The organism is Rhodococcus opacus (assembly GCF_012396235.1).
Lineage (GTDB): Bacteria > Actinomycetota > Actinomycetes > Mycobacteriales > Mycobacteriaceae > Rhodococcus_F > Rhodococcus_F opacus.
This window is the reverse complement of the sequence record NZ_JAAXPA010000029.1, coordinates 1-55,782: the sequence shown is the minus strand read 5'-3', so window position 1 is coordinate 55,782 and position 55,782 is coordinate 1. Positions and strand designations below refer to the sequence as shown.

The following is a 55,782-nucleotide window of genomic DNA, read 5'->3' as shown; positions in this document are numbered from 1 at the left end:
GTGAACAGGTCCAGCACCGGCCCGATCTTCTGGACCGTCTGCAGTGTCGCCACGGTGTCCGTCCTTTCTTCCCACGGCTCCGCGGGAAGCGAACGTGCACCTCGCTGAGCGTCTGTGATCTGAAACACTAGGAAGAACGCGGCCACCACACCATGACCACCAGCGCATGAATGGATGACTGCACGCGCACCACCCGCGGAGCGTGATCACTCATCCACCGGTCGGCCGCGGGCTCCCGGTCGGTGCCGGCCGCGACCGCAGCCTGTGCCAGGCGCGGCGTCGCGAGGTGGTAGTCGATGCCCCACCTCGTCGTGCGGGAGGTGGTCCCATCCCCACTGGCCGAGCGAGGTGACCGAACGGCGGGCCCGCTTACGGAAAGGTGGGGCGACCTGGTTGCCGGCCAGGGCGGTGTCGAACATCGCGCGCATGTCGGCCGCGGACGCCCCGTCCGGTGGGTTGAAGACCGCCAGGCCGCCGACGTGCATCGGATGCTCGCGGGATTCGCCGAGCAGAAACAACCGGTAGAAAATTGGGGGAATCGAGCCCGACCGAGCAGGTCAGTTGTCCAACCCGGCCGCGAGTGCTTGACGGCTGGCGTGGACGTGAGGCCCGTGCCGCTCGCCCCATGTCACACAAGTTCAATCTGATTGGCCGGCGGTGACATTGGGCGACGGGCGACAGGCGGAGGCACCGAGGTCCACGTCGGCTGAGCTACGGTCTGCCTATGGACGACGAGCACGCAGTGGGAACGCCTGGCGGTCCGGTGCGGTATGAAGGTGGACTGCCGGGACTGATCGCGCGCGCCCGCGTGCTCGCCGACTCGGGTCAGCGCCGGCTGCTCGGCATTGCCGGGTCGCCGGGCTCGGGCAAGAGCACCGTCGCCGCGGCAGTGCTCGCGGCACTGGGATCGTCCGCGGTGGTGGTGCCCATGGACGGATTCCACCTGGCGGGTGCGGAACTGGTCCGCCTCGGGCGATCCGGCCGCAAGGGCGCACCGGACACGTTCGACGCCGCCGGCTACGTGGCCCTGCTGCGCCGGCTGCGTGAACCCGACGGCGAGACGGTGTACGCCCCGGAGTTCCACCGCGACGTCGAGGAGTCCTACGCCGGGTCGATCGCCGTCCCGCCGGACGTTCCGCTGGTGATCACCGAGGGCAACTACCTGCTGCTCGACGAGCAGCCGTGGTCGAGGGTGCGCGGCCTGCTCGACGAGGCGTGGTTCCTCGCCCCGGACGAGGAGGAGCGCGTCACCCGGCTCGTCGAGCGGCACGTCCGGTTCGGCAAGTCGCCCGAAGATGCGCGAGAGTGGGTGCGTCGCAGCGACGAACGCAACACCGCGTTGGTCGAGCCCGGCCGTGCCCGCGCTGACGTCGTCGTGCTCGGTGACCCCGTGTAACTCAGACCGGGTATTCGATCGGTTCCATCCGGCCGCTGGTGAGGGAGCGCGCCGCGGCCTCGGCGATCGCCTGCGCCTTCAACGCCTCCGCCAGGGTCGGGCCGATCGCGGCACCGTTATCCAGCGCGTCGACGAAGTGGTCGAGCGCGGTGCCGTAGCTGCCTCTGATCCGTTCGAACCATCCCGCGTGCAAGCCGTCGTCGACCACGCGGCCGGCGCTGTACCGGGAGACGGATCCGGCGCGCTGCCGCCGCGCTTCGACCATGCCGGTCGAACCGAGCACCTCGATGCGTTCGTCGTAGCCGTAGCCGATCCGCCGGGTGCAGTCGATCTGGACGAGTGCCCCGCCGGGCAGACGCAGGGTGACCGCCGACGTATCGACGTCGCCGTACTCGGCGAGGCGGGGTTCGGCGAGCGTGGAACCGGTCGCGAAGACGGACTCGGGGTCGAGCCCGGAGATCCACCGGGCCAGGTCGAAGAAGTGGACGGTCTGGTCGCGCATCTGCCCACCCGAGACCGCGACGTACTCGAGCGGCGGCATCGCCGGACCGCGGCTGGTCATCTGGATCAGCTCCACCGAACCGATCTCGCCGGACGCGACCACCCGCTGCAGTTCGGCGTAGTCACGGTCGAAGCGGCGGTTGAAATCGACCATCGCCCGCAGTGATCGGGTTTCGGCGAAGCGGACGATGTCGACGGCGCGCGCAAGGTCGAGATCGATGGGCTTTTCGCACAGAGCCGGGATCCCCGCCGTGGCCGCGGTGCGAAGGTGCTCGGCGTGGGTGTCGGTGGACGATGCGATGAAGACGGCGTCGATTGCCGCGGGGTCGAAGACTTCCACGAGATCGGTGGTGGCGCGGCTGCCGTGCCGCTTGGCGAGGTCCGTCGCGCGAGCGAGGTCGATGTCGAAGACGAGGGCCAGATCGACGTCGGGGTGGGCGGCGAGGTTGGCGCCGTGCACTCCGCCGATGAATCCGGCCCCGATGAGGGCGAATCGCTGCATGTCAGATACCGACCTTGTCGTGTGCGAAAGCGGGAACCACCCAGGCGGAGTCGGCGGCGTGCGAGGCGGCCGTCGCCTCGACGAACTGGACGCCGATCAGCCCGTCGCGTCCGGTGGGGAAGGACAGATCGCGGAGGGTGGTGGGAGTGTCGTCGCGGCGGGCGCGGAGTTCGTCCGCGAGATCGCGGTAGAAGTTCGCGAAAGCCTCGAGGAAGCCTTCGGGATGTCCCAGGCCTGGGCGGGTGAGCCGGCCGGCGTCCTCGGACAGCGTGCGCATCCCCTCCGCGAGGATCGTCGCGCCGCCGTCGAGGTCGCGCACCGTCAGGTGCTGGGGGTCCTCGTGCCGCCATTCGATGCTCGCGGCGTCGCCGAACACCCGGATGCGCAGGCCGTGCTCGTTGCCGGTCGCGGCCATGCTCGCCCACAGTGTCGCGGGTGCTCCGTTGGAGAGGGTGAGGCGGACGGTGGCGTTGTCGAACACCCGCCGTCCGGGGACGAGGGTGTCCAGTTCGGCAGACACTCTGGCGGCTTCGAGTCCGGTGATGTACCGCAAGAGGTGGAAGGCGTGGGTGCCGAGATCGCCGACGACGCTGGGGAATCCCGCGACGCCGGGGTCGGTGCGCCAGCGTGCCTGACGGTGCTCGCCGAGTTCGACGGGTGCCGCGGCCCAACCGGACGCGTGCTCGACCGCGGCGAATCGGATCCGGCCGAGGTCGCCATCGCGCACCATCCGGGCCGCGTGCCGGACCATCGCGTACGCCGAATAGCAGTGCGGGACGGCGAGAATCGCACCGGAGGACTCGGCGATCGCGACCAGTTCCGCGGCCGACGCCGAGTCGGGCGTGAGGGGTTTCTCGCACACCACCGAGATGCCCGCCTCCAGGAACGTGCGCGCGATGTCGAAGTGGCTGTCGTTCGGCGTGGTCACGGCGACCACGTCGACGCCGTCCTCGCGTGCGGCTTCCCGTTCCGCCATCTCCCGGTAGTCGCGATACGTGCGATCCGCCGGCACACCGAGGCTCCCGGCGATCCGCGCCGACGATGCGCCGTCTCGCCCGAAGACCCCCGCGTGCAGTTCGTACCGGTCGTCGAGGCGCATCGCGTAACGGTGGGTCTTGCCGATGTCGGCGCCCTGTCCGCCGCCGACCATGCCCGCGACCAGGCGCAGGCTCCCTTGCTTGCTCAACTCGGCTCCTACTGAGGGGTTTTGACCGCGAGGACCGGGATCGGGGATTGCAGGATGAGGCGTTGGCTCACGCTCCCGAGCAGGGCCTTGCCGACCGCGCTGCGGCGTTTGACGCCGATCACGAGGCGTTCGATGTCGGGTCGTTCGTCGAGCAGGTCGAGCACGGCGGTCGCGGGATCGCGGTCTCCGCGGCCGATCCGGTCGAGGACGGTCACGCCGTCGTCCGCGAGCGTGTGCACGTCTTCGGGTTCGGTGAGGGAGAGGTTCACCACCAGAAGGTCGGCACCCAGCATCGCGGCTTCCTTCTTGCCGGCCAGGAGGGCGTGCGATCCTTCGGAGGAGTCGGTCACGGCTACGAGCACTGTCATGGGATCAACCTTTCAGGGGAGGCGGTGCGGCGACTGTCACGAGTAGTCGCGCCGGAACTGATCTTCGAGTTCCTCGAGCGAGCGGCCACGGGTCTCCGGAACCTGAGTTTTGATGAAGACGAGAGCCAGCACGCCGAGGCCGGCGAAGATGAAGAACGTCGCACCGATTCCCAGTGCGGCCACGACGGGCGGGAAGAGCAGCGCGACAACCGCGTTGGCGATCCACAGTGCGAAGATGCAGACACCGATGGCGAAGCTGCGGATCTTCAGCGGGAAGATCTCCGACAGCATCAGCCACACCAGGGGGCCGATCGTGGCCTGCATCGAGAAGACGAACAGCACCACGAACGTCAGGATCAGGTAGGCCTTGAGGGTGCCGTCGGGCAGCAGGAACGCGGAGAGGCCGACGAGCACGTGGAACGTGGTGGTGAGGGTGAAGCCGCCGAGGAGCATCTTCCGTCGGTCGATCCGGTTGATCAGGGCGACGCCGGTGAGGACGCCGAGCACGCTGAACAGACCGTTGAGGGTGTTCGCGACGATGGCGGCGTTGGAGGAGAATCCGGCGTCGCCGAGCAGCTGGGTGCCGTAGTACATCACCGAGTTGATGCCGGTGGCCTGCTGGAACACTCCGAGGCCGACGCCGATGAAGATGAGGCGGCGGATCCATTTCACCGACAGGTCGGCGGCCCCGCCGGTCTGGGAGAGCTTCTCTTCCTCGGCGAGCGCCCGGACTTCCTCCAACTCGGCACGTGCCCGCTCCGGGGACCGAACCTGGAGAAGCACGGCGAGCGCTTCGTCGTGCCGGTCCTGCGACATCAGCCAGCGCGGACTCTCCGGCATCCGCAGCATTCCGGCGAACAGGAAGATGGCCGGTGTGACGGCGACCAGAAGCATGAAGCGCCAGACGTTCTCGTGCTCGCCCCAGATGTTGAAGATGACGGCGTTGATCACGAAGGCGGCGAACTGTCCGACGACGATCATGACTTCGTTGCGGGAGACCACGCTGCCGCGTCGTTCGGTGGGCGAGATCTCGGAGAGGTAGACGGGCACGGTCGCGGAGGCGCCGCCGACGGCGAGGCCGAGGATGAAGCGGAACAGTGCGAGCACCTCCCACGTCGGGGACAGCACGCAGCCGAGCGTCCCGATCATGAAGATGATCGCGAGCATAAGGATGTTGTGCCGGCGTCCGAACCGGTCGGACATCCGTCCGCCGATGAGAGCGCCGATCGCGGCACCGAAGATCAGGATGCTCACCACCAGGCCCTCGGTGAACGAGGTGAGCTGAAGGTCTTCCGTGAGCGGTTCGAGTGCGCCGTTGATGACTCCGGTGTCGTATCCGAAGAGCAGGCCGCCGAAGGTGGCGACGACGGCGATGATGCCGAGTCTGTGCGAGTGTCGCCCAGGGGCGTCGGCAGGCAGGGACGGGGCGGTAGTTCGGGTGAGATCGCTGGCCATGAACATCTCCTCGACGTGATCTATGTACAGAACACGTAATGTGTTTATGTCCGAACAAAGCTAACTCATTGTGACTCGGGGCACAACGGCAAGCCGATCATCGGGCGGATCCCCTAGGTGAATGCTTACTCCCTACCCGCGAGTAATAGAACGCACGATCTGTTATCGTTCGGCGTATGCCCAGGCCACGAGTTCACGACCTCGACGCCGCGCTCGATGCCGCCGAACGGCTGGCCGTCGAGGGCGGACCGAGTGCGGTGACCCTACGCGCGGTCGCCGCGGCCACGGAGATGTCCAACGGCGCCATCTATCACGCATTCGGCTCGCGGGGAGGGCTGGTCGGGCGCGCCTGGTTGCGGGCGGCGCACCGATTTCTCGACCTGCAACAGGAATCGGTTCAGGAGGCGCTGGGGCGTGGTCCCGTGGACGCCGTCGTCGCGGCCGCCGACACCCCGGCCGTCTTCGCCGAGCGGTTCCCGCAGTCGTCGCGACTTCTCCTCACCGTGCGCCGCGACGAACTGCTCGGATCCGACGTCCCCGAGGACGTCGCCGCCGAGTTGTCGCGCCTCGACTCCGTCCTCGTCGAACTGTTCGTCCGATTGGCGCTGGCGTTGTGGGGGCGCAAGGACGGTCGCGCGGTCGAAGTGATCGAAGCGTGCGTCGTCGGGCTCCCCACCGGACTGCTGCTGCACGCCCGGCGAAAACCGGACGACGCCATGCGCCGACGCCTGGAGGCGGCGGTCCGCGCCGTCCTCGCACTGGACCCCCCGTCCCCGGGGAAACGTCACGACAGCAACACGAAAGGTTCCCAATGACCGCCACCCTGACCTACCGGGACACGATCGCCGTCCTCGACCTCGGCGACGACGAGAATCGTTTTTCCCCCGAGTGGCTCGACAACGTCGACCGGCTCCTCGACGACGCCCACGAACACGGCGCGCAGGCCCTGGTCACCACGGCCACGGGGAAGTTCTACTCCAACGGCCTCGACCTGGACTGGCTGATGGCCAACGGTGACCGCGCAGACTGGTATGTCGGGCGCGTGCAGGCCCTGTTCAGCCGGATTCTGACGCTCCCCCTGCCGACGGTGGCCGCGGTCAACGGGCACGCGTTCGGCGCCGGCGCCATGCTCGGAATCGCCCACGACTACCGGGTGATGCGGTCCGACCGTGGGTACTACTGCTTCCCCGAGGTCGACATCCACATTCCGTTCACCCCGGGGATGGCCGCGCTGATCCAGGCCAAGCTGACACCGCAGACCGCGATCACCGCCATGACCACCGGCCGCCGCTACGGCGGCGCCGACGCGCACACGAGTGGGCTGGTCGACGGGACCGCGCCCGAAGGCGCGGTCCTGGACGCTGCCGTCGACCTGATCACGCCGCTCGCGGGGAAGGACGCCGGCACGCTCGGCGCGATCAAGTCCACCATGTTCGCGCCGGCCGTCGCCGCACTCGCATCGGGCCGATCATGACCCGGTGACGCGAAACCTACTGTGCCGGAGTGATGGTCACTCGCCGGGCACGTGGAGAATCAGGGCGTCGCCCTGTCCGCCGCCGCCGCAGAGAGCGGCGGCGCCGGTTCCACCGCCGCGTCGTTTCAGCTCGAGCGCGAGGTGCAGCACGACCCGTGCCCCCGACATGCCGAGCGGGTGCCCGATGGCGATGGCGCCGCCGTTCACGTTGACCATCGACGGGTCGACTCCGAGTTGCCGGGTCGACTCGATGCCGACGGCGGCGAAGGCTTCGTTGATCTCGACGAGGTCGAGCGCCGAGGGGTCGAGTCCCTCACGGGTGCACGCCTTGTCGATGGCATTGGCGGGCTGCTGCTGGAGCGTCGAGTCGGGCCCGGCGACGATGCCGTGGGCGCCGATCTCGGCGAGCCATTCGAGCCCCAGCTCCTCGGCCTTGGCCTTGCTCATCACCACGACGGCGGCCGCGCCGTCGGAGATCTGCGACGCGGAACCCGCGGTGACGGTGCCGTTCTTGTTGAAGGCGGGCCGCAGCTTCGACAGCGACTCGGCCGTGGTGTCGGCGCGGATGCCTTCGTCCTCGGTGACGACGAGCGGCTCACCCCGGCGCTGCGGGATGGTGACGGGTACGACCTCGTCGTCGAAGAGTCCGTTCTTCCACGCGGCCGCGGCGCGCTGATGTGAGGCGGCGGCGAAGGCGTCCTGCTCTTCGCGACCGATCTTGTCGGTGTTCGCGTTCCGGTCCTCGGTGAGGGCACCCATCGCCTGCTCGGTGAAGATGTCGTACAGGCCGTCGTAGGCGAGGTGATCGACGAGGGTGGTGTCGCCGTACTTGAAACCGCTCCGCGAGTTCGGGAGAAGGTGCGGCGCCTGGGACATCGACTCCTGCCCACCGGCGACGACGACATCGAATTCGCCGGCGCGGATCAGCTGGTCGGCGAGCGCGATGGCGTCGAGACCCGACAGGCACACCTTGTTGACGGTCAAGGCGGGCACCGACATCGGGATGCCCGCGTTGACCGCGGCCTGCCGGGCCGGGATCTGACCGGCGCCGGCAGTGAGGACCTGCCCCATGATCACGTACTCCACCAGTTCGGGTGCCACCCCGGCCTTGTCGAGGGCGCCCTTGATGGCGATGCCACCGAGATCGGATCCGGAGAGTGACGCGAGCGAACCCGTCAGCCGGCCGACGGGGGTCCGGGCTCCGGCGACGATGACGGACCTGGTGCGAGAAGTCATGGGAGTGTCCTTGGTGTCGTGACGAATGTCGCTCAGACGAGCGCGGATTCGCGAATCTCGAGGGGGGTTCCGGTGGCGGCGACGACCTCGTCGACGGTGACGCCGGGGGCGACCTCACGGAGAGCGAGGGTGCCGTCGCCGACCACGTCGATGACGGCGAGGTTGGTGATGATGCGGTTGACGACGCCCTGGCCGGTCAGCGGCAGGGTGCAGGCGTCGATGATCTTGGGGTTGCCGTCCCGGTCGGTGTGTTCCATGAGGACGATGACGCGGCTCGCGCCGTGCACGAGGTCCATCGCGCCGCCCATGCCCTTGACCATCTTCCCGGGGACCATCCAGTTGGCGAGGTCGCCGGTGCGGGAGACCTGCATGCCACCGAGGACGGCGGTGTCGATGTGGCCGCCGCGAATCATGCCGAACGACAACGCGGAATCGAAGAACGCGGCACCGGCGTTGACGGTGACCGTTTCCTTGCCGGCGTTGATCAGGTCGGGGTCGACGTTCTCGTCGGTGGGGTAGGGGCCGGTGCCGAGGATGCCGTTCTCCGAATGCAGGGTCACGGTGACGTCGGTGCCGAGGTATCCGGGAATGAGCGTGGGCAGTCCGATGCCGAGGTTGACGTATTCGCCGTCGACCATCTCCGCGGCCGCGCGGGCGGCCATTTGCTCACGTGTCCATCCGTTGGTGCCGGTCATCGAGTGGCTCCTTCCGTGCTGCTGACTGTCCGCTTCTCGATCCGCTTGTTCTGGGGGCCGGTCTCGACGATGCGTTGAACGAAGACTCCGGGCAGGTGCACCTGGGCGGGGTCGATGGTGCCTGCGGGGACGAGTTCCTCGACCTGCGCGATGGTCACCTTTCCGGCCATCGCCGCGAGGGGGTTGAAGTTCAGGGCAGACTTGTCGAACACCAGGTTGCCGGCGGTGTCGCCCCGCAGTGCGTGGACCAGGGCGAAGTCGGCGGTGATGCCGAGTTCGAGAACGTAGCGCTTGTCGCCGAACGCGCGGGTTTCCTTCGGGGGCGAGGCGAGCGCGACGGAACCGTCGGCGGCGTACCGCCACGGCAGTCCGCCGTCGGCGACCGGGCTGCCCACACCGGCGGGGGTGAAGAACGCGGGGATGCCCGCGCCGCCCGCCCGGAGGCGTTCGGCCAGCGTGCCCTGCGGGGTCAGCTCCACCTCGAGCTCACCGGAAAGGTACTGACGCGCGAATTCCTTGTTCTCGCCGACGTACGACGCGGTGACGCGCCGGATCCGGCGGGCACCCAGCAGAATTCCGAGCCCGTGGTCGTCCACACCGCAGTTGTTGGAGAAGACCTCGAGGTTCCCGACGCCGGAGTCGGCGAGCGCGCGGATCAGCGAGTCGGGGATTCCGCACAGGCCGAACCCGCCCACGGCGATCGATGCGCCGTCGGACACGTCCGCGACTGCTTCTTCCGGGGTGTCGAACACTCTCGATCCCATGTGCATCCTTTCTCCTGGCCGCCGTAGCCGGCGATACCGTCTTCCCGTGAAGATTCGTCCACCTGATGGACGACTCTGCGCGACGAGCTCTGCTCCACTAAAAGGGGTCATTGCATGCATTTCAAGGGTTCCCGGCACAGTGCTCGCGGTCTGGACGTCGCGCCAGTGAGCGTTCACTGAGTGAACGTATACTGCGGTCATGGACGACGCGCAGCGGCCGCAGGTCATTCGGCGGGTGGGATCCCTCTTCCGGGCCATCGCGGCCCTCGAGTCGTCGGGCTCCTCGACGTCCGCCCTGGCGCGGGAGACGGGGCTTGCCCGCCCGACCGTGCATCGCCTCCTCGTCTCGCTGGCCGAGGAGGGGCTGGTCGACCGCGACCAGAAGTCGGGGAAATGGTCGCTGGGACCCGAGCTGTACCTGCTCGGCTCGCTCGCCGCCGGGCGGTACGACATCACGGACCGCTCCCGCGACATCCTGCGCGATCTCGCACGTGAGACCGGCGAGAGTGTCTTCCTGTCCGCGCGCCGCGGTGACGAAACGGTGTGCATCGCGAGCGAGGAGGGCAGCTTCCCGCTGCGTTCCCACGTGCTGTACGTCGGCATCCGCCTGCCGCTGGGGGTGGCGTCGGCGGGTCTGGTCATCCTGTCCCACCTGCCGGACCGCGACATCGACGACTACCTGTCGCGTGCCGACGTCACCGGCGAGTGGGGAACGCAGCACAGGCGGGACGAGATCGCCGAGCGCATCGCGGAGACCCGCCTGAACGGGTACGCCGTCAACCCCGGGCTGCTCGTCGAGGGCAGCTGGGGGATGGGCGCCGCCGTCTTCGACGCCCAGGGATCACCGGCCTGGGCGCTGAGCATCACCGGTGTGGAGAGCCGGTTCCGCGAGGAGCGTCGCCGCGAACTGGGAGAACTCCTCCTCCGCCAGGCGCACCGGCTCACCCAACTCCTCGCCGACAGGCCGCGGAGCCGGGGGTGAGCACGATTCGGTCCGGCGCCTACGCGGCTTTCCGTCGCCGCTGAGGTCGCCCGTGGCGGGTGTCGATACTCCACAGGTGGGTGCAGTCGGGGCACTGGAGATGGACGCGGGTGCCCCGATTGCTCAGCAGGTACTGCCAATGCCGGTCGCAGTTGCGGCTCGACCCGCAGTCGCCGCAGTCCGAGCCGTGGTCGCAGCCCGGGCAGGGCAACCAGGCGCGACGCGAGAAGTCCGCGGTCGGATCAATCGGTAACACGGCCCACCGTCCGATCCGGGAGCACACCCGCCTGGACCAGCTCGTCGTAGATGCGCTGCTGCTCGGGGTCGAGGCCGGAGTACAACATGTCGTACGCCCGCTCCTCCTCCGCGAGCACGGCGACGGGATCCCAGTCCTCGCCGATCGCCTCGAGAACAGCGGTGCGCCGCCGCGCCTCGTCCAGCGTGAGGTCGAGTGCGAACGAGAGTTCGGAGTCGCTACCCATGTGGTCACCTTCGTTTCGCGGTCGCCGTTATCGAAGGGGCCAGGGTCACTCGAGCCCGCCCAAGACCACAATGACCTGGATCACGTCGACCGAAAGTGTTGCGTCGTATTAACGACGAAACGCCCCGCCATCCGGGTGGGTGACGGGGCGGTGGTGCGGGTGGGGTCAGGCCTGCAGGCCGGCCTCGATCTCGAGGGTGATGGTGATCTTGTCGCCGACGACGGCTCCGCCGCCTTCGAGGGGCATGTCGATGGTGATGCCGAAGTCCTTGCGGTTGAGGACGGTGGTGGCTTCGAAGCCGGCGACCGGGCCGTTGCCCATGCCGGGGTTGACGCCGTTGAATTCGAGGGCGAGCTCGACGGGGCGGGTGACGCCGTGGAGGGTGAATTCGCCGTCGACGACGTAGTCGTCGCCCTTGGCGCGGACGGCGGTGGAGGTGAAGGTGGCGGTGGGGTACTGCTCGGCGTCGAAGAAGTCGGCGGACTTGATGTGGGCGTCGCGGTCGGCGTTCTTGGTGTCGATGGATGCGACCTGGATTTCGGCGGTGACGGCGGCGGTGCCGTCCTCGGCGACGGTGATCGCGCCGGTGAAGTCGTTGAACGTGCCGCGAACCTTGCTGACCATGAGGTGGCGGACGGAGAAGCCGACGGTGGAGTGGACGGTGTCGATGGCCCAGGTTCCGGCGGTGAGGTTGGGCAGGGTGGCGGTGGCGGTGGTCATGAAAACTCCTTGGGCTGTCGAACGGTCACTCGAAATCGAGGTAATTGAATCTGCAACTACTACGTTAAGCCGATGTCGTTGCAATGTCAACTAAATTCTGCGAAACGCAGGTGAACTGCGGTGTTACTGCTTGGGCCGGACCGGATGGCGGCTGACGATGGAGATCCGGTTGAAGGCGTTCATGGTGACGGCGATCCAGCTCACCGTGGAGATCTCCTGCTCGGAGAGGAATCGCCGCGCGAAGGCGTAGTCGGTCTCCTGGGTATGCGCGTCCGGGAGGGTGGTGATCGATTCGGCCAAGGTGAGCGCCGCGACCTCCCGGTCGGAGAAGAGTTCCGTCTCCCGCCAGGCAGGCAGAACCGCGAGGCGCTGCTGGGTCTCGCCGGCCGCGAGCGCCGCGGCGACGTGAACGTCCAGGCAGTACGCGCAGCGGTTGATCTGTGAGACGCGCACGTTGATCAACTCGACGAACCGCCGGTCCATCCCGACCTCGGTGGTCGCATGACGGATGGCCTTGGCGACGCCGATCTGCGCCTGATAGACGGCCGGACTCTGCTTGTCGATGTGGACGTAGGGTGCCGTGCTGCTCATGGTCGACCTTTCCGGGCTCAGGGGTTTTCCAGCAGGTGGGTGCGCATTTCGCTGAAGTCGTGACCGAGGATGCCGACGTCGCGGGGGCTGAGCAGGTCGAACATGTTACGGCGCACCTCCGCGACGTGTCCGGGGCTGGCGGCGGCGAGCTTCTCGGCTCCGGCGTCGGTCAGCTCGGCCAATGTTCCGCGCTTGTCGTCTTCGCATTCGACCCGGCGCACCCAGCCGGTGTCGACCAGCCTGCTGATGGCCCTGGTCACGCCGCTGCGGGTGGTGGTCACCGCGTCTGCGAGTTCGCGCATCCGCAGTTGTCGCTGGGGTGCCTCCGACAGCACGACGAGCAGTTCGAAGTCCGTGAACGAGATGCCGGCGTCGCGGGTGAGCTGTCGATCGAGCGCCTGCAGGAGTAGGCGTGTGGCGTCCAGGTAGGCGCGCCAGGTGTTCTGTTCTTCGGCGCTGAGCCATCGGGTCGGTTCCACGGCACCAGCATAGCCCAAGTAGTTGACAACGCAACGAGTTGTTGTAGTCTGAATTTAGTTGAAAGCGCAATTACTGCGCTCCGCGGAGAGGGGCAGGGCAATGAGCACCACAGACGAGCAGGAGCGTTCGCAGAGGTTCGCGGAGCAACGCGACCGGATCCGCGCCGAGCATCTGAAGCCGGTGGCGTCGAGGCCCGCGTCCTCGGCCCGCGGCCTCCATCACGCCGCGCTGATCAGTAGTGACGTCGAGCGCACGGTCCGGTTCTATCATGACCTGCTCGAATTTCCGCTCACCGAGCTGATCGAGAACCGGGACTACGCCGGGTCTTCGCATTTCTTCTTCGACATCGGCAACGGCAACCTGCTGGCGTTCTTCGACTTCCCGGGACTCGACGTCGGCCCGTACCGGGAAGTTCTCGGCGGACTCCACCACATCGCGATCAGCGTCGAACCCGGCCGCTGGGATCACCTGCGCACGAAACTGATCGACGCCGGCGTCGAACTCGTCGAACACAGTGAGGTGTCGATGTACTTCCGCGACCCCGACGGTGCCCGCCTCGAACTCATCGCCGACCCGCTCGGCGAAATGTACGGCTCACACGTTCTCTGAGAACCCTGACTCCGGGAACCCCTGCTCTGAGAAACCTGGAAAGGATTCGCTGATGACTGCCGCCATCACCCCACCCCGCCTCGACGTCCGCCGAGCCGACGACCGGTTCAAGACCAACGCCGGCTGGCTGGATTCCAAGCATTCTTTCTCGTTCAGCCGCCACTACGATCCGGCCAACACCCATCACGGGGTGCTGATGGTCAACAACGACGACATCCTCGTCCCGGGTCAGGGCTTCGACACCCACCCCCACCAGGACATGGAGATCGTCACCTGGGTGCTCCAGGGTTCACTGGTGCATCAGGATTCGATGGGCCACTCCGGCGTCATCTACCCGGGACTCGCCCAGCGGATGAGCGCGGGAACCGGAATCCTGCACTCGGAGAAGAACGACTCGTGGCGACTGGACGGCGTCACCGGCGAGCACACCGACCCGGTCCATTTCATCCAGATGTGGGTCGTGCCCGACGAAGCCGGCATCACACCCGGTTACGAGCAACTCGAAATCGACCACGAGTTGCTCGCCGGGGGACTGGTGCCCGTCGCATCGGGCATGCCGGACCATGCGGACCACTCGGCGATCCGGATCAAGAACAAGTACGCCGCAATGCATGTCGCACGACTGCAGCCCGGGCAGGCGCCGATCACCCTGCCCGACGCACCGTTCCTCCACGTGTTCGTCGCGCGCGGTGAAGCGTCGATGGAAGGCGTCGGCATCCTCGCCGAGGGTGACGCCGTCCGGCTCAGCGGTGGCGGCGGCCAGCAGATGACCACCGGCGCCGGCGCCGAGATCATCGTGTGGGAGATGCACGCGACGATCGCTGGGTGACGCGTCCGCCGATCCACCGTCGAGTACGCCCCCGATCTGCTACTCGATCTTGTCCGTCCCGCCGAAGCGGAGCAGCCCTTGCCTGCGGTCGTGTGGATTCACGGAGGTGGTTGGCGGCTTCAAGACCAAACTGCCTGCCCAGATCTGGTGCAGCACTTCGCAGAGCACGGTTATGTCATGGTCAGCATCGACTACCGGCTCGTGCCCGAGACCCGGCACCTCGGCCCCGCACAGCGCTGAGCGGGGCCGACTCCGGTCTGCCCGCCGAGTGTGAGACTCGTCAAGTTTGTCCATTTCGGTTTCCCTGTTGCCTGATCAGTGGCGACACTGGTGAAGCAGACATTTAACGTGGACGAAACAATGAGGTGGATTGTGTTGGGGCGCTCGAAGGCAGCCGTGGTGTACTCGGTGTCGGGTCGACCGTCCAACCCGTTCGCGCGACCTGTCGATCGGTTCGCGGCCACCCTGAAATCCGTCATCGTCGCCCTCGCGGGTGTCGCGATCGTGATCGCCGCCGTGATCGGCACCTGGGAATACCACCAGGAGAGTGCGCGGGCCGCGCAACAACGCGCCACCACGACCCTCGTCGAGGCCGTCACCAACGCCGACGCCCCCATCACCCTGTCGCCCCGCGGCTCCGTCCGGACCACCCCGATGGTGAAGGCGACGTGGGCCTGGGGCTCCGAGTCGCGCACCGACAGCATCGAGGTTCCCTCGGGAACGCCGGCGGGCACCGAGAAGACCATCGCCGTCGACGACGACGGAAACTGGGCCGGCCCGAGGATCACGACCTCCGACGTCGTCAGCGCCGCGGTCGCGGCAGTGCTCATCACCCTCGCCGCGAGCGCGTTGCTCCTGGGTGCGGTGTGGGCGATGTTCTCCCGCGCCGTCGAACGCCGCCGCCAGCAGTACTGGGACGAGAGCATCCGCAGGCTGTTCGCGACCTACCGTCGCTGACCCTCCGTAGGCCCGGTTCGACACGGCCTCGTACACGCGGATGTGAATCCGCTTCGGACGACACCCGATCGCGCTGTGCCATGTCGGTTTCGGTGGACCTACTCCGGGCTATTCAGTTGATGCCGAGGAAAGGTGGGAGCCATGTCCGACAGGGATGCTTCTATATTCGAGAGCGAACGCGAGCTCGACGAAGAGTCCGTCCGTAAGGCTCAGCGGACCGTCGCCCACCACTCGATCGATGCCGAAGACTGCCGGATGCTGCTCGCGGCCCTCGGCATTCCCCTCGTGCGCGACCTCGACAACGAGTCGGTCTCCGGCGCAGCCGGTGCAGAATCCCTGTGACCGACGCGTCTCGCTGAGACAGATCCAGGCGACCGCCGCTGGGCGACAGGCGTTCACAGCGACTCCACAGCGGAGCTCGAGGCTGCCTGCACCGGCGACCGCTTGTATGGGATGTAACCCGAACAGCCCATGGAGAGGTCCTCATGACGAACAGCCCGCGTCACCACGCCGACGAAGTGCACGAGCACGACCGCGGACTCAGCCACGACCTGAAATCGATGTTGTCGCGTCGCCGCGCATTGTTCGTGTTCGGCGCGGCGGGTGCGACCGCGCTCGCCGCGTGCTCGACGGCGGGGTCCACGGCGACCTCGTCCTCGTCCTCGACGGAGGCGGCCGCGTCCACGGCGGAGACGGTGAGCGGCGGCACGTGCGTGGCGGCGGCGCCGCAGGAAACGGCCGGCCCGTATCCCGGCGACGGGTCGAACGGTCCGAACGTGCTGGTCGAGTCGGGGATCGTGCGTCAGGACATTCGCAGCAGCTTCGGTGCGTACTCCGGGACCGCGGAGGGTGTCGCGACGACCATCGAACTGAACCTGCAAGACCTGACGAAGGACTGCGCGGCCGGCGAAGGAATGGCGGTCTACCTGTGGCACTGCGACCGGGACGGCGAGTACTCGCTCTACGGTCAGGGCATCACCGAGCAGAATTACCTGCGTGGCGTTCAGGTCGCGGATTCCGCGGGCAGGGTGTCGTTCACGTCGATCTTCCCGGCCTGCTACTCGGGCCGCTGGCCGCACATCCACTTCGAGGTGTTCGACTCATTGGAGTCTGCGGTGGCGGGCGAGGACGCCCGGTTGACGTCTCAGATCGCGGTGCCGCAGGACGCGTGCACCACCGTCTTCACCTACGACAGCGGCTATGCGAACAGTGTCGGCAACCTGTCGAAGGTCTCCCTGGACTCGGACAACGTGTTCGGTGACGGCTGGGATGCCGAGTTGGCCACCGTGTCGGGCGAACCGGCCACCGGTATGTCGATCTCGATCACGATCGGTGTCGCCGAGAAGTCGGCGAACACGCAGTCTGCGCCGAGCGGTCCGGGTGGGGGTGGCGGACAGCCGCCGAACGGGGCACCCCGCCGGTAGCCGGCGCGGCTCGGTTCCGCCGTCCGTCAGCTGACGTGCCACCCGGGTGGTCTGTCGAGTTCGTTCCATTCACGGGTCAGCTGAGCCTGCTGCCGGCGGGACGCAACCCAGTGGACGACGAGGAAGAGGAGGCAGTAACCGCCGGTCGCTGTCACCCAGATCCCGCACGCGACGCTCACCGCCGTGGCGGCGTTCTGCGAACCGGTCTCCGGCGCCGCGACGAGACCGCCGTTCGGATCGAGCCAGACGGTGACGGTCTGACCGGCCTTCGTGCCCGATTCGGTGGGAACGTCGGCGGTGCGTGTCTGCCCGTTCGCCGACCACTGCACCCGTGCGTGCGCTTGATACTGGGGAGCGGCCGGCAGGGGTTCTCCCGTGCTCCCCGTGCGGGAATCCTCGACGAGCGTGGCGGGTGTCGGGTGGTGGGTGGCGAGTTCGGCCTGCGTCTCCTGGTCCAGTCGCGAGTACGTCTCGGTTCCGACGGCCGCGGCCAGCGGAACCATCATGAGCACGAAGAACACCCCGATGAGAACCATCGCGGAGCGGAGCCGGTCGCACCCCCTCATGAGCGGGTTGCGGCTCCATGGACCCAGACGCCACAGGCGTATCGGCGCTGCACACGTTTCACTCATCGCGCACCTCCGGGTGGTTGCCCACCACCATTGTGCAACCGAAACGCCTGCACGTGTAGGGCCTTCTGGCAGGTGTTCGCACGCGGCCGGTGTTGCCGGGTCAGACCCTTCGCGACAGGTCGGGCCACGGGGAGCTGTCACGCATCGATGCCGGCGAAGGCTTCGGTCAGTGCCTCGATCCCGGCCCGGACCGTGGGCCGGTCGTTGTCGGCGCGGCGGAGCGCGTAGATCTCGCGCTCGAGTGTGGGACGCACCGGGACGATCGCCACGTTGTCCGGCACCCAGACGCGGGCCAGGCGTGGCACGAGAGCGGCGGCGAGTCCGTGCGCGACGAACTCGAGTTGCGCCGCGAATTCGGGCACCTCGTACCTGATATCCGGTTCGACGCCGCGGTTACGCAACGTCTGCACCAGCCAGGTGTGGTACACCGCGCCCTTCTTCCACGTCGTCCACGGCATGTCCGCGATCTCGTCGAGATCGACGTGGTCGCGCGACGCCAGCGGATGGTCTCGGGACAGTGCGACGTCGGCCGAATCCCGGTGCACCAGGGTGTGCACTGCGTCCTCGGGCAGGTGCAGCGGCATCGTGACCCAGCTGTCGACGACGGCGAGGTCGAGTTCCCGGCGCACGATCGCGGGTATGAGGTCCTCGGTCTCGCCGGCGAAGAAGCTGACCCTGAGCTGCGGGTGGCGCCTGCGCAGCGTCGCCACGGCAGTCGGCACGACCACCCTGCCTGCGGAGGAGAAGGACCCGATTCGCAGGTCTCCCACCACATCGCGGTCCAGGGAGACGACCTCGGATTCGGCCTGCGCCAGAAGCGATATCACTTCCTGTCCGCGACGGGCCAGGAGCCGGCCCGCATCGGTGAGCTGAACGCCGCGGCCCGCGGGTACCAGAAGTTCGACGCCGACCTCCCGTTCGAACTTGCCGAGTTGCTGCGACACCCCGGACGGCGTCACGTGCAGGGCGCGGGCTGCGGCACCGATCGATCCGTGTTCGGCGACAGCGCACAACGCGCGGAGGCGATCGACCCTCAACATGGTAGTAACTCTACTTCTTTCATGACACGACTATTCACTTGTTGTAATGGTTGGAGCCTCGGAGAATTTTCGGTGTGACTACCGCCCTCCGTTTGCGTCCCCGTGCCCTCGTCCGCCCCTCTTTCAGCGTCGCGTCCGTGGATCCGCGACTGCTGGTGCTGGCGGGTGCGGTGGCGACGTCGCTGACCGGCAGTCTCATCAAATTGTCCGGGGTGGAGCCGGCCACGTCGACGTTCTTCCGGTGTGTGCTGGCGCTGCCCATCCTCGGACTTCTTGCGCTGCAAGAATTTCGGCGGTACGGCGGGATCCCGCGCAGGGTGATCGCGGCCCAGGTACTCGGCGGGATGATGCTCGGCGTCGACTTCGCGTTGTGGGCGCGATCGATCCACCTGATCGGCGCCGGCATCTCCACCGTCGTCGTCAACGTGCAAGTCGTCGTCGTGCCACTGCTCGCGTGGGTCTTCTTCCGTGCACGGGTGCCGGTCCGGTTCGTCGTGGCCGTTCCCTTCCTGTTCGCCGGTGTGGCTCTCGCCGGTGGAATCCTCGGCGGCAGCGGCGAGGGTGACCAGCTGTTCCTCGGAACTCTGCTGTCGCTGGCGGCGGGCGTGGCCTACGGGATCTACATCTTCGTCATCGGCCGCGCCGGATCCGCACACCGGGCGTCGTCGCAGGTCTTCGTGTCGACGATCGCCGCCGGCGTCGTCGGAACCGCAGTGGGATCACTGTGGGGAACGGTGGACCTCACGCCGGGATGGCCCGCGCTGGGATGGCTGGCGGCACTGTCGCTGAGCAGCCAGGTACTCGGCTGGGTCCTCATCGGATTCGCCCTGCCGCGGCTCGCCGCCGAGGTGGGCGCCACATTGCTGCTGCTCCAGCCGGTCCTGGCGATGCTGTTCTCCGTCGTGATCGTGCACGAGCGGCCCAGCATCGGGCAGTTCGCCGGCTGCGCGCTCGTCGTCGCCGCGGTGTGGATGGTCACCCACGTGAAGCCGGCGGACCGTCGTCCGGTGACCGCGCGAATCGCCGAATGACTCGGAGTGCGGCGTCTGCCCGGGCGTTTCACCCCGTCCGCAGTGTGGGTTCGTCGCCGGGCGGTTCGGGTGGGTGCTGCCGCTGCTTCGCCGTGTACAGCTCGCGGTCGGCGGTTCGATAGAGCGCGGTGAGTGGGTCGGCCTCGCCGGTGCACGACGCGGCGCCGAGGCTGAACGGGGTAGGGCTCTGCCGGGCGAGTTGCGCCATCACGCCGGGCAGCTCGGCGTGGTGCTCGCCGACCACGCAGGTGACGAACTCGTCGCCACCGACCCGGGCGAGAAGGGCGCCGCGGGGCATGTGCTCGGCGAGGTAGTTCGCGAGGTCGACGAGAACCGCGTCGCCCGCGGCATGGCCGTAGTGATCGTTGGTGGACTTGAACTGGTCGACGTCGATGAGGACCAATGTCACGGAGACCTGTCCGGTGCCCGCGCCTTCGACGGCGTGCCGGAACGCGAGCTCGAAACCGGCGCGGTTGAGCAGGGCCGTGAGTCCGTCGGTGCTGGCCGATTCGATCAGCGTCCGGGTGAGGGATCCGAACATCTCGGCGGCGCCGACCACGCAGGTGACGGCCACGACGAGAACGGCGGCCTTCACGGTCACCGTGTCCACCTCGACCGGCACCAGCGTGAAGGCAGTGGGGGCGACGACGACTCCGACCACCATCAACCCGGTGAGGCATCCGACGAGGAGCCGCGACTGCCGCTTCGGGTAGAACACGACGAAATACATCGCCAGGAACATCGCCGCGATCGCGCAGAGCAGTTGGGCGACGGCGAGAACGAGACCGGACATCACGATCGGAGTGGCGAGCAGTGCCGCCGCCGTGCAGACCTGGTAGGCCCGTCGGCTCGGCCTGCGTCCGCCACGGTACAGCACGACGAGTGCGAACACTCCCAGGAGGATGCCCGCCGTGCGAGCGGCGACGGTCTCCGGCCGGATCGGCAACCCGACCATGGGAGGAAGGACGAATCCCGCGAGGTGCAGCGCAGTCGTGATCCACAGGTAGCGGCGCAGGATGCGCGGCTGATAGTCCTGCAGGACCGTGTCGACGGACGACGCAGCGAGGGGCCTCACTCTCGCAATTATCCAGGACCGGTCCAGGAAGGGGCGGGTCTCTCGTGACCGCCCCTTCCGGGAGGGCGAGTCAGCTGGGCGTGGACGCCGGGATCGGCACGGCGGTTTCGTGCCACGGAGGCGTGTGGATGCCCCCGCCGCCGTACATCGGGAGTCGGATCCCGTCGCCGTACCGGGCGATCTGGTCCCAGGGGCGGTTGAGGCCGAACGTGCCGTAGGTGCGGACCCGGGTCACGGCGTCGAGGTCGAGGGTGTCGACGAGCACTTCTTCGCCCGACCCTGCCTGCTGGCGGATGATGCCCTCGGGGTCGACGACGACGCTGGCACCGACTGCGGCCGGGTCGGCGCCGTTGACGTTGACGACGTACACCTGGTTGGTCCACGCGTTGGAGCGGGAGCAGACGAGTTCCATCTCGCGGTCGCGGGTGGTGGTGAGGGTGGGTTGGATGATCACTTCCGCGCCGAGCCAGGCCAGTTGGCGTGCGGTCTCCGGGAAGGAGCCGTCGTAGCAGATGGCCAGACCGATCCGGCCGGTACCGGGAATGTCGAAGACGACGAACTCGCTGCCGGGTGCGGTCTGCTCGTACGGCTGCCAGGGGAAGACCTTGCGGTAGTGGGCCACGACCTCGCCGAGGGGCGACACGGCGATGGCGGTGTTGTAGATCTTGTCGTCGTCGCCGCGCTCGTAGAGGCTTCCCGGCACCAGCCACAGTCCGGTCTCCTCGGCGAGTGCGCAGATCCGGTCGATGTGGGGGCCGGCGAGTGGCAGTGCCACCCGGTCCATCCAGTCGGCGCGGGCCTGCAGGAGGGGTGCCTCCGCGGCCAGCACGAGTTCGGGGACCACAACGAGTTCGACGTGTGGGAAGGTGTCGCGCACGGCGCGGACCTGGTCGGCGAACCGCTGCCAGGTGGCCTCCACATCGAACGGGATCGGGGCGGTCTGGATGGCGGCGATGGTCAGTGTGCGCATGGGTTCAGTCCTCTGTGACGGTCAGTTCGGTGACGGCGGTGCGGCCGTCTCGGAAGAAGCGGCGGAACCGGGTGCGGACGAGCAGCATCGCCACGGCGCCGACGGCGATCGAGCCGACACCGAGCAGGAACACCCCGCCGATGCCGTGGAACGAGGTGGCCCCGTAGCCCGGGTCGAGCATGTCGTGGGCGCTGCGCGCGAAGGCGGCGAGCATGATCGTCCCGCCCAGTGCGGGCAGGATGCCCCGGAGGAACAGGTCGCGCGGGGAGTTGTTCAGGCGGTGGCGGAAGTACCAGACGCAGGCGAGACCGGTGACGCCGTAGTAGAACGCGATGAGCAGGCCGATCGAGAGGATCGCGTCACCGAGGAAGTTGCCGGAGACGAGCGTGAGGGCGGTGAGCAGGACCGCGGCGGTCGCCCCGAAGAACACCGTGCCGAACGCGGGGGTGCGGTAGGTGGGGTGGATTCGGGTGAAGGTGCGGGGCAGTGCGCCGTGGGCGCCCATGGAGAGGGTGGCGCGTGAGCTGCCGATGACACAGGTGAGCAGCGCCGAGATCGCCGATACGCAGATGGCGAGTTCGACCACCTTCGACAGGCCCGCGCCGAGAACCGGCGGCCCGAGCGTGGCGAGTACGTCTCCCGCGTTGTCGGGATTGCCCAGGCCCAGCCCGTCGGTGCCGATGCCGGCGAAGCTGATCGCGGCGAATCCGGTGAAGAGGTACGTGCCCAGCAGGACGAGGGTGGAGATCACGGCGGCCTGACCCGGGATGCGGTCGCTGTCACGGGTTTCCTCGTTGACGGTGATCAGCGCGTCCCAGCCCCAGTAGATGAACAGGCACAGCAGTACCGCCTCTGCGAAGGGGCCGAAGCCGCCGAACGCGAACGGGTTGAGCCAGGACAGGCTCGGTGCGGAGGCGCCGGTGCGGGCGAACGCGGCCGCTCCGAAGCCGAACAGGGCGACCAGTTGAAGCCCCAGCAGCACGTACTGCACGGACGCGGCGAGTTGCAGCCCGCGGTAGGCGATGGTGGTGACCGCGGCGACGATCAGGACTGCGGTGACGATCACCGCGACGTTGTCGGACGCCAGCGAATCCAGGCCGAGCAGGGTCAGGAGGTACCCGGCTCCGACTCGGGCGAGTGCCGTCATCGCGATGAGGGTCGCGATCTGCACCACCCAGCCGCCGGAGAGCCATCCCGTGTGCGGACCGAACGCGCGGGTGGTCCAGACGAACGTGGTGCCGCAGTCCGGCATCTCCCGGTTCAGCTCGCGAAAAGCGAACGCCGTCAAAAGGATCGGCACGAAACCGAGGAGCAGGGCGGCGGGGGCGAGGTTGCCGACGACCATCGTCACGAAACCGAGCGTGACCGCGATGCTGTAGGCCGGCGCGACCGAGGACAGGCCGAGCGCGACTGCGGCGAGCAGACCCACGGAGCCGCCCCGCAGTCCCTTCCCGGTGGGTGCTGGTGGTGGGTCGAGACTCGTCTCGGCGTCGGTGGGATTGGTCGACACGGTGACTCCTGAGATCGGGTTGAATTCTTTAAATAGAAATTTAAGAACAGTGTGATCTACCTGTCAATAGCTGGGCGGGTATTGTCTAAATCTCCATATAGAAACCAGGGAAGGGCGGAGCGAGGGCGTGGCACGGAAGAAGGATCAGGGGGCTCGCCGGGCCGAACTCGGTGAGGCCGTCCAGCGGGCGGTGCTCGCGCGTGGACTGGAGGGCCTGCGTCTGCGTGACATCGCGGAGCAGGCCGGGGTCACGCCTGCGGCGGTGCTCTACTACGGCGACCTGGACGCGTTGATCTACGAGACGTATCAGCGGGCCATCGAGCGGTTCAGTCAGGAGCGCGAGCGCGTCGCCGACCAGTTCCCCGACGCGCGCGACCGCCTCCGGGCCTGCATCGACCACGGCGTCGCGAGCGGGCCGGACGACGAACTGGTCCGACTGCTGTTCGAGTGCTGGCCGAGATCACTGCGCGACGCCAAGGTGGCGGCCCTGGACAGTTCGCTGACCGAACGCCAAATCGCCGTCTACTACGGCATTCTCGTCATCGGTGAGACTCAGGGGCACTTCACGCTCACCGACCCGCCACGCCTGCTCGCAGCGAATTTCGTGGCCATGGAGGACGGTTACCAGATGGAGGTGCTGGCCGGACGTCGCAGCCGCGCCGAGGTGATCGCCAGCCTCCACTCCTACGCGCGTGCGGCCACCGGCCACGATCTGAGCAGCTAGGCCGAGTACGGGAAACTGGGAGTAACAGATAGGTTGGATGCGCGTCGCCAGGCCCGGCCGCCGAGCACCGACAAGGAGCCTCCCATCAAGATCCTGCAGAACGTCTCTTCTCCGGACTAACGACCGCCAGTGGATTTCGGAGAGGGCGGTGGTGTCCGGCTCGAGCGTTGCAGCGATATCCTGGTAGGACGTTTTCGTGAGGTGAGCGCCGTGCTGCATCGTCAAGGGTGTCTCGGATCGGGTGAATCGGCGTAGCCGATGGTTGATGCCGATCCGTACCGGACGCAGCGCGAGGTTGGCGCTTCAGTCACAGCGGAGCTAGAAGCCGCTGGACTCGAAGACGCCCAGGAAATCGGCCGCGGTGGCTTCGGCGTCGTCTACCGGTGTATCCAGACTGAGCTGGACCGAACGGTCGCGGTGAAGGTCCTCACCGCCGACATGGAAGCGGAGAACCGGGCACGGTTCTTCCGGGAACAGCAGGCGATGGGCAGGTTGACCGGTCACCCGAACATCGTCCCTGTCCTGCAAGTCGGTGCCACCGCCACCGGCCGCCCCTACATCGTCATGCCCTATCACCCGCAGGACTCCTTGCAGGTGCGGATCCGAGACCACGGTCCCCTGCCATTGGGCGACGCGCTGCGGCTCGGAGTAAAGCTCGCTGGCGCGGTGGAGACGGCGCACCGGCTCGGCATCCTGCACCGCGACGTGAAACCGGCGAACATCCTGCTCACCGACTACGGCGAACCCGCGCTCACCGACTTCGGTATCGCGCACATCGCCGGAGGATTCGAGACCGCCACCGGCACCGTGACCGGCTCACCGGCCTTCACCGCGCCCGAGGTGCTGGCAGGCGATCCGCCGACCTCCAGTTCGGATATCTACGGGCTCGGGGCGACGCTGTTCTGCGCGCTCACCGGCCACGCCGCGTTCGAACGGCGCAGCGGTGAGCAGTTGGTTGCCCAGTTCCTGAGGATCACAACACAGCCGGTACCGAATCTGCGTGAACAGGGAATCTCCGACGACGTGGCGGCAACGATCGAGCGGGCGATGTCGACGAATCCGCACAACCGCCCGTCCGCGGTCCAGCTCGGAGACGAACTCCGTGAGATCCAGCTCCACCGGGGGTTTGCGGTCGACGTGATGGCCCTCCACGGCGATACGGGGTCCGCGCCGCGGAAACTGCCGAACTCTGTCGTGCAGCGCCTGACGATGGCGCGCACCGTCGGGGACGTCAAGACGAACATTCGCCTGGAACTCACCAGTTTCGTCGGCCGACGGAACGAGGTGACAGAACTCAAGAACCTGTTGTCGGTGTCCCGTTTGGTGACGCTCACCGGGATCGGTGGCGTGGGGAAGACGCGTCTGGCGTTGCGGGTTGCGACCATCACGCACCGCGACTACGCCGACGGAGTGTGGCTCGTGGAGCTGGCCGAGCTGCGGGACGAGTCGTTGCTCGTCGACATGATCGCCGCCTCCCTCGGAATAGGTGATCACTCGGCCAGGCCGTTGATCGAGGTGCTAGCGGAATTTCTGGTGCCGCGCGAGCTGCTGCTGGTATTCGACAACTGCGAGCACATCCTGGATGGCGTCGCCGGGCTGGCCGAGACCCTGCTGCGGGCGTGTCCGGGATTACGCATCCTCGCCACCAGCCGCGAGCCCCTCGGTATCGGCGGGGAAACACTGCTCCGGGTGCCCCCGCTCACTGTCCCCGACCCCGACCGACCGCCCTCCCTGCAGGGTCTGCCCCGCTACGACGCGGTGACATTGTTCGCCGAGCGCGCAGCCGCAGCTGTGCCCGGATTCGAGCTCACCGAGGACAACGCCGCCGCGGTCGCCGGGATCTGCCATCGGCTGGACGGATTACCGCTGCCGATCGAACTAGCGGCGACTCGGTTGCGGGCGATGTCGCCCGAGCAGATCCTTGCGCGGCTGACCGACCGTTACACGCTGCTGACCCGCGGCAGCCGAGGCGCTCCCTCTCGTCAGCAGACCCTTCGGCTGTGTATCGATTGGAGCTACGAGCTGTGCACCCCGCAGGAGCAACAGTTGTGGTCTCGGCTGTCCGTGTTCGCCGGTAGCTTCGAACTCGATGCGGTGGAACAGGTCTGCGGTATGGGACTGGCATCATCGGATCCGCTCGATGTCGTGGCCTCCCTGGTGGACAAATCGGTCGTGATCCGGGTGGAATCCGGCTCGGCCGTGTGCTTTCGGCTGCTCGAGACCCTGCGCGAGTACGGGCATGAGAAGCTCCAGGCCACCGAGGAGTATGTCGAACTGCGTCGACGGCACCGCGACTGGTATGAGCAACTGACCGCCGAGTCTGAGGCCGAGTGGATCAGCTCCCGGCAACTGGACTGGATCGCCCGACTCGAGCGTGAACAAGCGAATCTACGGGAGGCGATGGAGTTCTGTGTGTCCGACAGCCCCAACATTGGACTTCGCATCGCCGCGAGCTTGCTCCCCTTCTGGCTCTCCCGGAGCTTGCTCAGCGAGGGGCGGTACTGGCTGGGTCGCGTCCTTGCACACCTGCCAGCGGAGCCGACCCTGGAGCGGATCAAAGCGGTCTACGCCTGCAGCGTGCTGGCCGAATTGCAGGGCGACCTCTCCGCGGGGGCGGCACTGGTGGAGGAGGGCCGCAGACTGGCCGAACAGACGACCGACGCGGTGAGCCACGCATACATCGAGTACGCGGACGGCCTCCTCGCCCTTTTCAGGGGTGATCCCACTCGCGCCTGCGCGCGACTCGAAAGCGCCGGCACCGTTTTCCGCACACAGGAGGACGTTTCACACGTCGGGGTCCTGCACCGGCTGGGGATGGCCTACGAACAACTCGGCGAATCCCAGCGGGCGAGTGACTGTTACGAACAGATCGTCGCGATCACACAGGCGCACGGTGAATCGATGTACCAGTCGTTCGCGCTGTGGGCCATGGGCGATGCGGGGTGGCGCCACGGTGATACCGATCGGGCAGTTCAACTACTCGAACAGTCACTGCAGTTGACCCGGCAGGTGAACACCCCGCGCACCGCCATCGCGTGCCTCGAGACACTGGGCTCGATCGCCGCCGTAGCGCATGACGCGCGACGCGCGGTCATCCTGATGGCGGCCGCTGACGAACTCGGACGCACCGTGGGCAGCCCCACGGTGGGGTTCCCCCATCTACTCGTCTCCCGCGAGGAGTCCGAACAGAGAGCCTATGGAGCGCTCGGCAAGAGCTCCGTGGAGGCGGCGCGCCGAGAGGGGCGGCGCTTGGGCTTTGACGCCGCCATCGCCTATGCCCTCGGCGAACGGATCCCGGACGCGCCGCCTGATACCTCAGTGAAACTGACCAAACGTGAACGGCAGGTCGCCGAACTGATCGCCGCCGAGGGCCTGACCAACAGGGCGATCGCCGCACGACTGGTGATATCGCCCCGCACCGCGCAAGGCCATGTGGAGCGTGTACTCAGCAAACTCGGCTTCACCTCCCGCGCGCAGATCGCAGCCTGGGTGGTCGAGCAGGCCCAGCAACGATGACACACGGCCTCGTGATCGATAGCGCCGGAAATCCTCAATTTCGCTGCATCGGTTAGATATTGGAGCGGACGGTCCGTTGTCCGGGCCTAGAGAGGAAGGGAGGTCCAGGTCCGCTTCTCTTCACCCCGAACACCGACGGCGCCGTGGAGCACGCCTATCGCGTTCGGATGATCTCCGGAATGTGCACCGCCCGCCTGTGTTCTCCTCCTCGATGGTGCTGTCACCGTCATTGATCAGCCCATCGAGGGGATGAGTGCTGCTGGGCGACCCTTGATCGGGTCGCCCAGCGCCGCGAACAGGTGTCAGGCCGGGCGGTCGCCTCTGAGGGTGACGCGGTGCATACGCCGGTAGTGCGGGTGGTAGTCGCCGACCGCGTAGTGTTGCGTCGATCGGTTGTCCCAGATCACCAGGGAGTTCGGTTCCCAACGGAATCGGACCTGGTACTCCGGGGTCTTGGCCAGGCCCGTGAGCATGTTTCGTAGCGAGTCGCTCAGTTGCGGAGGAACCCCGGAGATGCGGGAGGTGAACAACTCGTTGACGTAGACGAGTCTGCGACCGGTTTCCGGATGCTTGCGTACCACGGGGTGGGTCATCGGAGGATACTTTCGGCGTGTTTCCTCGTACCGTGCTTCCGCGTCCTCTCCTTGGCGGACGACGCCGGTCAGTTCCTTTTCCCAATCGTGCACGGCCTCGAGCCCGTCGATGAGGTTCTTCATCGTCTCCGGTAGCGCGTCATATGCGGCAGTCATGCTCGACCACAGTGTGTCACCGCCGCAGGGCGGGATGTCCTGGGCGTGGAGGCAGGTCGCGGAATTTGGAGTCGCCTGCCAGGTCAGATCGGAGTGCCAGACGTCGGTTCCGGCTGCGCGACCGCGAGATTCGAGCACCTCGATGAACGGGTTTCCCGGAAGGGAGGGAAAGAATGCACTTACTTCCTGGGGGTCTCCGAACACCTTCGCGAATCGGAGCTGATCTTCTGGCTCGAGGTGCTGATCGCGAAGAAACAGGACTTCGTGTTCCAGGAAGGCTGTGCGCAGTTCGGTCTGGCACTGCGGTGTGATCTCGTCACGAAGATCCAGGCCGTGGATGAATGCCCCGATGGTGGGTGTTGCGCGTTCCAGGGTGAATGTTTCGTAGCGTGATTCATTGCTGCTCATAGGGTTTCCTTCCGTCAGCGTGTTATCTGTTACTGGATGGGGGCGAATTCTGTGCCGCGGCGGGCGGAGCCTGAACCCCTAGAGCACAGGACGGTGAGCACCCCTTCTCCGAGAGGTTGTTCTTTCGGGAGTTGTGGGACCCGATCAGAGTTCGTTGTCATTGTGAGTGCTTCCGTGCCCGAGAGGCGACGTCCATGAGGGGTATCACTCCGAGTAGGTGGGAGTGCGGAGCCCGCTCACGTTATCGGTGCCGATTCCGCTGTCGGCTTGCGTGTCTTTTTTCCGGTTCGTCCGTCCGAGCACCAGTACGCAGACGAACGATAGTGCTGCGGTGACGAAGACATACAGGGAAATGGAGATGGACGCATGGGTTGCGCTGAGTAGTGTTCCGGCGATGAGCGGCGCGATGGCGCTGCCCAAGAGGTTGCCGAGGGTGGTGGCCAGCGACAGCCCGCTGTAGCGGACTCGTGCGTCGAACGCCTCGGAGAAGTATGCCGGCTGCAGCGCCCACGGGATGTATACGGCGATGGTCGCGGCGACGTAGCAGACAGCGATGAAGCCGTACGAGCCCGAGTCGAGCGCCCAGTAGAGCGGGAAGGCGAGAGAACCGATGAGGGCAAGGCCCAGCAGGAAGAGCCGTTGCCGGCCGAACCTGTCGGAGAGCGCACCTGCGATCGGGGTGACCACGAATCCGACCGCGGAGGTGACGATCACCAGAATCAGCATGGAGCTTTGACTCAGGCCGCCCGCCTCTTGCGTGTAGACGAAGTTGTACACGGTCAGGAGGTAGAAGAAGATGCCCGGCGACAGGCTGGCGCCGGCGACCAGGAGGACCTGCTTCGGGTGTGTGCGAAGAACTTCGATGATGGGCAGGCGCACGACCGCGTGCACATCCTTGACCCGGTCGAACTCCGGACTCTCGGCGACCTGTACCCGGATGATCAGTCCGGTGATCACCAGTACCGCGCTGAGGAGGAACGGAACACGCCACCCCCAGGCCATGAAGTGATCATCGGCCATTGCATCGAGGGGTAGGTACACGGTCATCGCCAGGATCAGTCCGACCGCCACCCCCGCCTGCGGCCAGCTGCCGAAGAAACCACGTCGGTTATCGGGGGAATGCTCCGTGGCCATGAGCGCAGCACCGCCCCATTCGCCGCCGAGCGCGAAGCCTTGTGTCAGTCGCAGCAGCACCAGCAGCACCGGAGCGAAGGCGCCGATGGTGGCATATGTCGGCAGCAGGCCGATCAGCACGGTGGCGACGCCCATGATCAAGATGGTGACGACCATCATCGATTTTCGGCCCACCCTGTCCCCGAAGTGACCGAACACGATGGCTCCGATCGGGCGGGCGACGAAGCCGGCGGCGAAGGTCGAGAAGGCCAGCAGCGTTCCGATGGCCGGGTCGAAGCTGGGGAAGAAGTGATGGTTGAATACGAGCACCGCTGCGGTGCTGTAGATGAAGAAGTCGTACCACTCGATGGTTGTGCCGATCAGGCTCGCCAGTGCGACCTTCTTCGGCGAGCCTGCGCCCGCTGGTCGTGCGACTGCACCACCCATACTGTGCCTCCCGGCTATTTGACGAACATGCGATCACGCGGCGCGTGAACCGCGTGGCGAATCAGAGCGTTCTAGGGACCCTCTGTTTCTGGAATAACGAGCACAATGGAAAACCTTCAAATTATTTAAGTGGTCAATATCTTAACGCTGAGGCTAGTTGTGCGCAAGCTCTCATTTCTTAAAGTTTGAGCCCTCAACCTGCTGTTATGCCGAACCGCGAGACCGCAAGATTCAGGCACTGAGTGACAGATGAAATAGAGCGGGAAATGGATTCCCCGGCCCGAAATGCCGCTACACACCTCGGCGGAATCGGCCACGCATGGCTCGCACGAAGAAATAGACCGTGTGCACAGTTAACGATTTCCACTCGTGGGCGGAAAGCAAGAGAAATCCACGTGGGGGATTAATTGCGAAACATGGTCAGCGGCAAGCTGGCACGCCACGAACAGAAATGTCCGCAGAGATGCGGATCCTGACGGGATTGCCGGCACTCACCCAAGCCGCGCGGGGTGCGATCGTGTGGGACGTCAGCGTGGATTCGACCATCGCGCAGGCTCACCAGCATGCGGCGGGCGTGCGCTGGGCTCCCGAGGCGCAGTCCGTGCCGCCCGGCGAGGTCGAGATCGAGCCCGCCGACCACGCGTTGCGGCGCTCCCGAGGAGGGTGGACCACCAGGACGCATCTGGCCTACCTGGCCGCAGCGGTCCCTGATTACCTCGGCCGCGGCGTCAGCGTAGTCGTCCAGGTCGAACCGACGTCCGGGATCCCCGCTGCGCCCGGAACCGGGGGCGTCCCACGCGAGCAGCCTCAGGGAACTGTTGAGCTCACCGAATTGTGGTGCGAAACTGTCGGCGCTACCACCGATTCCGCGCAGCAGGTGAGCGGGAGCGGTGCCAGCCCCGACTGCGTGCGCCACAACGCCCGCCCGCTGTCTACCCGCCCGTTGGACGGCACCTTCCTCACCCCTGACTGATTGTGTCCACATGCATCGACCTCGACTTCTTGGGCCGGGAGTCCCGGTTGCGCAACTCGCGCTCAACCACTCTGAGTGGCGCACCTCACGAGACCTGGGTTTTGGCCGATTTCCATAATTTTTACGGCCATAATGTCCAATATGACCTCTCAGGCTGCAGCAGAACTGGACCTTGCAATTATCGGCGCGCTGCAGCTCAACCCCCGCGCTGACTGGGCGGACTTGGCGGAGGCACTTCAGTACTCGCCGAAGACACTCGCCCGAAGATGGAAGCTGTTGTCCGAGAGCGGCTCGGCATGGATCGCGGTGGCTCCGGGCCCGACCTTCCTGAAATTCGGATGTGCCGCATGGCTTGCGATCACCTGCAGACCCCAGAGCAAGCATGACGTTGCAGAAGCCCTGATTGCCGAACCAGCAGTCGACACGGTATCGAGCACATCCGGGACGTCGGACTTCCATGTGATCGTGTTCGTGTCCAGCATTGCCGACCTCACCCGTCTGCTCACCGACCGCATCGAGGTGATCGAAGGAATCAGGTCGGTGGCAACGACGGTCGTGCTCACCAACTACACAGAAGGCGCGCGGTGGCGCGTCCAGGCGTTAGACCTGGAACAGGCCCATCTTCTCCAATTACCCCAGGCAGCGCCCACACGCAGGAAAACGATTCCATTCCTGGACGATCTCGATCGTTCTCTGCTCGGAGCTCTGGCGAAAGATGGGCGTCAAGCATGGACCACACTCGGCGAGCAATGCGATGTGACCGGACCGACCGCGCGACGCCGCGTCGAAAGGCTGATCGACGGGGGCCGCGTGGCCCTGCGCTGCGAGGGAGCGAACACACTTGTCGGACCAGTCGTTGAGACGACTTTCATGATCACGACCGCACCGAGCGAGTTGAACACGGTCGGCAACCTATTGAGCCGAATTCCAAAATGCCGAATTGCAAACGCCACTACCGGAACCTCGACAATCGTCGCCACGATGTGGTTTCAGACGGTTAGCGAGATTGCGCCATTCGCGGCTGCACTCACGCGAGAACTTCCGTCCATCACCATTTCGGACCGGTTCATCAGCCTCCACACATTCAAGAGGGCAGGACATGTCCTTGATCAGGATGGACGAACCACCGGATTGATCCCACGGGCCATCTTCTAGCGGGAACCGAACAACCCGTAACCAGCCGACACCCGGAGCTCTTGGGGGTGACCGGTCATCGATCCGCTTCCGGAAGGCAGGTCATTGACATCGACAACCTTGTTGGCGCCCTCCTGCTCGGCGCCAACGACGCCAGCCCAAACGCCACCGCCAGCACCAGCCAGTCGCTGAAGATCTCGGGTCGGCGGCGGACCGGCTCTCCACATTGGCAGGCATGACAGGCCACAAGCTGGAGACGCGCCGCGGCACGAACTCGGCGTCCGGGCGGTGGGTTCGCAGTCCTCCAGCGGTCAATGCCGTCGAAGAAGCGAGTGGTGGTGCACTCGCCTTCAGGCCATCCTTTGTGCGCGTCGATCACCGCGCATTCCTATCACTGAACTGGGCAGATGGCACGTCCCTGTGACGGCCGAAGGGCTACTGTCCACGCAACGTCCAGCTCTGACAATGGGGGAGATGCCATGACCGGTGCAGCAACCACGCCGCCGCTCGGGAAGATTCTGACGGCCGATGAGATCACCCGGTTCGTGGCCCGGGTCGCGTATCCCACCAGCCCGGTGGTGCTGGTGGGTGAGGAACTGGCTCTGGCCGCTCCGGCGCGGGCCTACGGTGATCGGCGGGGTGCGCTGCCGGACCTGGCGGAGAAGGCGCGCACGCTTCTGCCCGAGACAGCCGACGGCCGCACCGCGGACGACACCGCCCCCGATTCCGGGCCCGGCGCGTAGCGACCACCCCGGCTCGGTTCCCGGCCGCCGGTACCTGAGGGGTGAGAGAGTGCGGGGTATATGACATTGCGGCTGCTCACGACTCTTGCGACGGACTCGGACGCCGCGGCGACCGCGGCTCTGACGAAGTAATACGGCCGCCCGTATCTGGGCGAGGACGCCTTCGTCGGCGCGCACTTCGACTCCTGGTCGAGCACCGGGGAGCGGGTGGGGGAGGCGGACCGGTTCACCGCGGACGATCTGGTTGCGGCGGGTGTTCCTGACGGTGCAGATTCCGCCGACGGCGGCGCGGGCGATCCTGGGCACGAAGGCGGAGGCGCTGAACGCCCTTCTGGCGGCCGTAGGCCCGGATCGGGACCTGGTTCGATGTTCCGCGTCCCCGGGTGTCTCCGCACGGTTCGTTCACCTCGTTGGGCCTGATCCGCCGCCGGCGTCGAATTGGGTGAGTTGGGCGGCGCCGGCGGTGTTGGTGGTGGTGTTCGGGTTGGTGACGGTTCCGTGGCGTGCTGCCCGGCAATTCGCCGTTCCGTTTGTGCTGGCGTTTGCGCCGATCGCCGCGCTGGCGGCGTGGTTCGTCATCGGGATGGACCTGTTTTCACCCCGGACTGAGCTCGCCGGTGCCGCTCGGGCGGCGCGTGAGTTGCTGCTGGGGCTGCTCGACGGTCCGCCCGGCGGGACCTATGTCGAGGGCCGCGACGATCGGCCCTGGCTGGACCCCGAGGCTTAGGTCGTGTTTCAAAGGTGGTTCGGCTGTGAGTTTTCGATCAAGTGGATGTGTCGCTGCCGTTGAATGACCTCGTGCCCAGCGTCGCGGGGCCGGGGCGGACGTTACCGACGTGCAATGGGCGCGGTTGGTGCCGCTGCTGCCTCTGGGTAGGAAGGCGGGCCGTTCGCCGAAGTGGACGAAACGGCAGCTCATCGACGGGATCCGGTGGCGGATTCGGGCGGGTACGACGTGGCGGGATGTGCCGGCCCGGTACGAGCCGTGGCACGGCGTACGGGTTGTTCCGGTGTTGGCGGCGGACGGGGGTGTGGGTGCGGCGCTGAAGTGTCGCTGCGACGCAGGAACAGCGACGTTGCGCGGGAGGATGCCGCCGTCGGGTCCTGCTCCTGTCGACGTTCCGGTCGTCGGCGTCTGTGCCGACGACCGGTGGTCTGAGGTCCGGTTGCATTCAGGCGTGCGACAACGGCGGGAGACCGGGCACGCCGCCGGGTGAGAGTGCACGAAAGACGCGCTCTGGTGTCATCGGCAACTCGGTGAGCTGGGCACCGACCGCGTCGGCGATGGCCTGCGCAATCGCCGGGGCGATGGGGAGCATGCCGCCCTCCCCCATGCCTTTGGCGCCGAAGGGGCCCGCGCCGTGTCCCTGCTCCTGGGTGATCGAGACGAACCGCTCGGGGAGGTCCTCCGCGAGTGGGACGCGGTACAGCAGGGCCTCGGCGTTGAGAAGTTCACCGTTCTCGTAGCGCATTTCCTCGAACAGAGCCTGCGCGAGTCCCAGAACGGCGGCGCCTTCATCCTGACCGCGGCAGCCGATCTTGTTGATCACCTTGCCCGCGTCACCACTGACCACGAGCTGCAGGACCGTAACCCTGCCGGTCTCCGGGTCGACTTCGACCTCGGCTGCCGCCCACCCGATCTCGTAGAAGACACACCGGGCGGCCAAGGGTGCATCGGCATCACTGCGCACCTTGTAATAGCCGTCGGCCGAGAACTCGAACCCGGTGTGTCCGAAGAACTCCATGATTTGCGGGAGAAGCGGATATACCTCGCCTGTGGGGGTGCGCACCGTCCAGTCGTCGAGCACTGCGGTGGCCGAGTCGATGGCGAACTGTTCACCGGCCCACTCGAGCACTTGTCTACGCAGGTTCTCCGCCGCGTTCCGGACGGCCTGTCCCATCACCACCACGCCGGACGAGGCGTTGGTGCCCTGATCGAAGGGGGTGTGGTCGGTGTCGATGCGCGTGTACACGACGCGGTCGCGGCTGGTGCGCAGGACGTCGGCGACGATCTGGGACAACGCGGAGTGCCCGCCCTGGCCCATCTCGGTGAGCGCGCAATTGAGGAAGACGTCGCCGTTGGCGGTCACCTTGACCCGCGCCATCGCGGGCTTGTTGCCGCCGCCACTGTCCTTGAGCCCGACGCATACCCCCATGCCGCGGTTTCCGCTGCGATCCCTGGAGTGGTAGCCGATAGCGTCCGCGACCAGACGCATTCCCTCGGCGAGGTCGGAGTCGATCCCCGCATCCCCGGGGACGAATTCTTCGCCGAGCTTTTTGAGGTTTTTCAGCCGCAGTGCGTAGGGATCGATGCCGAGTCGCTGCGCGATGAGGTCGATCTGACGTTCACCGGCCCACGTGGTCTGCGTGGCACCGAAGCCGCGCATGGCGCCGGCGGGCACCGTGTTCGTGGTAACCGCCTTGCAGACGGTGTCGATGTGCTGCCAGCGATACGCGCCCGGCATCCGATAGCCGGCCTTCTCCGCCACCGCCGGACTGTGTTCGGCGTAGGCCCCGCTGTCGAGGAGCACCGTCGATTTGCGGGCGACAAAGGTGCCGTCCGCCTTGACGCCGGCCTTGACGATCAGCTTCGCCGCGTGCTGCGACACGGTGAGGAAGCCCTCTTCCGTGCTCATGCAGAACCGCACCGGCCGGCCGCCGCTGAGCTGGGACAGGCGGATGGCGACCGGGTCGGCCTTCGGGCCGTTCTTCGCGCCGAACGCTCCGCCGAGCAGGGCGACGTGCACCCGGATCCGGTTTTCGGGGAGGTTGAATACGTGCCCGAGTTCCTGGCGGAGGTTGAACGGGCTCTGCGTCGCCGTCCAGACCTCGATCTGTTCATCGGTTGCCTCCGCGACCGTGACGAACGGTTCGAGATGCATATGGTTCATCCGGGAGAAGAGGAAGGTGTCCTCGAAGATGTGGTCGCACTCCTCCCACACGTCCGGTGATCCAGTGCTGTAACGGAATTCGTAGCTGACATTGTGGTCGATGCGCAGCGACGCCGACGCGCCGTTCCGGTAAGGGGGCAGACCACCGCGCGGCTCGAGCGGATGGATTGTCGGCGACGACGGATCGAGGGCCTCGTCGACGTCGAATACCGCGGGCAGAATCTCGTATTCGACCTGAATGAGGTCCAGTGCCGCCAGTGCCGTGCGCTCATCTACCGCAGCGACGGCGGCGACGATGTCGCCGACATAGCGGACGGCGTCCGTCGCGACGACCGGCTGGTCCTTGACCATGGTGCCGTAACACCCCAGGCCGTCGGTTTCGTTGCGGGTCAGCACCGCGGTGACGCCGTCCAGTGCCCCGGCGGCGCTCGCGTCGATGGACACGATACGAGCGTGCGCGTGCGGACTCCGCAGCACCTTCGCGTGCAGCATGCCCGGTCGCACGATGTCAGTGTTGTAGACCGCTTTGCCGGTCACCTTGACCGCGGCGTCCGCGCGCGGCAGATCGCGTCCGGTGACCCGCTTGTCCGGAGAGACGGTCGGCAGCGAATACACGGTGTACCCACCGCCCGCGGCGTCGGAATCAACGTTGTGAGTGAAGGATTCGGGTGTCGCGGTCACGCGGATTCCCCGTTCGTCTCACCGGTCAGTTCGGCAGCGCGCTCGACCGATTCGAGGATCATCTCGTATCCGGTACAGCGACAGGTGTTGGAACTGATCCATTCCCGGATGGTGCCGCGATCGGGTTGTGGGTCCTGACGCAGCAGCCCGGTGGTGAGCATCAACATCCCGGACGTGCAGAAGCCGCACTGGAAACCCCCGCACTCGGAGAATGCACGTTGCTGCGGGGACAGCGTGCCGTCGGGCGCGGCCAACCCTTCCACTGTCTCGACCGAGGCGCCGTCGATGCTGAACGCGAAGGTCGAACAGGAGGCGACGGGCAGATCGTCCACGAGCACGGTGCACGCTCCACAGACCCCACGCTCACAGGAACCGCGAACGCCGTTGCAGCCGTGGTTGTTGCGCAGGACGTCGAGCAGGATGGCGTTGGCGGCGACGCGCACGGTCTGCTTGACGCCGTTCAGGGCGAACTCGATGCAGGTGTCGAGTTCTCCATCGGGGGCAGCGGATCGATCGGTCTCGCGATCGGTGTACTCGGTCATCTCGTTGTCTTTCCCTTCAGCTGAGCACATGCCGCGGTGAGCAGGCGGCGCGTCAACACACGCACCAGGTGCCGGCGGTACTCCGCCGAGCCGGTGTAATCGGCACAGTCGTCCGGTAGCTGCTGGGCAAGCTGCGCACTCACCTCGAGCGGATCGAGTTCGCGGGCGCCGGTATCGGCCGTCAGTGCGAATCCGTGGCGGTACTCCGATCCCGATTGCGCGCGCACCTGCAGGGTGCCGTCGGGGTTGCGACGCACCGCGAGGGCCACTGTCGCCGTCGGACGCATCGAACGCTCATATCCGAACCAGACGAGGTCGTCCGTTCGTACGGTGATGTCGGTCAACAGACCTCGCTGATCGGTTCCGCTGTCCGCCCACAACGACGCGACCGGGCGGGAGAGCGCGCCGGCGTCGAAGACCAGGTCCGCGCCGAGCGCCCCGAGAAGCAGCGGCATCTCGTAGCGGTACCGCCGCGCCATCAGGTTTCCGCCGACGGTCGCGGTGTAGCGGATCCGAACGGTCGCGATCGACGCCCATGCCGCCGCGAGGTTCGGGATCGCGGTGCCGACGATGTCGTCCGTCGCACCCATGTGGTGGGTCACCATCGGGCCGATATGAAGAACACCGGCCTCGTGGCTGGTGATGCGGAGCGCATCGACCTTCTGCAGCGACACCAACGTGTTCGGGGCGCAGCCCTCACGGATCTGGGCGACCAGATCCGAGCAGCCAGCGGCGAAAACAGCGTCCGGATGTTCGGACACGATCGCCAGGGCGTCCTCGATGGTGGTGGGGCGATGGAGCCGGAAAGGGGCCATCGCGAGTTGGCTCTGTGCCACCAACCCGGCCCCCAGGGCCTGGGTGCGCATCAGCGGGCTCCCCGCACGAGTGTGCAGCTCGGTCTCCCATAGCCGGTATGCATGTGGTGATTCACCCCTTGTAGGGCGCGCCGTTCGACGGCCGCGGAGACGACGTCGAGTGCGGCGCGGACGGCTACCGAACCGAGTCCGGTGTAGACGAACTTACGCCGATTCCGGCCCCGAAGATGCTCACGAACCACGATCTGATCCTCACTGCCAACGCAGTCGTAGGCGGCTGGGTCGGGGAGGAACAGCACGGCAGCCAAGGAGCCACGCGCGCCGAGCCTGCCGTCTGCTGGGTTCTGCTCGGGGGTCGCAACGCCGCGAAAGGGTAGGGCGGTCACTGTGCCGCCGCCCTCCGCAGCCACCGTGGGAAGGCCGCTCTTGTGCATGTGCCTCGTTCCATTCGAAAGGACAACGAATGCCGGTCCAAGAAGACTCAGCGCAAAGTATCTTTGCTATAAGATAGTTCTACGTTCCTGGCGCCCTGAGGTCAATAGCTCGGCCACGGTCGCCGGACCGATTGCGTCGATGCCCACGGAGCCGAGGCGCAACACCCACCGAAGAGTTCAGGTCGCAGTCGTAGCTGCATCGAAACACCGCCACCGACGCGTAGCTGCACCACCCCAAGAACGCCCTGCGACCACGTCAAGCGACCCGGGAGGCCCCACGATCGCCCATATTGGATTCGAGCTCTATGCAGACGCTGCGCCGAGCGACTTGGCGACATTCTCCGATGCGGCAGCCTGTAAGGAGGCCTCGAGGACGGACAGAAGATCGGCGAGCTGCTCGCGCTGACCACCCTCGAGGCCACCCTGCATCCGCGCCAGCTCCGCGAAGTGCGCATCCGAGACAGCGTCGACAAGTTTCCGGCCCGCGTCGGTGAGCGTCACATACACCACGCGGGAGTCGATGTCATCGCGCTCGCGCAGTACCAGGCCGGCATCCTCGAGCCGGTTCACCCGCATCGTCAGGCCACCCGTGGTGATCAAGGTCTGCTTCGCCAGTTCCCCGGCAGTGCGGCGGAACGTTGGTTCCGCACGCCGAAGGCAGGCGAGAACGTCGAACCCCGCCTCGTTCGTCCCGAACCGTTCGAACAGCTCATTGATCTGAGCCCGGTACAGCAGAAAACTCCGATGCAGCCGTCCGAAAATCTCCAAAGCCGACACGTCCAGCTCGGGACGCGTCCGAGCCCACTGCCGGATGATCTCACCGACCCCATCCACCCGATCCGATTCGGCCACTTCACACTCCAGATTCGATACGGGCACGGTGCCGCGAATCAGTCTCGCCTACCGGCGACCGGCTCACCGACAATTTCAGGACTTATCTTTGCGCAAAACTATTGTACGATCCTCGCCACCACCGCGACGGCTCCCCAGCCCCGGTCGCCGGAACCGTGACGCGAACAGAATTGCGAGGCACTCGTGAACACCGTCCTTCGCGACATCCACACCGAATGGGAAGCACACCGCGCTGTCGCTGTCGCCACCGTCATCGCCACTCACGGGTCATCCCCGCGAGACCCCGGCGCCATGCTCGCAGTCCATCAGGACGGAACCGTGGTCGGCAGCATCTCGGGCGGCTGCGTCGAAGGCGCCCTTTACGAGACCGCCCTCGACGTCCTCACCACCGGCCACCCCCGAATCGAGCACTACGGCCCCACCGGCGACATCCTCGAACCCGGACTGACCTGCGGCGGGTCGCTGACCGTGCTCGTGGAACGCGTAGACCGCGAGACCATGCCGCAACTCGCCGACCTCATGGAAGGGACACTGCGCGACGAAACCGTCATCCTCGAGACGGTCCTCACCGGACCGGAAGCAGGTACCCACCGCATCGCAAACGAACTCGACGCCCCCACCGGCCTGACCCCCTCCGGAACGCTGATACGCCGCTTCCAGTCCCGGCCACGGATGGTGATCGTGGGTTCGACCGGCTTCGCCGCGGAAACCGGGATAGTCGGTACCCGAATGGGCTACCGGGTCACCATTTGCGATGCCCGCCCCGTGTTCACGACATCGCAACGATTTCCCGATGTCGACGAGGTCGTGTGCGAATGGCCGTCGGACTGGATCATAAGTGAGCGCAACAAAGGCCGATTCGATTCCCGCACAGTCATTGTCGTTCTCACCCACGACCCCAAAATCGACATTCCCGTCCTCCTCGAATGCCTCGACAAAACCAAATGGGCACAACCCCTCGCTTACATCGGCGCCATGGGGTCACTCACCGCCGACACCAACCGACGGCAAGCACTCACCGCAGGCGGCCTCCGCCCCGAACACCTCACCGCACTGTCGAGCCCAATCGGCCTCGACATCGGCAACCGCGGACCAGCCGAGACCGCCATCTCCATCGCCGCCGAAATCATCGCCAGACGGTCCGCGCCAATGTGCTCATACAAAGATGACCCCCATCCCGGTAACCCGCGGATCTCCAGCGCCGACCAGGACCAAAACCACCAGATCGATGCGCTGTTCCGCGCCGGGGTGATCGCCAGCCTCCACTCCTACGCGCGCGCGGCCACCGGCCACGATCTGAGCGGCTAGGCCGAGTACGGGAAACTGGGAGTAACAGATAGGTTGGATGCGCGTCGCCAGGCCCGGCCGCCGAGCACCGACAAGGAGCCTCCCATCAAGATCCTGCAGAACGTCTCGAGCGAGATCCGCGAGTGGGAACACGCCGTCACGACGGTGATGCTCCGAATACGACAGATCGGGGTGCTGATCGACCGTCTGGGGCCCGCGCTCGACGACCTGTCCGAACTGCTCGACGCGGCCAAGCAGATCGCGGAGACCGCGGAGGGGCTCGCCGTCAGCGCGAAGGGCATCGACCGGAGCGCCGAGATCATTGCCCGTGACGCCGAGAAGATCGCGCAGGCGCTGCCCGCGGTCGAGCGGCTGGGGAGACTCGCAGACCGCCTACCCGGTGGGGGTAGACGGTCTGCTGCCGGGCGGTGACGAGCGGATGTAGCCCCGTCAGGCGGTGTTACCTAGCGAGGTCGTGGACATCCGTGCCGACGAGGCGCAGTTCGGTGGGTTGCGCATCCGGGTCGTCGGCGATCCCCGAAATCGGCATCATCGCGAGGGCCTGGTCGAATGCGTCGACGAGCCATTCCCCGGTCACCGTCACGAGCCGGGTGTCCTCGGCGGCGGGCTGCTTCTGAAAGAAACTCACGACCCAGGGGTTCTGCGCGTCCGGATCGGAACTGAGATCCCCGGGTGCATTGGTGGCGAGCAGGTGAATACCGCGCTCGAAATCGACCCGGACGGCGTATCCGGTGCCGGTGTTGACGACGGTGGCCGGGCGGTGCGCGGCCAGGGCCAGCGTCATCAGGGCATCGGCGTAACGAGTGGTGTGCTCCAGGGTGAGTGGCATGAACGATCACCTTTCAACTTCTGTGAGCGTCGCCGCGGCAGAGCAGGCCCGGAGTTCAGTGGTCCGAAAATGCAGTTCCTCCGACAGGTCACGAGAAGATAGAAGTAAAACTGTTCGTCGGGAGCTTCGGCTGTGAGAGCGTCGTGCGGAATGGTGCTCTCACTGTCGGCCACCTTCGAGGTGGGCGTCCTGGCACAGCGTGCACAGTTGGTACGCCCGATTGGAACACGGACACGCCGGGCGGCCCGTGAACTCGGTAGCTGTGTACTCAACTACGACTAACCGTACGGTGCCGGACCCGGATACGCGACGCGGGGGCGTCCGTCGGATAGCGCTGTGGCCCATGACCTGGCGTCATGGGCCACAGCGTGTCGGCCTGGGGACAGCTCAGTGCTGCAACACCGGGTAGTCGGTGTAGCCCTTCGCGCCCTCCGAGTAGAAGGTCTGGGGGTCCGGGGTGTTGAGCGGCAGGTCTTCCTGCCAGCGCCGCACGAGATCCGGATTGGCGATCGCGGGACGCCCGACGACGACGGCATCGCCGTGGCCGTCGTCGAGGATTGCCAGCGCTTCGTCGCGGGTGGTGATCGCCCCGAAACCGCTGTTGATCAGCACCGGGCCGCCGAAGCGCGTCCGCAGGTCCTGCGCCAGGGGCCCGGACGGGTCCTTGTGCAGAATGCTCAGGTAGGCGGGCTTCAGCGGAGCGATGGCGTCGACCAGCGCGCCGTAGGTGGCTTGAACGTCGTCGGCGTCCAGTTCCAGGGCGTCCTGGATGTTGTGTTCGGGCGAGATGCGGATACCCACCCGGCCGGCGCCGATGGCGTCTGCCACGGCCTCGAACACCTCGACGACGAAGCGTGCCCGGTTCGCGGGTGAGCCGCCGTACGCGTCCTCACGCAGGTTGGATGCCGGGGAGAGGAATTCGTGCAGCAGGTAGCCGTTCGCGGCGTGGATTTCGACGCCGTCCATCCCGGCTGCCACCGCCTTCCGCGATGCCTGGACGAACTCCTCGATGACGGCGGAGAGTTCCTCGGTACCCAGCGCGCGGGGCACCGGGTACGGCTCCTTCCCCTCGTAGGTGCGGGTCTCGCCGTCGATGGCGACGGCGCTCGGACCGACGACCTCGTGACCGCCGGTGGTTCCCTCGTGGGTCACACGGCCGGCGTGCATGACCTGCGCGACGATCCGTCCACCGGCCGCATGCACGGCGTCGGCGACGTTCTTCCAGCCCGCAACCTGCTCGGGTGTCACCAGCCCGGGCTGGCCGGGGAAGCCCTGGCCGGCGTGGCTGGGGTAGGTGCCTTCACTGACGATCAGACCGAGAGAGGCCCGCTGTCGGTAGTGCTCGACCACCAGCGGTCCGGGCACGCCGTCACGCCCGGAGCGGACGCGGGTCAGGGGTGCCATCACGACCCGGTTGGGCAGTTCGAGTTCGCCGAGTGTCAAGGGGGAGAAGAGATTCACAAATATCGGTCTTTCCGTAGGTCGTGTTCGGCAGCGCCGTTCTCGGTGCCGCCGCGCAGTATCGGGATCCACTAGGGGAACGGGCACACGGGCCGGGCTATTCCGACTCGAGACGGCCGTCACCGCGAGGGCACCGTCCCCGAGCCAGGGACTCGAGCTCGCCTACAGGCTGTGGTCGCACTCGAGGAGGGCGTCGAGCCAGAGCAACGCTTCGACGAGGGCTTGCATGCGCGTGAGTGCGGTGTCGGCAGGCACGGGCGGCGGGGGATCGGATCCCGCCCGGTGCCTGCTCTGCAGGTGTCTCACGACGGCGGTGAACAGCCACTCGGCGGGCGCGGGCAACTCCTCGTTCAGCGCGGCTGTGTCGTGCACGACGGGTACGACGCCGATGAAGCTGTCGACGGCATCGTTGACGCTCGAGGCCGGATCCGCGATGAGGTCGGCGATGGTGGTGACGATCCACGACACGACCGCGGTGAACGCCGACCGGTCGCTGCCGTGGTCGCACGCGATCTGGGAGATCTCGGGTGCGAGCGCCTGGAAGTCGCGGTCGCCGACCAAGGTCAGGAGGCGACCGCCCAGTTCCGCGCCGTCGGCGCGTTGAGGCCCATCGATCATGGCTGTCCCACGGCAGGTATTCGGCGCCGTGAGGGTTATGGATGGGCCGGTGATCCGACCCCGCCCGGGCGGCTCAGACCTCTGCTGCGACGGGAGGCTTGACCCCGACGACCGGGCACTGCGCCTCGAGGAGCACGCGCTGGGCGACGGAGCCCATGAGGAGTTTGCCGACGGGGGAGCGTCGTCGCATGCCGAGGACGAGGAGTTCGGCGGCGGAGTCGTAGGACGCGTCGATGAGGTTGTCGGCGTGGGAGCGGTCGGGTTCGTTCCGCGCGATGCGGTAGTCGACGCCGGCTGCGTCCGCTTCGTCCCTTGCGGAGTGCAGTTCGGCCCCGAAGCCGGGATTCGAGGCGCTGTCGCCGTCGGCGATCACCACGAGATCGGTTGCGCGCATGCGGGCTTCGGCGAATCCGAAGGTCAGGGCGCCACGACCTTCGACTGTCGGGACGTAGCTGAGAATGACGCTCATCGTGACCTCGGCTCGAGTACGGGGGTGGTGAGGGTGCCCTGGGCGAGGTATTCGTCGAGGTTCTGCAGGGTGAGAGCCTCCATCGCGGCCCGGGTCTCGGTCGTGCCGCTCGCGACGTGGGGGAGGAGAACGACGGTGTCGAGCGCGAGGAGTGCTTCGGGAACGTGCGGTTCCCGGGCGAATACGTCCAGTCCGGCACCGGCGAGCTTGCGATCGGTGAGCAGTTCGACGAGCGCGTCCTCGTCGACGACACTTCCGCGTGCCACGTTGATCAGGTAGCCGTCGGGTCCGAGGGCTTCGAGAACCTCTCGGTCCACGAGCTTTTCGGTGCCTTTACCGCCCGCTGCGGCGACGATCAGCACATCGACCCCGGCGGCGAGTGCGGCGGCCGAGCCGACGTACGCGAACGGGGAGCCGGGAACCTCGCGTCGATTGTGGTACGAGATCGTGCAGCCGAAGCCGGTGAGGCGGGTGGCGATGGCGGAGCCGATGCGCCCCAGCCCGACGATGCCGACCCGCGTGCCGCTCACCTGCCGGGTGAGGGGGAAGTTGCCCTCGGCGGGCCAGCGGCCGTCACGCACGAAGCGGTCGGCGGCGGAGAAGCCGCGGAGCGTGTCGATCAGCAATCCGACGGCGGTGTCGGCCACGCAGTCGGTGAGGACGTCGGGGGTGTTGCTCACACCGATTCCGAGTTCCTCGGCGAGCACGACATCGGTTGTGTCGTAACCGACTCCGAAGTGCACGATCGCGCCGAGGTTCGGCAGTTCCGTCATCAGCGCGGCGTCGACTCCGGTGCGGCCGGACGTCACGACCGCGGTGACGGACTCGCCGTGCTCGGCGAGGAAGCGGGTGCGGTCGTCGCCGACCGGGAGGTCGAGTGCGTCGTACTTCTCGGTGAGCGTCGCGGTGAGAGACGGCTTCAGCGGCCCGACCTTCAGGACGCGTCCTTCCGAAACAGTCTGTACAGCAGCTTCTTTCACGGACGACTCTGCGGTCACCATCGTGCCTCCTGACGAGTGGTGGCGCGACTCTCCGCGTCACCGGTTACCCGTACGTTAAGCGGCGCTCGGAATACCTGTCCAACACGTAAATAACATGGATCGATACTCAAACGGCATTGGTTGGCGGCGCGTTGACGTGCGCAGATGCTGAAACTCCCTGTATGCGCCGGTCAGGGGCGTGCGGGGGTGATCGCAGTCTCCTTCAATCGTGCCTGTGACGGCACTCACGAGCCACTTTGCGCCGTTTCCCCCTGTTGACGCTGCGTCCGCGCCGCTCATAGCGTGTGTCTACCGTCACAGGCGGGCCCTCTTCACTCGCGTCGAGTACGCGACACATCCCTACGGAGGACACCATGAGCCCTGCACGTTCGCTGCAGCAGGGAACCCGTTACCGCGCCGTCGTCGTGGCCACCGCCGCACTGACGGTGCCGGCTCTGGTCACAGGTTGCTCGGTGGCCAATTCGAGCCACAGCGACGCCGCCAGCCCCGACACGTTGCGGATCGTGCTCCCGCAGGAGCCGCCCACGCTCGAACCCTGCGACGCGTCACTCACCTCTACCGGAGTCGTCGTCCGCTCCAACATCACCGAGCCCCTGGTGGAACGCAACGCCGATACCGGCGATCTCGAACCGAAGCTCGCCGACTCGTGGGAGCAGACGTCGGACACGGTCTGGACGTTCCGGATCCGTCCGGGCGTCACGTTCAGCGACGGCAGCGTCTTCGACGCCGAGGACGCCGCCTTCTCGATCGATCGCACCGTCAACTCGACCATCGGCTGCGACGTCGACGGGTACGTCTTCGGTGACGACGAACTCGTGGTGAACGCGATCGACCCGTCGACCGTGACGGTGCAGACCCCCGCCGCCGACCCGATCCTTCCGCTGCGGATCTCGTTCGTGGAGATGGTGCCGTCCACCACCGACGCCCAGGACAAGGTGCGCGATCCCATCGGCACCGGCCCCTACGAGATCGACTACTGGGATCACGGGCAGCGACTCGCGCTGGCCCGCAACGACACGTACTGGGGCCCGGCGCCCGAGTACACGCGGGCGATCTACCAGTGGCGGACCGAGGGCAGCGTCCGGGCCGCGATGGTCACCAACGACGAGGCCGAACTCGCCACGTACCTCGGTCCGGAGGACGGCGCGGGCGACCTCGGCGTGGCCTACCCCAACAACGAGACGACGGCGCTGCGCATGATGGCCACCGAACCGCCGCTCGACGACTACCGCGTCCGCGAGGCCATCGACCTCTCCGTCAACCGGGCAGGGATCGTCAAGGCGCTGTTCCAGGGTCTCGGCGAGCCGGCCGGGCAACTCGTCGGCAGCAGCATCGTCGGGTTCGACCCCGATCTTCAGCCGACCCCCTACGACTCCGATCGCGCCGCGCAACTGGTGGCGGAGGCCAAGGCCGACGGCGTTCCCGTGGACAACCAGATCCGCTTGATCGGGCGCACGGGCCAGTTCCCCAAGATCAACGAGACCATCGAGGTCATCCAGAACTCGCTGAGCAAGGCCGGCCTGAACGTGAAGATCGAGATGATGGACACGGCCGGGCAGATGCAGTACCAGATCCGGCCGTTCCCGCAGGGCACCGGACCGATTCTGCTGATGATCCAGCACGGCAACCAGGCGGGTGACGCGCAGTTCACCGTCGACCAGTACATGCGCAGCGACGGATACCAGAGCTACTTCGGTTCCCCCGGATACGACGCGCAGATCGACGCGGCCGAGCAACTCGTCGGCGACGAACGCCAGGACGCGTTCGCCTCGGTACTGGCCAACGAACCGAAGGAGATCCGGCAGTTCGCGTACATCGCTCACATGAACGCGGTGCTCGCCAAGTCCCCGACGGTGCAGTACGCACCCAACTCCGCGACCGGCGACGAGATGCGCCTGAGCGAGATGACCCACGCGGACACATCCGCGAACGGCTAACCCCTCTTCCCAGCCCCCCGGAGGAACTGAGATGTCCCAACCGAACCCGATCCGAAGGCGGTGAGTCATGTTCGCCTTCCTGCGCCGACGCGTCTACACCAGCCTCGTACCCCTCCTCGTCGTCCTCTTCGGTGTGTTCCTGCTCGCCCGCCTCACCGGCGACCCGACCAACCTCTACCTCCCGGTCTCCGCGACACCGGATCAGCGCGCGGAGTTCGCGGCCGAGAACGGCCTCGACAAGCCGGTGCTGAGCCAGATGGTCGACTACCTGTCCGGGGTCGTCCACCTCGACTTCGGCGAATCGCTGCGCACCGGTGAGTCCGCCGCGACCATGGCGTTGCGGGCGTTCCCGGCCACGCTGCAGCTGGCGTTCTTCACGATGCTGCTCGCGATCATCGGCGCCATCGTGATCGGTTGCTGGGCGGCGTACCGGCCGAATTCGCTCGCCGACCGGATCTCGAGCCTGCTGTCGATGACCGCGGCCAGCATCCCCGACTTCTGGTTCGCCATCACCGGCGTGTGGATCTTCGCGGTGGTGCTGGGGGTGCTGCCCACGTCGGGTACCGGAAGCGCGCTGTCGTGGATCCTGCCGATCGCCACGCTGCTCATCCGCCCGCTCGGCGTGCTCACCCAGGTGGTCCGCGGCGCGATGGTGTCGGCGCTGTCCGCACCATACGTACGTCTTGCTCGGAGCAAGGGCGCAGGAGACCTGCGCGTCGTCACCCATCACGCGCTCCGCAACGCCGCGGCTCCGGCGCTGACGGTGGCCGGCGACCTCACCGTCGGCCTGGTCAACGGCGCCGTCGTCGTCGAGGCGATCTTCGGATGGCCCGGCATCGGCAAGCTGATGATCGACGCGATCCTGCAGCGCGATTTCGCCGTCCTGCAGGCGGCGGTGCTGCTGACCGCGGTCAGCATCTTCGTTCTCAACATCCTGATCGACGCGGGCTACGCACTTCTCGACGCGCGTGTCCGTGAGAAGTCCAAGGTCTAGGAGGCCGCCGAGATGTCCATAGACAACGCACCCCGCCTGGACGGAGCCGGCGACCTCTACCCGGGCCCCGACGAGACGCCTGCCGTCGCGGCCCCCGTCGAGGAGTCCGTTCCGGCACCGAAGCCCTCCCGGAGCAAGGCACCGTTGTGGCGACTGCTCCTGCGTGACCGGATGGCCACGGTCGCGGCGGCGATCCTGGTGTTCGTGTTCCTCGTCGCCGTCTTCGGCCCGTGGCTCGTCGGCGACGCCGCGACGGATCAGAACCTCGACCAGTCCAACCTCGCACCGTTCCACGTGGCGAACGGGTGGATGAACATCCTCGGCACCGACCCGCTCGGACGCAGCATGCTGGCCCGGTTGATCGTCGCGTGCCGGACCACCCTCCTGGTGGCGCTGCCCGCGGTCGCGCTGTCCTGCATCGTCGGGTCCCTCGTCGGCATGTGGGCGGGCTACCACCGCGGCTGGCGGGAGACGACGGCGATGCGCGTCGCCGACGTCATCATGAGCTTCCCGTCGCTGCTGATGGCCGTCGTCGTTCTGTACGTGTTCTCGCCCAGTGCCGCGAACATCGTCCTGGTCCTGGCCATCACCCGCATCCCGATCTATCTCCGCACCGCCCGCGCGGAGTCGGCGGAACTGCAGAGCCGGTTGTTCGTGGACGCCGCGCGCACGTTCGGCGCCCGCAGCGGGGCCGTCATCCGCCGGCACGTGTTCCCCATCCTGCTGCCGACGCTGCTCACCGTCGCCACCCTCGACTTCTGCTACGTGATGCTCGCCGAGTCGTCGCTGAGCTTCCTCGGCATCGGCATCCAGCCGCCGGACATCAGCTGGGGCCTGATGGTGTCCCAGGGCCGGACGTACCTGCAGACGGCCTGGTGGCTGTCGTTCTTCCCCGGTCTCGCCATCGTGATCACCACCGTGTCGGCGACCGTGCTCGCGGCGTGGGCCCGGATCGCCACCGACCCCGCCCAGCGCTGGCGTCTGACCGTCCCGCGGTCACGCCGCTCCCGGCTGTTCCCCACCCGAAAGGTCGTCTCATGAGTGCACCCGCACCGGCTGTCGAATCGCTCGACGTCGCAGACACCGACCGCGTCGCCCTCGAGGTCGCGGATCTGACCGTCGACCTGCGTACCCCCTCGGGCACGGTCCGGGCCGTCGACCACGTGTCGTTCACCGCGCGGCGCGGGGAGACCCTCGCGCTGCTCGGTGAGTCGGGGTGCGGCAAGTCGATGACCGCGCAGGCGCTCGTCGGCCTGCTCGAACCGATTGCCGACATCACCGACGGCTCGGTCCGTCTCGGCGACGTCGACCTGGTGACGGCGAAGGCCAGGACCCGCCGCACCCTCGCCGCCACCGAACTCGCCATCGTGTTCCAGGACGCGCTGACCGCGCTCAACCCGGTGTACACGGTCGGCAAGCAGTTGGCCGAACCGTTCCGCATCCATCGCGGGCTGTCCTCGAAAGAGGCGCGACGGGAAGCGGTCTCGCTGATGGAGAGGGTCGGGATTCCCGAGCCCGAATCGCGCGTCGACTCCTACCCGCACCAGTTCTCCGGCGGCATGCGGCAGCGCCTGCTGATCGCGATGGCCGTCGCACTGAGCCCGACGGTCCTGCTCGCCGACGAACCGACGACGGCGCTCGACGTCACGGTGCAGGCGCAGATCATGTCGCTGCTGCGGGACCTGCGCACCGAGCACGACATGGCTGTCATCCTCATCACCCACGACCTCGCCCTGGTCGCGGAGGAGGCCGATCGCGTCGCGATCATGTACGCGGGCAACGTCGTCGAGACGGGCCCGGTCGCCGAGGTCTTCTCCTCGCCGCAGCACCCGTACACCAAGGGCCTGCTCGATTCGGTCCCCGTGCACGCGGTCCGCGGCGAAGACCTGAAATCCATCGGCGGCACCCCGCCCGACCTGCATTCCATTCCGTCCGGCTGCGTCTACCAGGCGCGCTGCCCGCTGGCCCGCGACCTGTGCCGGACCACCCGACCACCGCTCGCCGACGTCGCCACACCTGGTCGCCGCTCGGCGTGCCATTTCCCCGAGGAGATCTCGCATGTCTGAGTCGATTCTGAAGGTGCGGGGCCTCACCAAGACGTTCAAGGTGCCGGCCAACGCGGCGGGCAAGAATCAGTTGCGCGCGCTCGACGGCATCGACCTCGACCTCGCCCGCGGCGAAACGCTCGGGCTCGTCGGCGAATCGGGTTGTGGCAAGTCCACTCTCGCCCGCACGCTGATGATGCTCGAGCGCCCGGACTCCGGTTCGGTGACGTGGGACGGCGTCGACCCGTTCTCGCTGAAGGGCAAGGACCTGCTCGCGCTGCGCCGCCGGGTGCAGATGGTGTTCCAGGACCCGTACGCGTCGCTGAATTCCCGGATGTCGGCGGCCGACATCATCGCCGAGCCGTGGCGCACCCACAAGACGATGTACAAGACGAGCCGCGACCGGGCGGCACGGGTGCGGGAACTGCTGCACCTGGTGGGTCTGCGGCCGAGCGACGAGCACCGCTACCCGCAGGAGTTCTCCGGCGGACAGCGGCAGCGACTCGGAATCGCCCGCGCCCTGGCGTTGAACCCGAGCGTCGTCATCTGCGACGAACCCGTGTCGGCGCTCGACCTGTCGGTGCAGGCGCAGGTGCTCAACCTGCTGAACGACCTGCAGAAGCAGCTCGGCATCTCGTACGTGTTCATCTCGCACGACCTGTCGGTGGTGCGGCACGTCGCCGACCGCGTCGCCGTGATGTACCTCGGGCGGATCGTGGAGACGGGTGCGACGGACGCCGTCTTCGACCGTCCCGCCCACCCGTACACCGAGGCCCTGATGTCGGCGGCACCGAAGCTGGACGCCGAATCCCGGGGCAAGCGGATCATCCTCGACGGTGAAGTGCCGTCGCCGCTGAACCCGCCGTCGGGCTGCCGGTTCCGCACCCGCTGCGCCCACGCGACCGACATCTGCGCGAGCACCGTGCCGCCCGCCGCGGTCGACGAGCGCGAGAGCGGCCACGTCGCCGAATGCCACCATCCCCGGCGTCCGATGGAACTCGGCGTCCCCGTCGCGGTCGGGTGAGCGGGGCAGAGTTCGCGATCATCGCGTTCGCCGTCTTTCTCGCCTCGTGCATGCAGGCGTCGATCGGATTCGGGATGGGGATGCTCGCGGCACCCGTCGTCGCGCTCGTCGATCCGGGCCTGCTGCCCGGGACGCTGATCATGACGGCGACGGTCGTCACGGTGATGGTGGTGTGGCGGGAACGCGACGCCCTCGATCTGTCGGGCACCGGGTGGGCGCTGGCCGGCCGGGTGCCGGGCACGATCGCGGGCGCGTTGCTGCTGGTGGTGCTGCCGGAACGGGGGTTGTCGCTGCTGCTCGCGGCCGTGGTGCTGTTCGGGGTCGTCTTCGCGACGCTGGGCTGGGCACCGCCGCCGCGACGCCGGAACCTCGCCGTCGCCGGGGCCGCGTCGGGGCTGTTCGGCACGGCCACGTCGATCGGCGGGCCGCCGATGGCACTGGTGATGCAGGGGTCGAAGGGGGCGCAGCTGCGCGGCAACATGAGCGCGTTCTTCCTGGTGGGCTCCACACTGTCGGTCGCCGTTCTCGCCGCGACGGGGTCGGTGCACCGCGAGTCGGCGGTGATGTTCCTGCTGCTGATCCCGGCGACGGTGCTCGGCTACGTGGCGTCGCGGTTCGTGAATCGCCACCTGGACGCGGCGCGCCTGCGCCGGGCGTCGATCACGGTGTCCTGTGTGGGTGCGTTGATGCTGATCGGACAACAACTTCTGTGATGCAGTGTCTGCATCGTTCGATGCTCAACAAGTCTTGGACATGTATCGATCGGGCCACTTAGAGTTTTGGTTGTGAGGCGCCTCACGGGCGGCGCTGCGCTGTGAAGGAAGGTTTTCGGAGATGAGTACAACGAGCACCCCGGTCGTCACCGACATGCGAGTGGTCCCGATCGCGGGACACGACAGCATGCTCCTGAACCTGTCCGGCGCGCATGCCCCGTACTTCACCCGGAACCTGGTGATCCTCACCGATTCCGACGGCAACACCGGTGTCGGCGAGGTGCCCGGTGGGGAACCGATCCGCCGTACCCTCGAAGACGCCCGCGCAATCGTGACGGGGCGCAGCATCGGCGAGTACAACGGCGTTCTCGCCGATCTGCGGCGCACGTTCGCCGACCGGGACGCCGCGGGCCGCGGCAACCAGACGTTCGACCTCCGTGTCGCGATCCATGCCGTCACCGCCGTCGAGTCGGCACTCCTCGACGTGCTCGGGCAGCACCTCGGTGTTCCCGTCGCGGCCCTGCTCGGCGAGGGTCAGCAGCGCGAGAAGGTGCAGGCGCTCGGCTATCTCTTCTTCGTCGGCGACCGCAACAAGACCGACCTCGAGTACCAGTCGGGTGCGGCGGAGTCCGACGACTGGCTGCGCCTGCGGCACGAGGAGGCGCTGACACCGGACGCGGTCGTGCGGCTCGCCGAGGCGGCCCAGGCGCGGTACGGCTTCGCCGACTTCAAGCTCAAGGGCGGCGTCCTGGCGCCCCGCGAGGAGGCGGCGGCCGTGACGGCGCTGGCCGAGCGGTTCCCCGACGCCCGGATCACCCTCGACCCCAACGGCGGTTGGCTGCTGTCGGAGGCGATCGAGACGTGCCGCGGACTGAAAGACGTTCTCGCGTATGCCGAGGACCCCGTCGGCCCCGAGGGCAGCTTCTCCGGTCGCGAGGTGATGAGTGAATTCAAGCGCGCCACCGGACTGCCGACCGCCACCAACATGATCGCCACCGACTGGCGCGAGATGGGGCACACCATCCGCTCCGGCGCCGTCGACATCCCGCTCGCCGACCCGCACTTCTGGACGATGAACGGATCCGTCCGCGTCGCCCAGCTCTGCGACGCGTGGGGCCTCACGTGGGGTTCGCATTCCAACAACCACTTCGACGTGTCGCTCGCGATGTTCACCCACGTCGCCGCCGCGGCTCCGGGCGACATCACCGCCATCGACACCCACTGGATCTGGCAGGACGGTCAGCGGATCACCAAGGACCCGTACGAGATCGAAGACGGCTACCTCACAGTGCCGTCGACGCCCGGCCTCGGTGTCGAACTCGACATGGACCGCGTCGAGGCGGCCCACGAGCTGTACCTGCAGAAGGGTCTCGGCGCGCGCGACGACTCGATCGGCATGCAGTTCCTCGTGCCGAACTGGACGTTCGACAGCAAGCGCCCGGCGTTGGTGCGCGCCTGATGAAGGTCGTCGTCGGCGACCGGAACCTGCTGCCGCATCGTGAGCTGTTCGAGTCGGGCCTGCCGTCGGGTGCGACGGCGTCATGGCATCGGACGTTCGACGAGTCGGCCATCGTCGCCGACCTCGGCGACGCCGACGTGTACGTGGGTGGCCGGTTCACCGCCGCGATGGCGGCCGCAGCGCCGAAGCTGCGCCTGCTGCACGTCGCCGGCGCGGGCACCGACAACGTGGCGTTCGCCGCGCTTCCCACAGACACCCTGGTGGCCAACACCTTCCACCACGAGGACTCGATCGCCGAGTACATCGTGTCCGCGGCACTGATGCTGCGACGCGGATTCCTCCGGCACGATCGCGCCCTCCGCGGCGACGTCTGGGCCACCTCGGTCTACGACGACGCGATCGCGCAGTCCCGGTCGATGCGGGGCGCGCGGGTCGGATTCGTCGGTTTCGGTCACATCGGTCGGCGGTCGTGGAACCTGCTGCGCGCGTTCGGTTCCGAGGGCTGCGCGGTGACCGGCCGGGGCGATCTCGACGCCCCGCGGAAGGCCTCGCATGGGCGGGAGGCAACACGTCGCTGCTCCGGCTCCTGACGGAGTCCGACGTGGTAGTGGTGTCCGCACCGCTGAACGATCACACCCGCTGCATGATCGGCGGCGCGGAACTCGACGCGCTCGGCCCCGACGGCATCCTGATCAACGTCGGGCGCGGCCCCCTCGTCCGGCAACAACCGCTGTACGACGCGCTGGCATCGCACCGGATCGCGGCCGCGGCCATCGACGTCTGGTACTCGTACCCCGATGCCGGCGGTCACGGCGCCCCGAGCGCGCTGCCGTTTCGCGATCTGCCGAACATCCTGATGACCCCGCACTCGTCCGGCGTCACCGACCACACGTTCGTCGGTCGCGTCGGCGACATCACCGACAACATTCGCAGGCTGGACACGGGGCGGACGGTCCTGCGCACCGTCCACCCCGCCTAGCGTCAGTAGTTACCGCAGGTCTCGGCGATCGTCAGCGCCTTCGCGCGCCACTCGACGGCCGGTCCCTCGGTCGGGACGGTGTCCAGCCGGCTCTTCAGCTGCGGGTGCGCGTCGAGGACGGCCTGGCGGTCGGCCGGGGACTTCGAGAAGAAGTCCGCCAGTTGAGCCTTGCGCTCGGGTGCCTGGTCGAGGCGCGCGGCGAGCTGCGGAGTCACGTCGTGCATCGCCGCATCGATCTGCGCGAAGCTGCACGTGGAGTTCACGAGGCGGGAAGAGTCGGAGTCGGCCGGATCCGCGGAGGCGATGCCCGGGATCACGAGGGCGGCGGAGATCGCGCCGACGGCGGCGATACCGAAGTGCAGACGTGCTCGTGAAACGTTCATGACGAGTCCTCCCATGTCGGTTGGTTTGCCGGGGAAACGGTAGGGGCCCGAATTGTGACTTTCCTGAGGACCGTCTGAGAATGGTGCGGCGAACTGGACTCCGGAGATGGTACGCAGCGCGAAGGCTGCACGTCAGCAGCCCACCGATCAACGTTCGGCGTTCGACAGGTTCGTGGAGCAGATCGAACTCCGGGTCAGCCAGGCGCCCTTCCAGCTGTGTGGGGTCATCCACAGCCCGTGGACGAGGTCGAGGGTGTCGGGTGCTGCGGTGTGACTGTTCATGACTGTGATCCTTTTGTCTCGGGTGAGGGGATGCCACGAGGTGTAGGTAGACCGCGAGCACGGCGCCGTCGATCCGCGCGGATGACTTTCTTGCCGCCGACATCGAACGGCACTGTCTGGTCGTCGTCACGTGAATGACGAGGGTGGGGACGTCGACCTTGTCGAGGTCAGCTCGGAAGTCCGTCGCCGAGAACGCGGCGATGCCTTCGTAGGCGTTGTGGTGACCCCCCTGATTTGCCTGCGACCAGAACGAGTCGCGTACACCCTGGGACGGGTGACTGTCAGGTCGGTTGCGCCGAAGAATCGAAGGCTTCGACCGGGATGCCGTCGGGGTTGTCGGCGGTCTGCAGCATGAACGGCGGCACCGCCGAGGCGAGCACGATCTGGGCGACCCGGCCGGTCCCGTGCCGTCCGGCGTATCTACTCACCTCACCACCGCCGGTCGAGAGACCGACCAGCGTGGTGTCGTGAAGGTCGAGGTGCTCGAGTAGCGCCGCGAGGTCGGTCCTGCGCTTCCCAGCTGTCCGCATTGAGCGGCCACCCGTGGCTCAGGACTACGGGCGGCCGGCACCCCGGTCCTTGTAGGGGATCTCGGTGCCGCCGAGAGTGGTGACTGCCGGTATGCCGTACTTCTCGATGAGGACTCCCGTGATGAAGAGTGAGTGGTAATGGGAGCGACGGTCCCACCGTCGAGCTTTCGGACCTGCTAAACCGGCTCAGCGTGCACGCTTCTGGTCTGACGGTGCACGCCCGCACGAATGGCAGATCCGGCGGAGTTCAGCGTGCGAATCCCCGCGACCAGGCGATTTGGAATATCGCGTGCGGTTCGCGTAACTTATTCCAAGTCAGAGCGACACGGACACCGACATTCACCACCTGGTGATGCAACGAGGTTGTACGAAGTGCCTGACCAATCCGAAGTTCACCATCGTGTATGGTTGTGCTTCAACCCCGGAATGTCTTCAGCGGGTGCCGGTTTGCGCCGGTCAGTCCGATGAGATAAGCTGGAAAAGTTGCCCCGGAGCGGCTGGCGAGTGAGTCAGAAGTGATGGTGTGTGCGTGTTCTTTGAGAACTCAACAGTGTGTCGATGAATGTCAGTGCCAAATGTTTTTGGTACTCCGCATCACGGATGATCAACTGGCCCTTGGGGTTTGGTTGTGATGGTGGTGTGGGTATTTGCTGGCTCTTCTCCTTCTTCCGTCGGAGGGGGGTCAGTGTTTGAAATGCTAGTTTGAGTTTTTGATTGCTAGTGATTTGACTCGATGTCTATGACTGATTAGCAGGTTCGCCTGTGAAATCTAGAGTCTTCAACGGAGAGTTTGATCCTGGCTCAGGACGAACGCTGGCG

The 55,782-nt window shown here is 66.9% G+C and carries 59 protein-coding genes and 2 pseudogenes (1 of these 61 only partly in view); 28 read left to right on the top strand and 33 right to left on the bottom strand.

Features of this window, described 5'->3' with window-relative positions; all coding sequences use genetic code 11:
• A protein-coding gene (locus HGB39_RS29900; protein WP_064080227.1) for an IclR family transcriptional regulator crosses the window boundary here: on the bottom strand, positions 1-53 show its beginning. It extends 763 nt beyond the left edge of the window; the window shows 53 of its 816 coding nt (coding positions 1-53); the start codon lies at positions 51-53; its stop codon lies off the left edge, out of view.
• Positions 54-260: 207 nt separating this feature from the next.
• Positions 261-485: pseudogene (locus tag HGB39_RS29895) on the bottom strand (wax ester/triacylglycerol synthase domain-containing protein); the annotation flags it as partial.
• A gap of 239 nt (positions 486-724) precedes the next feature.
• Between HGB39_RS29895 and HGB39_RS29890 the strand changes: the two are divergent.
• Positions 725-1,396, top strand: a complete 672-nt coding sequence (locus HGB39_RS29890) for a nucleoside/nucleotide kinase family protein (protein WP_064080228.1) — start codon at positions 725-727, stop codon at positions 1,394-1,396.
• Position 1,397: 1 nt separating this feature from the next.
• Here HGB39_RS29890 and HGB39_RS29885 read toward each other — a convergent pair whose 3' ends face one another.
• The 4 genes from HGB39_RS29885 to HGB39_RS29870 are packed head-to-tail and all read right to left on the bottom strand — an operon-like array spanning position 1,398 to position 5,408.
• Positions 1,398-2,399: a Gfo/Idh/MocA family protein gene (locus tag HGB39_RS29885; protein ID WP_064080229.1), complete on the bottom strand. Its 1,002-nt coding sequence runs from the start codon at positions 2,397-2,399 to the stop codon at positions 1,398-1,400.
• Between the two features lies 1 nt (position 2,400).
• Positions 2,401-3,585 (bottom strand): Gfo/Idh/MocA family protein, encoded by a 1,185-nt coding sequence (locus HGB39_RS29880; RefSeq protein WP_064080230.1) that lies wholly within the window; start codon positions 3,583-3,585, stop codon positions 2,401-2,403.
• Between the two features lie 8 nt (positions 3,586-3,593).
• Complete coding sequence (locus tag HGB39_RS29875) at positions 3,594-3,953, bottom strand: universal stress protein (RefSeq protein WP_005571320.1); 360 nt, start codon at positions 3,951-3,953, stop codon at positions 3,594-3,596.
• A 36-nt stretch (positions 3,954-3,989) separates the two neighbouring features.
• Positions 3,990-5,408 (bottom strand): sugar porter family MFS transporter, encoded by a 1,419-nt coding sequence (locus tag HGB39_RS29870; RefSeq protein ID WP_052024048.1) that lies wholly within the window; start codon positions 5,406-5,408, stop codon positions 3,990-3,992.
• A 176-nt stretch (positions 5,409-5,584) separates the two neighbouring features.
• On the opposite strand from HGB39_RS29870, the gene HGB39_RS29865 reads away from it, so the two are divergent.
• Both HGB39_RS29865 and HGB39_RS29860 read left to right on the top strand, forming a co-directional pair.
• A complete protein-coding gene (locus HGB39_RS29865; protein WP_005260721.1) occupies positions 5,585-6,223 on the top strand; it encodes a TetR family transcriptional regulator in 639 nt (212 codons plus the stop codon).
• On the top strand, positions 6,220-6,882 hold the full coding sequence (locus HGB39_RS29860; protein ID WP_054246732.1) for an enoyl-CoA hydratase-related protein: 663 nt from the start codon (positions 6,220-6,222) through the stop codon (positions 6,880-6,882). Before HGB39_RS29865 ends, HGB39_RS29860 begins: the two co-directional genes overlap by 4 nt.
• 36 nt (positions 6,883-6,918) lie before the next feature.
• Here HGB39_RS29860 and HGB39_RS29855 read toward each other — a convergent pair whose 3' ends face one another.
• From HGB39_RS29855 to HGB39_RS29845, 3 genes are read right to left on the bottom strand one after another with little or no spacing between them, the layout of a single operon-like run.
• Positions 6,919-8,118, bottom strand: coding sequence for an acetyl-CoA C-acetyltransferase (locus HGB39_RS29855; protein WP_054246733.1), 1,200 nt, complete (start codon positions 8,116-8,118; stop codon positions 6,919-6,921).
• A gap of 32 nt (positions 8,119-8,150) precedes the next feature.
• Positions 8,151-8,813, bottom strand: coding sequence for a 3-oxoacid CoA-transferase subunit B (locus tag HGB39_RS29850; RefSeq protein ID WP_005260718.1), 663 nt, complete (start codon positions 8,811-8,813; stop codon positions 8,151-8,153).
• Complete coding sequence (locus HGB39_RS29845) at positions 8,810-9,577, bottom strand: CoA transferase subunit A (RefSeq protein ID WP_005260717.1); 768 nt, start codon at positions 9,575-9,577, stop codon at positions 8,810-8,812. Before HGB39_RS29845 ends, HGB39_RS29850 begins: the two co-directional genes overlap by 4 nt.
• Positions 9,578-9,776: 199 nt before the next feature.
• On the opposite strand from HGB39_RS29845, the gene HGB39_RS29840 reads away from it, so the two are divergent.
• The gene (locus HGB39_RS29840) at positions 9,777-10,559 is read left to right on the top strand and encodes an IclR family transcriptional regulator (protein ID WP_007296189.1); all 783 of its coding nucleotides are present in this window, start codon (positions 9,777-9,779) and stop codon (positions 10,557-10,559) included.
• A 242-nt stretch (positions 10,560-10,801) separates the two neighbouring features.
• Here HGB39_RS29840 and HGB39_RS29830 read toward each other — a convergent pair whose 3' ends face one another.
• The 4 genes from HGB39_RS29830 to HGB39_RS29815 form a co-directional block, all read right to left on the bottom strand.
• Positions 10,802-11,041, bottom strand: a complete 240-nt coding sequence (locus HGB39_RS29830) for a DUF6400 family protein (protein WP_005237803.1) — start codon at positions 11,039-11,041, stop codon at positions 10,802-10,804.
• A gap of 165 nt (positions 11,042-11,206) precedes the next feature.
• Entirely contained in the window at positions 11,207-11,761 is a 555-nt protein-coding gene (locus HGB39_RS29825) for a YceI family protein (RefSeq protein ID WP_064080231.1), read from the bottom strand.
• A 123-nt stretch (positions 11,762-11,884) separates the two neighbouring features.
• Positions 11,885-12,352, bottom strand: a complete 468-nt coding sequence (locus HGB39_RS29820) for a carboxymuconolactone decarboxylase family protein (RefSeq protein ID WP_064080232.1) — start codon at positions 12,350-12,352, stop codon at positions 11,885-11,887.
• Positions 12,353-12,369: 17 nt separating this feature from the next.
• On the bottom strand, positions 12,370-12,831 hold the full coding sequence (locus HGB39_RS29815; protein ID WP_005569209.1) for a MarR family winged helix-turn-helix transcriptional regulator: 462 nt from the start codon (positions 12,829-12,831) through the stop codon (positions 12,370-12,372).
• A 100-nt stretch (positions 12,832-12,931) separates the two neighbouring features.
• Here HGB39_RS29815 and HGB39_RS29810 point away from each other — a divergent pair, with 100 nt between their 5' ends.
• From HGB39_RS29810 to HGB39_RS29785, 6 genes are all read left to right on the top strand, one after another.
• Entirely contained in the window at positions 12,932-13,441 is a 510-nt protein-coding gene (locus HGB39_RS29810) for a VOC family protein (protein ID WP_064080233.1), read from the top strand.
• A gap of 52 nt (positions 13,442-13,493) precedes the next feature.
• Positions 13,494-14,270, top strand: coding sequence for a pirin family protein (locus HGB39_RS29805; protein WP_064080234.1), 777 nt, complete (start codon positions 13,494-13,496; stop codon positions 14,268-14,270).
• A gap of 36 nt (positions 14,271-14,306) precedes the next feature.
• Positions 14,307-14,510, top strand: coding sequence for an alpha/beta hydrolase fold domain-containing protein (locus HGB39_RS29800; protein WP_257237440.1), 204 nt, complete (start codon positions 14,307-14,309; stop codon positions 14,508-14,510).
• Between the two features lie 132 nt (positions 14,511-14,642).
• Positions 14,643-15,227 carry an Rv1733c family protein gene (locus tag HGB39_RS29795; protein ID WP_005256471.1) on the top strand — a complete coding sequence of 195 codons (585 nt, stop codon included), beginning with the start codon at positions 14,643-14,645 and terminating at the stop codon, positions 15,225-15,227.
• 141 nt (positions 15,228-15,368) lie between these two features.
• A complete protein-coding gene (locus HGB39_RS29790; RefSeq protein ID WP_005256474.1) occupies positions 15,369-15,569 on the top strand; it encodes a hypothetical protein in 201 nt (66 codons plus the stop codon).
• 143 nt (positions 15,570-15,712) lie between these two features.
• Positions 15,713-16,651 (top strand): dioxygenase family protein, encoded by a 939-nt coding sequence (locus HGB39_RS29785; RefSeq protein ID WP_064080235.1) that lies wholly within the window; start codon positions 15,713-15,715, stop codon positions 16,649-16,651.
• A gap of 26 nt (positions 16,652-16,677) precedes the next feature.
• On the opposite strand, the gene HGB39_RS29780 is transcribed toward HGB39_RS29785, so the two are convergent.
• Together HGB39_RS29780 and HGB39_RS29775 are read right to left on the bottom strand one after the other, a co-directional pair.
• Complete coding sequence (locus tag HGB39_RS29780; protein WP_182624103.1) at positions 16,678-17,283, bottom strand: Rv1733c family protein; 606 nt, start codon at positions 17,281-17,283, stop codon at positions 16,678-16,680.
• Between the two features lie 137 nt (positions 17,284-17,420).
• The gene (locus HGB39_RS29775) at positions 17,421-18,323 is read right to left on the bottom strand and encodes a LysR family transcriptional regulator (RefSeq protein ID WP_064080236.1); all 903 of its coding nucleotides are present in this window, start codon (positions 18,321-18,323) and stop codon (positions 17,421-17,423) included.
• 74 nt (positions 18,324-18,397) lie between these two features.
• Between HGB39_RS29775 and HGB39_RS29770 the strand changes: the two genes are divergently transcribed.
• Positions 18,398-19,354: a DMT family transporter gene (locus HGB39_RS29770; RefSeq protein WP_043791009.1), complete on the top strand. Its 957-nt coding sequence runs from the start codon at positions 18,398-18,400 to the stop codon at positions 19,352-19,354.
• A 28-nt stretch (positions 19,355-19,382) separates the two neighbouring features.
• Here the strand turns inward: HGB39_RS29770 and HGB39_RS29765 are convergent, their stop codons facing one another.
• The 3 genes from HGB39_RS29765 to HGB39_RS29755 form a co-directional block, all read right to left on the bottom strand.
• Positions 19,383-20,429, bottom strand: a complete 1,047-nt coding sequence (locus HGB39_RS29765; RefSeq protein WP_054246756.1) for a GGDEF domain-containing protein — start codon at positions 20,427-20,429, stop codon at positions 19,383-19,385.
• 70 nt (positions 20,430-20,499) lie between these two features.
• Complete coding sequence (locus tag HGB39_RS29760) at positions 20,500-21,399, bottom strand: carbon-nitrogen hydrolase family protein (protein ID WP_064080237.1); 900 nt, start codon at positions 21,397-21,399, stop codon at positions 20,500-20,502.
• Between the two features lie 4 nt (positions 21,400-21,403).
• On the bottom strand, positions 21,404-22,909 hold the full coding sequence (locus HGB39_RS29755) for an APC family permease (RefSeq protein WP_064080238.1): 1,506 nt from the start codon (positions 22,907-22,909) through the stop codon (positions 21,404-21,406).
• Positions 22,910-23,036: 127 nt separating this feature from the next.
• Here HGB39_RS29755 and HGB39_RS29750 point away from each other — a divergent pair, with 127 nt between their 5' ends.
• Together HGB39_RS29750 and HGB39_RS29745 are read left to right on the top strand one after the other, a co-directional pair.
• A complete protein-coding gene (locus HGB39_RS29750) occupies positions 23,037-23,633 on the top strand; it encodes a TetR/AcrR family transcriptional regulator (protein WP_054246758.1) in 597 nt (198 codons plus the stop codon).
• A 258-nt stretch (positions 23,634-23,891) separates the two neighbouring features.
• A complete protein-coding gene (locus tag HGB39_RS29745) occupies positions 23,892-27,149 on the top strand; it encodes a protein kinase domain-containing protein (protein ID WP_005569218.1) in 3,258 nt (1,085 codons plus the stop codon).
• Between the two features lie 302 nt (positions 27,150-27,451).
• Here the strand turns inward: HGB39_RS29745 and HGB39_RS29740 are convergent, their stop codons facing one another.
• Both HGB39_RS29740 and HGB39_RS29735 read right to left on the bottom strand, forming a co-directional pair.
• Positions 27,452-28,306, bottom strand: coding sequence for a TauD/TfdA dioxygenase family protein (locus tag HGB39_RS29740; RefSeq protein WP_005256492.1), 855 nt, complete (start codon positions 28,304-28,306; stop codon positions 27,452-27,454).
• A gap of 204 nt (positions 28,307-28,510) precedes the next feature.
• A complete protein-coding gene (locus tag HGB39_RS29735; RefSeq protein WP_005569219.1) occupies positions 28,511-29,866 on the bottom strand; it encodes an MFS transporter in 1,356 nt (451 codons plus the stop codon).
• Positions 29,867-30,317: 451 nt separating this feature from the next.
• Between HGB39_RS29735 and HGB39_RS40350 the strand changes: the two genes are divergently transcribed.
• The 5 genes from HGB39_RS40350 (at position 30,318) to HGB39_RS40345 (ending at position 33,933) form a co-directional block, all read left to right on the top strand.
• Positions 30,318-30,839 carry a hypothetical protein gene (locus HGB39_RS40350; protein WP_005256496.1) on the top strand — a complete coding sequence of 174 codons (522 nt, stop codon included), beginning with the start codon at positions 30,318-30,320 and terminating at the stop codon, positions 30,837-30,839.
• A gap of 141 nt (positions 30,840-30,980) precedes the next feature.
• Positions 30,981-31,994, top strand: a complete 1,014-nt coding sequence (locus HGB39_RS29725; protein WP_080606133.1) for an Lrp/AsnC family transcriptional regulator — start codon at positions 30,981-30,983, stop codon at positions 31,992-31,994.
• Between the two features lie 458 nt (positions 31,995-32,452).
• Positions 32,453-32,716, top strand: coding sequence for a hypothetical protein (locus HGB39_RS29720; RefSeq protein WP_005256501.1), 264 nt, complete (start codon positions 32,453-32,455; stop codon positions 32,714-32,716).
• Between the two features lie 253 nt (positions 32,717-32,969).
• The gene (locus HGB39_RS29715; RefSeq protein ID WP_005569220.1) at positions 32,970-33,443 is read left to right on the top strand and encodes a hypothetical protein; all 474 of its coding nucleotides are present in this window, start codon (positions 32,970-32,972) and stop codon (positions 33,441-33,443) included.
• 109 nt (positions 33,444-33,552) lie between these two features.
• Positions 33,553-33,933, top strand: a complete 381-nt coding sequence (locus HGB39_RS40345) for a transposase (protein WP_198432306.1) — start codon at positions 33,553-33,555, stop codon at positions 33,931-33,933.
• Here the strand turns inward: HGB39_RS40345 and HGB39_RS29705 are convergent.
• The 5 genes from HGB39_RS29705 to HGB39_RS29685 form a co-directional block, all read right to left on the bottom strand.
• Positions 33,889-36,288: a xanthine dehydrogenase family protein molybdopterin-binding subunit gene (locus HGB39_RS29705; protein WP_081276513.1), complete on the bottom strand. Its 2,400-nt coding sequence runs from the start codon at positions 36,286-36,288 to the stop codon at positions 33,889-33,891. The two genes, HGB39_RS40345 and HGB39_RS29705, sit on opposite strands and share 45 nt — an antisense overlap.
• Positions 36,285-36,830, bottom strand: a complete 546-nt coding sequence (locus HGB39_RS29700) for a (2Fe-2S)-binding protein (protein WP_005256507.1) — start codon at positions 36,828-36,830, stop codon at positions 36,285-36,287. The genes HGB39_RS29705 and HGB39_RS29700 overlap by 4 nt, the downstream gene beginning before the upstream one ends.
• Entirely contained in the window at positions 36,827-37,696 is an 870-nt protein-coding gene (locus HGB39_RS29695) for an FAD binding domain-containing protein (protein ID WP_005256509.1), read from the bottom strand. The genes HGB39_RS29700 and HGB39_RS29695 overlap by 4 nt, the downstream gene beginning before the upstream one ends.
• Positions 37,696-38,079 (bottom strand): hypothetical protein, encoded by a 384-nt coding sequence (locus tag HGB39_RS29690; RefSeq protein WP_005569224.1) that lies wholly within the window; start codon positions 38,077-38,079, stop codon positions 37,696-37,698. The genes HGB39_RS29695 and HGB39_RS29690 overlap by 1 nt, the downstream gene beginning before the upstream one ends.
• A gap of 303 nt (positions 38,080-38,382) precedes the next feature.
• Positions 38,383-38,931: a MarR family winged helix-turn-helix transcriptional regulator gene (locus tag HGB39_RS29685; RefSeq protein WP_081276514.1), complete on the bottom strand. Its 549-nt coding sequence runs from the start codon at positions 38,929-38,931 to the stop codon at positions 38,383-38,385.
• 183 nt (positions 38,932-39,114) lie between these two features.
• On the opposite strand from HGB39_RS29685, the gene HGB39_RS39995 reads away from it, so the two are divergent.
• Both HGB39_RS39995 and HGB39_RS29675 read left to right on the top strand, forming a co-directional pair.
• On the top strand, positions 39,115-40,239 hold the full coding sequence (locus HGB39_RS39995) for an XdhC family protein (RefSeq protein ID WP_064080239.1): 1,125 nt from the start codon (positions 39,115-39,117) through the stop codon (positions 40,237-40,239).
• A gap of 33 nt (positions 40,240-40,272) precedes the next feature.
• Positions 40,273-40,650 (top strand): hypothetical protein, encoded by a 378-nt coding sequence (locus tag HGB39_RS29675; protein WP_005569226.1) that lies wholly within the window; start codon positions 40,273-40,275, stop codon positions 40,648-40,650.
• Between the two features lie 28 nt (positions 40,651-40,678).
• On the opposite strand, the gene HGB39_RS29670 is transcribed toward HGB39_RS29675, so the two are convergent.
• From HGB39_RS29670 to HGB39_RS29650, 5 genes are all read right to left on the bottom strand, one after another.
• The gene (locus HGB39_RS29670) at positions 40,679-41,068 is read right to left on the bottom strand and encodes a hypothetical protein (protein WP_064080240.1); all 390 of its coding nucleotides are present in this window, start codon (positions 41,066-41,068) and stop codon (positions 40,679-40,681) included.
• A gap of 387 nt (positions 41,069-41,455) precedes the next feature.
• Positions 41,456-42,529: an alkene reductase gene (locus tag HGB39_RS29665; protein ID WP_005569228.1), complete on the bottom strand. Its 1,074-nt coding sequence runs from the start codon at positions 42,527-42,529 to the stop codon at positions 41,456-41,458.
• Positions 42,530-42,691: 162 nt separating this feature from the next.
• Positions 42,692-43,147, bottom strand: a complete 456-nt coding sequence (locus tag HGB39_RS29660; RefSeq protein WP_064080241.1) for a hypothetical protein — start codon at positions 43,145-43,147, stop codon at positions 42,692-42,694.
• Positions 43,148-43,220: 73 nt separating this feature from the next.
• A complete protein-coding gene (locus HGB39_RS29655; RefSeq protein ID WP_064080242.1) occupies positions 43,221-43,616 on the bottom strand; it encodes a universal stress protein in 396 nt (131 codons plus the stop codon).
• Complete coding sequence (locus tag HGB39_RS29650; protein ID WP_064080243.1) at positions 43,613-44,617, bottom strand: 2-hydroxyacid dehydrogenase; 1,005 nt, start codon at positions 44,615-44,617, stop codon at positions 43,613-43,615. Before HGB39_RS29650 ends, HGB39_RS29655 begins: the two co-directional genes overlap by 4 nt.
• A 353-nt stretch (positions 44,618-44,970) precedes the next feature.
• On the opposite strand from HGB39_RS29650, the gene HGB39_RS29645 reads away from it, so the two are divergent.
• The 8 genes and pseudogenes from HGB39_RS29645 to HGB39_RS29610 all read left to right on the top strand — a co-directional run bounded on the left by HGB39_RS29645 (position 44,971) and on the right by HGB39_RS29610 (position 53,768).
• Complete coding sequence (locus HGB39_RS29645) at positions 44,971-46,554, top strand: ABC transporter substrate-binding protein (RefSeq protein WP_064080244.1); 1,584 nt, start codon at positions 44,971-44,973, stop codon at positions 46,552-46,554.
• A 67-nt stretch (positions 46,555-46,621) separates the two neighbouring features.
• The gene (locus HGB39_RS29640) at positions 46,622-47,548 is read left to right on the top strand and encodes an ABC transporter permease (RefSeq protein WP_005237765.1); all 927 of its coding nucleotides are present in this window, start codon (positions 46,622-46,624) and stop codon (positions 47,546-47,548) included.
• Positions 47,549-47,560: 12 nt separating this feature from the next.
• Entirely contained in the window at positions 47,561-48,589 is a 1,029-nt protein-coding gene (locus HGB39_RS29635) for an ABC transporter permease (protein WP_064080936.1), read from the top strand.
• Positions 48,586-49,614 carry an ABC transporter ATP-binding protein gene (locus HGB39_RS29630; protein WP_064080937.1) on the top strand — a complete coding sequence of 343 codons (1,029 nt, stop codon included), beginning with the start codon at positions 48,586-48,588 and terminating at the stop codon, positions 49,612-49,614. Before HGB39_RS29635 ends, HGB39_RS29630 begins: the two co-directional genes overlap by 4 nt.
• Positions 49,607-50,617 (top strand): ABC transporter ATP-binding protein, encoded by a 1,011-nt coding sequence (locus tag HGB39_RS29625; RefSeq protein WP_005569235.1) that lies wholly within the window; start codon positions 49,607-49,609, stop codon positions 50,615-50,617. The genes HGB39_RS29630 and HGB39_RS29625 overlap by 8 nt, the downstream gene beginning before the upstream one ends.
• Positions 50,614-51,330 carry a sulfite exporter TauE/SafE family protein gene (locus tag HGB39_RS29620; protein WP_005569236.1) on the top strand — a complete coding sequence of 239 codons (717 nt, stop codon included), beginning with the start codon at positions 50,614-50,616 and terminating at the stop codon, positions 51,328-51,330. Before HGB39_RS29625 ends, HGB39_RS29620 begins: the two co-directional genes overlap by 4 nt.
• A gap of 121 nt (positions 51,331-51,451) precedes the next feature.
• Positions 51,452-52,789: a glucarate dehydratase gene (gudD, locus tag HGB39_RS29615; protein ID WP_005569238.1), complete on the top strand. Its 1,338-nt coding sequence runs from the start codon at positions 51,452-51,454 to the stop codon at positions 52,787-52,789.
• A pseudogene (locus tag HGB39_RS29610) lies at positions 52,789-53,768 on the top strand (2-hydroxyacid dehydrogenase). Before gudD ends, HGB39_RS29610 begins: the two are co-directional and overlap by 1 nt.
• Positions 53,769-53,770: 2 nt before the next feature.
• On the opposite strand, the gene HGB39_RS29605 reads toward HGB39_RS29610, so the two are convergent.
• The 3 genes from HGB39_RS29605 to HGB39_RS39115 all read right to left on the bottom strand — a co-directional run bounded on the left by HGB39_RS29605 (position 53,771) and on the right by HGB39_RS39115 (position 54,963).
• The gene (locus HGB39_RS29605; RefSeq protein WP_005569241.1) at positions 53,771-54,151 is read right to left on the bottom strand and encodes a hemophore-related protein; all 381 of its coding nucleotides are present in this window, start codon (positions 54,149-54,151) and stop codon (positions 53,771-53,773) included.
• 147 nt (positions 54,152-54,298) lie between these two features.
• Positions 54,299-54,433 (bottom strand): hypothetical protein, encoded by a 135-nt coding sequence (locus tag HGB39_RS39680; protein WP_259465630.1) that lies wholly within the window; start codon positions 54,431-54,433, stop codon positions 54,299-54,301.
• 281 nt (positions 54,434-54,714) lie between these two features.
• Positions 54,715-54,963, bottom strand: a complete 249-nt coding sequence (locus HGB39_RS39115) for an alpha/beta fold hydrolase (protein ID WP_005569242.1) — start codon at positions 54,961-54,963, stop codon at positions 54,715-54,717.
• Positions 54,964-55,782 lie beyond the last annotated feature (819 nt).

Coding starts and splice junctions, on each gene's coding strand:
- HGB39_RS29860 (WP_054246732.1), top strand. CDS start 6,220: ATGACCGCCACCCTGACCTACCGGGACACGATCGCCGTCCTCGACCTC.
- HGB39_RS29845 (WP_005260717.1), bottom strand. CDS start 9,577: ATGGGATCGAGAGTGTTCGACACCCCGGAAGAAGCAGTCGCGGACGTG.
- HGB39_RS29870 (WP_052024048.1), bottom strand. CDS start 5,408: ATGGCCAGCGATCTCACCCGAACTACCGCCCCGTCCCTGCCTGCCGAC.
- HGB39_RS29785 (WP_064080235.1), top strand. CDS start 15,713: ATGACGAACAGCCCGCGTCACCACGCCGACGAAGTGCACGAGCACGAC.
- HGB39_RS29830 (WP_005237803.1), bottom strand. CDS start 11,041: ATGGGTAGCGACTCCGAACTCTCGTTCGCACTCGACCTCACGCTGGAC.
- HGB39_RS29855 (WP_054246733.1), bottom strand. CDS start 8,118: ATGACTTCTCGCACCAGGTCCGTCATCGTCGCCGGAGCCCGGACCCCC.
- HGB39_RS29780 (WP_182624103.1), bottom strand. CDS start 17,283: ATGAGTGAAACGTGTGCAGCGCCGATACGCCTGTGGCGTCTGGGTCCA.
- HGB39_RS29865 (WP_005260721.1), top strand. CDS start 5,585: ATGCCCAGGCCACGAGTTCACGACCTCGACGCCGCGCTCGATGCCGCC.
- HGB39_RS39115 (WP_005569242.1), bottom strand. CDS start 54,963: ATGCGGACAGCTGGGAAGCGCAGGACCGACCTCGCGGCGCTACTCGAG.
- HGB39_RS39680 (WP_259465630.1), bottom strand. CDS start 54,433: ATGAACAGTCACACCGCAGCACCCGACACCCTCGACCTCGTCCACGGG.
- HGB39_RS29850 (WP_005260718.1), bottom strand. CDS start 8,813: ATGACCGGCACCAACGGATGGACACGTGAGCAAATGGCCGCCCGCGCG.
- HGB39_RS29635 (WP_064080936.1), top strand. CDS start 47,561: ATGTCCATAGACAACGCACCCCGCCTGGACGGAGCCGGCGACCTCTAC.
- HGB39_RS29740 (WP_005256492.1), bottom strand. CDS start 28,306: ATGAGCAGCAATGAATCACGCTACGAAACATTCACCCTGGAACGCGCA.
- HGB39_RS29605 (WP_005569241.1), bottom strand. CDS start 54,151: ATGAACGTTTCACGAGCACGTCTGCACTTCGGTATCGCCGCCGTCGGC.
- HGB39_RS29690 (WP_005569224.1), bottom strand. CDS start 38,079: ATGCACAAGAGCGGCCTTCCCACGGTGGCTGCGGAGGGCGGCGGCACA.
- HGB39_RS29625 (WP_005569235.1), top strand. CDS start 49,607: ATGTCTGAGTCGATTCTGAAGGTGCGGGGCCTCACCAAGACGTTCAAG.
- HGB39_RS29805 (WP_064080234.1), top strand. CDS start 13,494: ATGACTGCCGCCATCACCCCACCCCGCCTCGACGTCCGCCGAGCCGAC.
- HGB39_RS29760 (WP_064080237.1), bottom strand. CDS start 21,399: ATGCGCACACTGACCATCGCCGCCATCCAGACCGCCCCGATCCCGTTC.
- HGB39_RS29875 (WP_005571320.1), bottom strand. CDS start 3,953: ATGACAGTGCTCGTAGCCGTGACCGACTCCTCCGAAGGATCGCACGCC.
- HGB39_RS29825 (WP_064080231.1), bottom strand. CDS start 11,761: ATGACCACCGCCACCGCCACCCTGCCCAACCTCACCGCCGGAACCTGG.
- HGB39_RS29645 (WP_064080244.1), top strand. CDS start 44,971: ATGAGCCCTGCACGTTCGCTGCAGCAGGGAACCCGTTACCGCGCCGTC.
- HGB39_RS40350 (WP_005256496.1), top strand. CDS start 30,318: ATGTCCGCAGAGATGCGGATCCTGACGGGATTGCCGGCACTCACCCAA.
- HGB39_RS29650 (WP_064080243.1), bottom strand. CDS start 44,617: ATGGTGACCGCAGAGTCGTCCGTGAAAGAAGCTGCTGTACAGACTGTT.
- HGB39_RS29670 (WP_064080240.1), bottom strand. CDS start 41,068: ATGCCACTCACCCTGGAGCACACCACTCGTTACGCCGATGCCCTGATG.
- HGB39_RS29720 (WP_005256501.1), top strand. CDS start 32,453: ATGACCGGTGCAGCAACCACGCCGCCGCTCGGGAAGATTCTGACGGCC.
- HGB39_RS29660 (WP_064080241.1), bottom strand. CDS start 43,147: ATGATCGATGGGCCTCAACGCGCCGACGGCGCGGAACTGGGCGGTCGC.
- HGB39_RS29890 (WP_064080228.1), top strand. CDS start 725: ATGGACGACGAGCACGCAGTGGGAACGCCTGGCGGTCCGGTGCGGTAT.
- HGB39_RS29695 (WP_005256509.1), bottom strand. CDS start 37,696: ATGCGCACCCAGGCCCTGGGGGCCGGGTTGGTGGCACAGAGCCAACTC.
- HGB39_RS29725 (WP_080606133.1), top strand. CDS start 30,981: ATGACCTCTCAGGCTGCAGCAGAACTGGACCTTGCAATTATCGGCGCG.
- HGB39_RS29820 (WP_064080232.1), bottom strand. CDS start 12,352: ATGAGCAGCACGGCACCCTACGTCCACATCGACAAGCAGAGTCCGGCC.
- HGB39_RS29700 (WP_005256507.1), bottom strand. CDS start 36,830: ATGACCGAGTACACCGATCGCGAGACCGATCGATCCGCTGCCCCCGAT.
- HGB39_RS29790 (WP_005256474.1), top strand. CDS start 15,369: ATGTCCGACAGGGATGCTTCTATATTCGAGAGCGAACGCGAGCTCGAC.
- HGB39_RS29810 (WP_064080233.1), top strand. CDS start 12,932: ATGAGCACCACAGACGAGCAGGAGCGTTCGCAGAGGTTCGCGGAGCAA.
- HGB39_RS29745 (WP_005569218.1), top strand. CDS start 23,892: ATGGTTGATGCCGATCCGTACCGGACGCAGCGCGAGGTTGGCGCTTCA.
- HGB39_RS29735 (WP_005569219.1), bottom strand. CDS start 29,866: ATGGGTGGTGCAGTCGCACGACCAGCGGGCGCAGGCTCGCCGAAGAAG.
- HGB39_RS29655 (WP_064080242.1), bottom strand. CDS start 43,616: ATGAGCGTCATTCTCAGCTACGTCCCGACAGTCGAAGGTCGTGGCGCC.
- HGB39_RS29630 (WP_064080937.1), top strand. CDS start 48,586: ATGAGTGCACCCGCACCGGCTGTCGAATCGCTCGACGTCGCAGACACC.
- HGB39_RS29775 (WP_064080236.1), bottom strand. CDS start 18,323: ATGTTGAGGGTCGATCGCCTCCGCGCGTTGTGCGCTGTCGCCGAACAC.
- HGB39_RS29840 (WP_007296189.1), top strand. CDS start 9,777: ATGGACGACGCGCAGCGGCCGCAGGTCATTCGGCGGGTGGGATCCCTC.
- HGB39_RS29885 (WP_064080229.1), bottom strand. CDS start 2,399: ATGCAGCGATTCGCCCTCATCGGGGCCGGATTCATCGGCGGAGTGCAC.
- HGB39_RS29640 (WP_005237765.1), top strand. CDS start 46,622: ATGTTCGCCTTCCTGCGCCGACGCGTCTACACCAGCCTCGTACCCCTC.
- gudD (WP_005569238.1), top strand. CDS start 51,452: ATGAGTACAACGAGCACCCCGGTCGTCACCGACATGCGAGTGGTCCCG.